Below are 57,671 nucleotides of genomic sequence, written 5' to 3'. Positions count from 1 at the left end.
CCTTAATATCTTCAAAGTCCGCCAAGGTTTTGCCCTCATCCAATAAAACCGAACGCTTTTCTTCATGTGCTCGCTTTGTTTTTTCTGAAGGAAACCAAGTTTTACCATCATCACTGATCAGTCCACCGGAGGCAACCTTATCGCGCCACTCTCTATCCGTTAGGGCTCCCTTTCCAACCATGCGCCAGGCATCGCCGTTTCCGTCGATCGTACCTTTTCCGGTAATAGCGATATTTTTTATGCCTTTTCCGCTGATGGGGGACTGGTTTCGGGCAGATGGTTTGCCTTCATAGTTGCCTTCTACGATCTGATATTGATCAAAGTCTGCCGTAAACTGTAGGAACGCGTTGTCGTCTAAATGCAGGTTCACATTACTTTTTAATTCAATAGGACCAGATAGCCAATAGCCGGCAGGGATAAATACGACGCCTCCATTATTTTGGTTGCTTACCGCTATCGCTTCGTTGATGCTTTTGGTATTGAGCGTCATTCCATCCCCTTTGGCCCCGAAATCTCGAATATCAAGGGTGTCTTTTCGGAACATGGGTTGTTGAACTTCCGGTAAATTATCCCAGTTAAAGGGACTCTTTGTTGGTTGAGTATGACCTTCCACAGGCGCGCTCAACATCGATAAAACGGACATACTTACGGCGATCCAAACACTTCTTTTTTGTTTCAAAAACATGTTTCTTTTTTATAGTTTCTATTTTATTCAAAATTATCTTTCGGTAATATGTGCGACTAATTTATAATTGTCTCCTTGTTTAGTTGGCCGTTCTATTTGAAACGACTAATCATTTGATCTGAATTTTTTCCTCAATAAATTTAGGATGTTGATCGCCGATAACGTTCTCATAGGTAAAGCGCTTAGCTTCTTCCATCGTCAGTTGATGAGACCATGAAACGCGGGTATCTTTCCTAGCACCGGCGCCGGTAGATTTGTATTCGGCATAAAATGCTGTTTTTTCATTATCAGGCTTTCCCCAGTTATGCCAACCGGCTAGCTGTATGTGCTTATCCATAGCACACTCGACGAATACGACTTTTGCATTCGGGCGCCAAGGCCTGCCGAGATAAACAGAACTTTCGGTTATCTCCGGACGAGCGGTTAGGGTACATTGATGAAATACATATCCGTAGGTTTGACTTTCAGGAGTAGATGCCGCTGTAATGTAACCATTTCGGGTACTTTCCAACTGGCAATGATCAAAGAATGCAGTAGATCCACCAAAAATGAAATCCACCGATCCTTCAATATAGCAATCTTTGAGATATTGGTAGGTTCCGTTGCCTGCATACCACGTATCCTGATGCCCTAAAAAGCGGCAATTACGGAACGCGGAATGCTGTGCGCCGATGTTTATGGCCAGCGCCTGACCGGCAGTCATTCCTGCAGTATTTTCGAAAGTTATGTTTTCGGCAACGAAGTTATTGCCCTGCACGAAGAACGATGCAGAGCCACTGGTGCCGTATTCCGAACCATCTGGTTTAACCCGGCTGGCATAATTGTCAAAGGTCAATACCGTAGTTGTGGCGTCATCTCCATAGAGATAGATATAGTCTTTATTTTGGGGGATAGTGACGACCTCTTTGTAAGTACCTTTTTTAACGTAGATGTAGTAATATTCCGTCCTGTTATTTGGTGCGGCATCAATCGCGTCTTGCAAGGATGTGAAATCCCCGGTACCATCTGTCGCTACAACGGCATCTGCCTTGATCGTTTCCCCTTCTTCCAACGACCTTGTTTCCGAACGGTTAGAACAGGATATCAGAATAGGATAAACCGCTATTAGCAGGACAGCGCATAGCATCGAGATACCCGGCATATCATTTTTAATTTTCAATATTGAAGCCATATTGCATTTATTTAATATTCATTACTTTATCCATATAATAAAAATAACAAAATGCCCGCAGACGTTATACGGTGAGTCTGGGGCATATGGGGTTATTTTTATTCGAACCAACGGGGATCGCCAGCTGTTCCGCGGCCGCCAAAACCGTTGCCGGGTTTAATCCTAAAATCGCCGGCATCTGGATCCACAAAAAGATCGGCAGCACTACCGTTGAAGAGCGTAATATCTGCAAATCCACGAGCATCTCTTTCTATTTCAAACTCGTTCGTCCGGTAACTACCAGCGAAGGATACCGGGAGGGCAAAATCTCCATGATTATAGCTGGTTGCATTTAGTTTGGCGCCGCTGTTTGTGCCGGCAATAATATTGTTCCCTGCCTGCAACTCTAACGGGAGCCTATTCGTATCAAAACGCAACAACTGGGTCATAGCGGCGTTCTGATTGTAGAAGGTACAGTTCTGTACAACAATCTTTTTGACCGCTACCCGTACATCCATGAGCTGTGTGGAAAGGTCGGTTAGCGTGCTGTTGGTAAACTTGATAGAATCGACAACCGCCGAACTTCCACCCACATTTACAACACCCCAGCCTCCGTTTTTATGGATTCTACAATTATCAAACCTGATTTGTCCCACATTGACGGCATTATTCAAACGTACCACGCCGTTGCCAAAGCTTTGTATATAGCAGTTGATGAACCAGTAGCCTGTAGCCCGCATACCTGCCTGATCGGAGGTGATGAGAAATGAACTTTCGCTATTCGCGTGAAGATCCACGTTCTCAAATAGAACCCTACCGTACTGTGTGTCCGATAATTTGAAAGAACTGATTTGCAGTACGGGATTCTCCCCATTGGCATTCGCCGTTCCGGTTACGCTGACATTGATGACGCCTGACGGTAATGTTACGGCACCCAGATTGTACGGTTGATCGCCCGAGAAATTTAAAATGATGTTTTGTTTGCCGGCAGCAACGGCAGCAGAAACCAAGGCGGGGATATCGTCTCCAGGAGAGACGGGAATGATCTCGCCCCCCGCTATACCTGAGGTTACGAGAACCCGAGTTCCTCGTAAAACATCGTTGTTATAGATGGAAACCGCATAGAGTTTACCGGGCTGTAGATCGGTAATCGTAGCAGACCCTTCTGTTTTATGGGAAGCTGTCAAATCTACCCGTTTTACCTCACTATCATCATTTATCGGATCGGTGACCACAATATGGGTCACATTGTCGGTTGCCGACCAGTGCATCGTAATCCGGTCTAAGGATATATCGGCACCGGAAAACAATTGCTCTGCCATGGTTTTAAAAAACAGTTCTACATAGCCCGACTCCTGGCCAGTCTCCGTATTGATGCCTTTCATGCGTACGGAGTAAGGAGATGTTCCGTCTAAATCCTCGAATATCGTGCGGTAGACCACCCGTGTTGGCGTGGTGGACGGTGCAAAGGGTGTCAGCGTATCCGCTAGAATTTCTACCGTTTTAACAATCTCGTTAAATGCTAAACTATCTTTGCTGAACTCAAAAAGATATTTGTTAGCCGATACGGTTTGGGTATAACCGATTTCTACATCGGTAGCCCCGATGTTGGTTGTTTCGAAACTTAGCGATCGGAAGAGTCCTGCATAGGAAGGATCGACATCCCAATCGTTGACTTTCTTTTCGCAGCTTGACATAGCTAGTGCCATTGCAACTAGCATAATCATATTTATTAAAATCTTTCTCATGACTGTTTTGCTCTACTCATTAATATCCATATGAATTTTCTAAATAGCCTCTTGACTCACGGATATCGTCCACATAGATGGCGAACGGATAGCGATAATTGCATACACCGTTCCCCATTTTATATTGTTGTAACAGTTTCTGGATTTCGGTTCCATGGGTCAGTGTCGATAGAAATGCGGAATAATCGTAAGATACCATTAACCCCGTTCCTGCCAATAATGCCCTTACCGGATACAAGGTGTAATTATACACACGTCCCGGCTCGGTGGTTTCCGGCTTTTCCATTGCCTTAGTGAACCAGGAGACGGAAACGTAATCACCACCCGGATCTGCTGGAAGATCACCATAATAATTTAATGAATTTGGGTCTATGTATTCTGCGTTTCGATATCGGTAATATACGGTTTTAGGAAAGTCTGAAGGTTGATAAGTCTTGTCAAATATGGTCACGGACTGTGTATTGTCATACATGAGACAAAGCGCTTTCTTCATGTCTTCGATTTTCTCATATAACAATCCCCAACGTACCAAGTCTTGTTTGCGGATGGATTCTCCTCCAAACTCCCAGGCACGCTCGTTGATTACCGCATTTAGGAAGTTGGGATCATATTGGGTTATCTTTGCCGATCCGGTGCCAAAAGCTCTTTCACGTACCTTTTCTAGGGCTTGGCGTGCGGATATCCCGGCAGCTTCGTGTACGGCGTCAGGGTTTTCTAATTGGCTCAACGCTTCGGCGTACATCAGGTAGACGTCCGAATAGCGCATCAATATCCAGTTCACACCGGTTGCAATCCTTCCGCTAGCGGTTTTATGCATGGCCAGATAGGCATCAGACATCCAGTATATCCGCCATTTACCAAATTTAACATCGTGCGGGTTTGTGCTCACGTTCTCTTTGTTGTCTGCACCATATCCAATCCAGGTCAACGTTACGTCGCGGCGCTGATCTTCGCGGTCGAATGAGTAAAAATAATAAGCGGTAGAGGTTACATAGCTACCGCCGAAGCCCCGAGAGCCATATTTCGAACCTCCTGCGACGCCGTATCCCATGAGAGAGCCGATATCACCGTTTTGTCCCATACCAAAAGCGACTTCAAAAAGATTCTCATTGAAACTGTTCAATTGTCCCCCACATACAGTCTCCCATATATGTTGAAAGCTCGGATCTAAGGCGTGTGGGTTGTCGGGTGAACCAATCAGCTCTGCCGTATGCTGAGCCGCAATCGCATAGTAATCTCGCCAGTTTTTCGGACGTCCGACGTAGTAACCGTTGGTTTCGGGAATAGTAGGGTGTTTTTCCGCAGTGGAGTTAGGAAATAGACTCGCGTCCCTCAACGACCAGCCACCGGCAAATAACGCTACCCTCGCCAGCAGGCCTTTTGCAAAGCCTTTGGTGATACGCTCTACGGTGCCATATTCGCCAGTAGCACCTTTATACGGGAGATATGATTGCGCTTCGTTTAGATCCTGAACGAGATAGTGGTAAATAGTATCTTTGTCTGACTTTCCGGAATATACGTTGGAAAGATCGGATTTAGAAGCTTCTTTTTTATAAGGTGCGTCGCCCCAATAGCGAGCAATCTCAAAAAATGCCAATGATTTGAGCGTAAGTGCTTCTCCCAATAGCGGTTTCATGGTTGCGGCATCGCTTTCTAATATGGGTGAGTTACGGATGCCATCGACCACTGCTGTAGACATCTCCGCAAATTCATACAGACGCTGCCAGCGGGTAGTTTGATTATTGGCGTCACCAAAAAAGTTTCCTGCACCGTAATCACTGGTCGGCTGAACATAGTTGGTCTCACTGAAGGTACCGTTAGACTCGGTGTCCGATACACCTTGCCAGTTGACGGCAAGCTTTTGTCCATATATATACGTGTCGGTCATCCGTCCGTAAAGCCCCATGACGGCCGCTTTTGCCATGGAGCTGGTGTTGAATACGGTCTCCGGACTCAACGAAGAAGGCGATTCTGTTTCTAAATACTTTTCACAAGCGGTGAAAAACGTGACGAACACGACAGAAATTATTCCTATTATCTTTTTCATTTTCATCATCTCTTAAAATGTAACATTTAATCCAAACAACACTTTTTTAGATTTCGGATATGCGGAGTATCCTACACCTGGGGTTAATGCATTCCGTTGGGTATCTACTTCGGGATCCTGTCCGGTGTATTTTGTCCACACGTGTAGGTTATACCCTGCGACGTATACCCGTAGGTTTTGCATGAGTAAGCGGTTCGCGATATGTGAAGGCAAGGTGTAACCGAGGGTTAGATTGCTCAGCCGTAAGAACGAACCATCTTCGATGGCCCAATCTGTCAAGATACGCGCATTGGCTGCCATAGGGTTCCACATCGTCTTTCCCTCGTTTAACGCCCGGAACATCTCGGGATCCGCTTCGTTTCCAAACATAATGTTATATCCGGTAGCTGGGTCGATGGTGGTGAAACGCTCCGATAGGCGCATATCTGCACTGAGGTTTTGATAGCGTTTTGAACCCTCGTAGGCGTTGAAATCAATTTTGTCTGCATTATAGATGTTGTTTCCGTAAGACCAGTTGAACATCGCGGCCAAGTCAAAATTTTTGTAACTGCTATTCAGCATAAAACCGCCCGTATGTTTAGGCTGTGCCCTACCGATAACCACCCGGTCATCGTCTGGATTGACAACGGTTCCTTCTCCTCCTACTTTTTTTAATTTAATATGACCCGGTCCAAAATAATTACCTGAGCGGGACATGACGTGGGAAGCGTCGACCACACCTTCGTTCAAGATCCACTTATTTTGATCCCCATCAAAATGGAAATCATCAAAAGTATAATAGCCATCGGAAAGAAATCCGTACATCAGCCCCACGGGTTGTCCTACTATAGCTCGGAAATCATCCCGTCCAAAATCCAACCATGCCGAGGCAGGCGTATTCATTTCGTCCAATCCATCGAGAAGCGCCCGGATTTTATTTCGATTGAACGAGATATTGAAATCAGCCGATAACCGAAAATCTTTTTTCTCCATCAACACAGCCGAGGCGGAAAACTCTAATCCCTTATTGGAAGTGCTACCGATGTTCTGGTATTGATTTGCATAGCCGGAACTGGAAGGAAGGGGAACTTGAAGAATCAGGTCGTTTGTAATATTATTATAGGCATCGATGGTGACATTGAACCGGCTGTTCAAGAAGCTTAAGTCTAAACCTATATTGGTAGAAACCGTACTTTCCCAGGTTAGGTTTTCATTTTTGAGCGTGTTTTTTGTACGTAGTGCGCTCTGTGGCGTTTCACCGATGTAATACAGCTGATTACCTCCGGTAACGAAACCATATTCCTGTCGCCAATAAGAACCTACTCTAGCGTTGCCAACAGCTCCGCGGCTTAAACGTAATTTTGCATCAGAGAGCCAGCTACGTGTATTCTCCATAAAAGCTTCGTCGGAGAAACGCCATGCGAAAGCAGCACCGGGAAAGAAACCCCATCGGTTTCCGGGAGCAAAAACGTTCTTGCCATCTACCCTTCCGGTCAGGGTCAATATATACCGATCGCTGAGGGTATAATTGACTCGAGAAAAGTAGGACGAAGTTCTGGATGGCTCGCCGATCGTAGTATAAGTAGGTTGTGGCGTACCGTAATTCCACATCGCTAATACATCCTGCGGAGTGAAATCTTCCGGATAGAATTTTGACTCCATCAACATGTCGTTCCGTTGGCTGTTCGTGAGCTCCTGTCCACCCACGATGGTAAAGCGGTGTTTATCTTCCTCTAGGTTGAGATCATACGTTAGTACGTTTTGTATAGAATACAGGGTTCCTTTTCTATCTTCTCTACGAGCTACGGGCTGTCCGCCATTAGAGCTTGACTGCCCCGTGCCACGCACCCATATATTATCCGTAAAATCTTTGTTATACCCAAAGGATCCTTTGGTGCTAAAGCGCAGCCCATCGATAATTTTCCAGTTGAAGCCTGCATTAAATGTGAGGTTAAAACGATTTTGATCTTTATATTCATTTTCCACATTCACGACAGGATCGCGCAAGGAACTTAGCGCTTCTGGGGAGGTGATATCTTCTGCGCCGCCAAGGGCATCCTCGGTCAAGGAGGCTAAACTACGTACCGGTGCATATTTAACAGCCTCCCGGAGCTTTCGTCCATCCGATATACTGGGACCCTGTATTTCCGTTGCAGACATACGCGAATTAAACTCGAAAGACAGTTTAGGGCTGATTTTCTTATTAAGTTTGGCGCTGACATAATCACGCTGATAGGCAGAGTTTAGCATAATATAATCTTCATCGTCCCGGGTATAATTGATGTTATACGTCAAGCTGCCATCTTGGTCGCCCCCACTGAGTCCAACATTGTAATTCTGCTGTATACCGGTATTGCCGTAAAGCCGGTCTTGCCAGTTGATACCTGCTTTGGATTTGTAGATATCTATGTCTTCCCACAGCCCGTACATGGAATTGAAACTATTATTGGCGGAAGTTGACGGATCAAGCTCCCGTTGCCAATAGACGTATTCATAAGGAGATAATACTTCTGTCAAGTTGTAGACGTTACTGACACCCAAATACGAACTAAATGCGATTTTAGGCGAACCGCCTTTACCAGACTTAGTCGTGATCAAAACGACACCGTTGGCTCCCTCTGACCCATAGATAGCCGTTGATGCAGCGTCTTTCAGAACGTCTATGTTCTCGATATCGGTCATGGGAATATCGTTGATATTGGCAACCCGGAAGCCGTCTACGATATATAGTGGAGAGTTATCTTGCGTGATGGAGTTTCCCCCACGCACACGAACCTTTATATCAGCATCCGGAGATCCTTCTGTGATAGTTACATGGACCCCTGGCATTCTCCCTTGTATGGCTTGAAGCACCGAGACAGTAGGTAAATCTTTTAGCTGCTCTGCATTAATTGATGCGACAGAGCCGGTTAGATCTTTACGCCTCGCTGTTCCATATCCAATGGCAACAACCTCTTCTATAGTCGAAGAACTTCCCTCCAAAACAACATTAACGCTGGTTCGTCCGGATATAGAGACCTCCTGCGATTGCTTGCCCATATACATAAAAACAAGAATGGCGTTTTCTTCGATGTCTCGTAATGCATATTGACCGGCGTTATCGGTAGAGGTAACTTTATTTCCTCCTTTGACGCTTACCGTTACCCCTCCTATTGGATTGCCGTCGGTATCATTAACCCGTCCCGTGACATCAATCAGCTTTTGGACAGCCGCGGTTTCAAACCACCGATCTGGATCAGACCCCGATGCATGAGCAATACGGGTATAACAGACCATACCGATCAAGAAAAATGATGTGATTAAATTTAGTTTCATATGACGTTGGTTTATAGTTTTAGCATCCTTTGTATGCAACCGATTGCAACAAAAGACACCACAAGTATAAGAGACAGCGCCATTTTGGAGGTTCAAATTTTGATGAATAAGGTTCAAATTTTAAATCCACCTGTGTGGAGAGGTAAATTTTACAATGTATTTCTTTCGGACGATTTTTTTTGTTGGAAATACCTCTTAGGCGACGTGCCAAACTTTTCCCGAAAACAAGTACTGAAATACTTCGGGTTACTAAAACCGACTTGATAGGCGATTTCTGCGATATTATCCAATCCTTGATCCAACAATATTTTGGCTTTTTGAAGCCGCATGTCCCGAACAAACTCTACAGGAGCAATATCGGTCAAACTTTTGAATTTTTTATAGAACGTATTCCGCCCCAAGTTGAGCGAACCCGCTATTTGATCAATACTCAACGTAGGGCATTCCATTCGCTCCTCCACGATGGAAATAACATTCCGAAGAAATTCCCGATCATGGTCTGTGATAATAATATCATCCGTGCATATCAACAAATCCCGTTGATTTACCATATGTTCAAAAAGAAGCTTACGTTTCTTTAAAAGACGCTGGACAGACGCCAATAGAAAATCCAAATGGAAAGGTTTGGTGATATAATAGTCTGCACCATATTGAAGACCTTGGATCTGCGTCTCTATGGCGTGCTTCGCACTCAGCAGAATAATAGGGATATGACTTGTTTCGGTATGTTCTCTTAATTGTTTCACAAGTTCTATTCCATTCATACCGGGCATCATCACATCACTAACGATGATGTCTGGTTGGTTGTTTATCGCTGCAGATAATCCGTTATCGCCCTGTTCGGCCTCTATTACTTGGTAGTATTTCCGTAGCTGCGAAACCAAAAAGGCACGAAGCTCTTCATTATCTTCGACAATAAGGACTTGTTCCTGTAGTTCTTTTGATGCCGCGGCTTCTTCTTGCCACTCGTCAGTATCATGGTCTAGATAGGTGTCAATAGTTGCTTGTACAACAGGAATAAACTTAGATTCGTCACCTTTTTCTTGATCTAACATCAAGGAAAAGGTGACCTCCAAGCCTCCGCCTTCGCGATTTTTTGCCCAGATTTCACCGTCGTGTAGCTGTATGAGCTCTTTCGCGAGAGATAGTCCTATGCCCGAACTTTTTTCCGATTGGAAGAAAGGAGTCGATTCTATATGAAAGAGTTCAAAAATTTCGTTTAAGGCCTCTTCTTTGACACCAGGCCCCTGATCAAGTACCGAGAGGGTTACAGAACCAGCTGCTGTATTGACGTTAAAGGCTACGGTAACTTCCGTATTTGGGTACGTATATTTTAAGGCATTGGAGAATAAATTGTACAGGACGATTTCGATATTTTCCGGATCTATTGTCAACGATACGGTTGCGTCGGGAAGGTCGTGTCGTAGACGAATATTCTTCTCTTTTGCGACAACTTGGAAACCATTCAACACACGATGTACAAGCGAAATAAAATCAGTGGGGACTTTTTGCAATTTGTAGCTGTTCTCCTGTATCTGCCTCAACTCTAGCAGTTGATCTACAAAACGTTGCATGCGTTTTGCATTCAAGTTGATTAATTGCGTATACTGGCGATTTTCTTCATTGAGTTGTTTACTCTTGAGCAGCTGTTCTGCTGGACTGAGAATCAGGGTTAAAGGTGTTCTTAATTCGTGCGAAATATTCGTAAAAAAGCGCATTTTGACTTCCGCCATCTTTTGCTCAATAATGACGCGTTGCTTTAAGAGCCATATCGATTTAACGAAATGGCGGACGAATGCCAGTGTGATTATAGCGAGGCCTAAATAAAGACCATAAGCCCACCATGTTGCCCACCAAGGAGACGATATGACGATGGAAAGCCTTCGGAAAGGCCCAGTTGTATAGAGATCATATTCCCCTTTCACTTCGAATATGTAATGACCAGGTTTTAGATTCGTGAATGTCGCTCGGTTTAACGAGCCGTTCTGCTGCCAGATACTATCTAATCCCAATAACCTGTACGAAAAGTTAGGATTGCCTGTGCAGAAATCTGTCAAAGCAAAATCGATGCTGATATTGTTTTCGTCGTGTGGAAGAATTAGGTTATCGATATACTGAATATTCACTTTTTCCTTATCTCCTATTAAATTTCGTTCCTCATTATTGACCCACAATCCAGTCAGCGCCATGGTGACCACGTTTGTTTTTGCTTGCATCTTCGTGGGACTTACCGTGAGAAAACCCTTATTCGTTCCGAAGAAAAGACCGTTTTCCGCTGTTCCAGACACTGTTTTCTCCGAAAAAGACAGGCTATTAAGTCGATCTCCGGCGTCCATGTTCATAAACTGTTTACGGTGTTGATCGTACTTGATTATGCCTCCTTCTGTGGAGAGCCATAGGTTACCTTTAGAATCGGCGGTGCCGCCTAAAATAAAACTATTGTAAAGTCCTTCCTGCCGTCCGAAATTCGTGAACATCAATTTTCCAAAAGGATTGCCTTCTACTTTGGTAAGCCCACCACCCGATGTACAGAGGTACATGGCTCCCTCTGCGTCAGAAAAAATATATTGTATGTCATTGTCACCCAGTTTTATAGGGTGATGTGGTGTGTCAAAGAAAAAGCGGGTCTCTCCATCAGGGGCATGTACGACCAATCCTTCTGTCGTTGCAATCCACAAGTGTCCACGCTGATCAAAAGTGATGTGGCGGATTTTATTAAATAATCTATTTTGTGTCGTATGGTTTGTCCAGACGATCTTTTTCACGTCAACCTTTCCAAACCCATGTTCCAACTTATATAATCCGTTATCGAAAGTACCTATCCAGATACGCTGTTTCTGATCTTCAGCCAATGTATAGATTTGGTTGGCGTTTAATCCATCCTGTTCGCTTGTAATCCGGCTTAACGTGTAACCTCCATCATCTTTGGCTACAGCTTTAAATAATCCTAAAGCTTTTGTCCCGATCCAGATATTACCGGAATGATCTTCCAACAAACTGTAGATACCATCAGATTCTTTAAAAATGGTAGGGTTAAAAAGAGAGACCGTCTTTTCGTTCTGTCGGACATACAGGTTCCCCGCTTTCGTTCCTACCCATAATTTTGCTGTTGCATCCAACATCAAACTTCTAACCTCATCGTTTAAAGTACTGTGCTTGTCAATAAACAGATCATGATGGTGAAAAGCAAAATTGGAAAACACAAGTTTGACAAATCCTTTCTCCTCCGAGGTAAACCATAAAGCTCCGCTATGATCATAGAAAAAAAGATAATTATATTGGGGTAAAACAGTGGTTTGCGACCCAATGTCGTTCATAGAAAATTTGACCTCCTGTGTATTTTCATCAAAGTAGCCGAAACCACCTCCCCTTATGCTGATCCATACGCGATTGTTGACATCTTCGAAGCAAAAAAATGGTGTCTTTGTATTCTGTTTGGCATATAGAGGGTTAAAAATGCGTGACAAGTTGCTGCGTCGATCCAAATAGAGCACACTGCTCTCCTGTTCTATCCAAAGATTCCCCTTAGCATCCTCGTACATACCATAGAGCGATTGATGTCCATCGATCAGCTTATCTGCGGTCTTGCTAGAAACGTTGACTCTGAATAGACAACCGTCGTTACGTGTTGCATATAGGAAATCACCATAATTTGAGAAAAGGATAGCATGGACTATGTCTCCACCGATTTTTATCTTTTCCACTTGATGTTGACCGTCTTTCACTAACAATATATCGGCACTATTGGCTATAAATGCAGAGCCCCATTTTCCATGGGCAAATTTGACAATCGGCCCTCCCGCATACACACTGCCCGTAGATTGATATTCTGTACCTAACTGCAGGAGGAGGTCAAGACCCTTGTTAGTCCCTATCCAGATATGTCCGCTGTTATCTTGATGGACGATATTAATAGTATCCGAGGAAATGCGATGGGATGTTGCACTTTTCGTACTGTAATGTAAAATATTGGCGAACGGGGCTCTACGGGGTATCGCCACGATTCCACGATCTTCTGTGCCAAGCCAGACGTAATCATCGGTTAAGAGGAATATTTTATTAAATAAAAAAGTATATCCTAGGGATTGCCTTATTTGTGGTGATAAGGCGTGGAATCTTTCTGTCTTTTTGTTGAACCAATAGATTTGGTGGTCGTAAGTCAGTACCCATAAATAATCATCGTCATCCACGATCTGTATGATTCGGCGATTCAATAAAAAAGATTCACTGTTTTGTTGGATACCGTCGAACGTTTTAAAGGTCGTTCCATCATAGCGATTGATACCGTTCCAAGTGCCTAACCATAAGAAACCATCTTTATCTTTCGTGATACACGATACCGTACGGTGAGAAGGACCATTTTCCTTGGTATAGGTCGTTAAATGACCTACCGCTTGTGGAGAGCCCACAAGCGGTAAGATACAAAGTAATATGAGGTAAAGCGCACGCAATTATCTGATAAATTAGTTGTTAGGCAATCCGTAACCGTTTTTTACTTTTCCTTTCGATTGGTCGATCACTGTAAGCGGCATAGGATGGTAATAGCGAGGCGCCATATTCTCTCTACCCACAATGCCATCCAGAATAGCGGCTCGGTACATCGCCGGGTTGGTTCCTTGCAACATTTTGATCGCCCATTCGGTCCTAACATAGCCGTCGGCTTCTAGCGCTGCTGCCTCGGCACCATTTGGATCGATATAATTGTATAGTCCTTTTATGGCTAGGTTTTTAGCGGCGACACTGGCATGCACGGCAGCATTCCAATTGTAGATTCCTCGCCAGCCGGGGAAACTTACCGGATCGTTTGGATTGGTACTTTCCTGTGTTACCTCGGCTGCCGAGCTGCCTGGATTTAACTGAACATGTTTCGTCCAAATATAATTAGAGATCGTGCGTCCGTTTGGAAAAGTATAATAACCGTTACTCGTTAATCCAGCCATCATGTTTTCCATTTCTTGACGAACTTTAATAGCTCTTTCATTGAACTTTCCCGAACGTATCATATCCCAGCGAACATCTCCCTCGCCAAGTAATTCCAATCTACGCTCTTCGTACACGGCGTTGAGAAGTGCCTCTCCGCTCAGCGCCGGTATATTGTTGTTGGTGTGGCCGAACGCGCGGGCCCGGATTTGGTTGACGAGGTTGACCGCACCACCATTATCCGAGCCCAAAATGGCCTTTGCCTCCGCGAGCATCAACATGGCATCCGCCATGCGCATGACCGTATAGTTCATCCCAGAGTTGCGGAAATGATTATTCGGAATCAACGGATTGTCCCCCCGGTTTTGATCCCATTTATTAATAGCCGGACCCCCGCCCCCGATGCGTGTCCCCGCGCCCATTGGCATCAATGTTTCCCTTCCGGTTGCTGCGTCACTACCGGTTACGACCATACTGACATCTCGGCGTTTATCGCCGTTCTCATAGCTGCTGTAAAAGAAAGATGGCACGATACGGATAGCCGCAAAAGTATTAAGCACTGAAACAGCTCCGTTATTAGAGCCGGGACGTCCTTGCGAATAGGGGTGCTCCCCTCCGAAGCCGGGGGCGCAGGCAACCTCGTACAGGGACTCCGGACTGACGCGTCTGGAGTTGATTTCTTGCCAATGCACCTGGAAAGGGTTATTGGCTGCTCTGCTATCGTTAGTAATCAGCCTCGCAGTTCCGTTATGCGTGTTAACGGCAACGTTAAGATACTGTTCCGCTATCCGAATATAGTCCAGATAGTCTTTTCGTCGAGCGTATATACATGTACCATCGTCTGTACCTTTGTAATCAAATTGTACATTCCGATATAGATCGGGGACATCCGTACGGATAGTCTGCCAACCACCTGCGTGTAAGGCAATCTCACCAATAAGGGCGTTCGCATAAGAGCGGTTTAGGCGTTCAGCCGTAACACCACCTTCGCCTACCTTATACATCATGCCTTCCACCGATCGCAATTCCGCAATCAGCGTATCCATGATCGCGAAGCGTGATTTCAATTCATAGTCCTGTACGTAGGTATTTTCATAGCCGAAAGGAACATCGCCAAAGTGGCGTACCAATTCCCAGCCGCAGAGGGCCCACATCGTCTTCGCTTCACCATAGAGCTGCTTCCACTCGTTGTTCTCGTTAGTTTCAAGTACTCCCATGTCTTGAATAATTTCTGCAATTCGAGAAGCGCGAGCCAATATAATATTTAAACTGTTGTATTGGGTGGCAGCATTGTTAACGGCTGAGGCTTCGGGCTGTAGTCGTGCAATCACGTTATTTCCGGTGGGATATTCACTCATGTATTCGGCATCGGAGCCCAACGGATCCTGCCAGTTATAATTCCCCCCGGCGGCCACGTTAGTACGGTATTCGCCGTACGCCCACGATAATGTTTTGGCCGCTTCCTCGGGGCTGGACATGACAAACTCGTTATCGCTCTGTCCTGGGTTGGTGACATCTAGATAATCTTTACATTGGAGGAACATAGCGGATGTTACCGCCAAGCATATATATAAAGCTGTTCTTTTCATGGTTCTTTTGTTTAATTTTCTAATCAATCATCTTGCTTAAAATGTAGCACTTAATCCGATCACAAATTGACGTGGACGTGGATAGGTTCCCCAATCAAAGCCCGGTGTTGGATAGCGGGAATTATTAATATTTGGGTTCGCATTCACTTCTGGATCGATTCCCGAGTATCCAGTCAATGTTGCTACATTATAGATAGTACCATAAATACGTAAATTGTTTAATCCGATCTTGCTCATTAAAGATTTCTCCATGCTGTAGCCAAGTGTCAAGGTGTTCAAGCGAAGGTAAGAGCCATCCTCTATACCAATATCACTCACGTAACCTTGATGTAGATACGTAAGCGGCAGTGTTGCGTTTTGGTTTAGTGCATCTAATGCCGTAGGGTCTGTTATCCGTTGGAGGTTTCCACTAGCGTCGATCTCATAGATTTTATAACCATCATTTACGATGTCCAGTTTGTTGCCGTATAATCCTCCTCCTTTGTTACCGTTGTAGAGGGTAGCCAATTTGTTCGCATTGTAGATCTGGTTACCGTAGCTCCAGTTGAAATACGCTCCTAAATCAAAGTTTTTATAGTTAGCTGTAAGGTTGACCCCTCCGGTATGTTTAGGGGTCATGTTTCCAATTTCAACGTAATCTTTCGTATCGATTATGCCATCCCCGTCGGTGTCTACGAATTTAGGCATGCCGGGATATGCTTGTTGGCCGGCGGGTACAACACCTTTATGGTGAGCGACAAACGCAGCGGCCAGATCTGCAATCCCATCTTTTAGGGTATACATTTGTGTGGCAGCGTCATACACAAAGTCACTGGTTTCATAAAAACCTCTCCCAGCCGTTTGATAACCCATTACGATGCCTACCGGTTTACCTTCTTGTAATATAAAATCATTACCTGGGATACCCGATTGTAGGAAGTTACTACCATATACACTTTGCACCCCTTCTGCTAATTCCTCAATTCTATTTTTGTTGAAGTTAATATTGCCACCAGCAGTAATATTCCAGTCCTCATTTCTGAATACGGTGCCCGATAGGGAGAACTCAATCCCTCTATTACTCGTTTTTCCCACGTTTGCATAACTGGTATTGAACCCTGTGATGGACGGAATATCGGTAAGCATTAACAGGTCGCGCGTAGTGTTTTTATAGACGTCCACTGTACCCCATAGCCTATTGTTCCACAACGTAAAATCAAGCCCAAGGTTCCGAGTGATGGTAGTTTCCCATTTTAGATTACGATTTGCCATTTGAGCTGAGGCTAGATCGTAACCGGGCTGGATTATATTGCCTAGCGCTTGCCGATAACGTAGGTCGGTCTCCGCTACCCATAATTGTGACCACTGGTTTGGATCGACCGCGTCGTTACCTACTTCGCCGTACGAAGCGCGTAACTTAAGATCGTCTATCCAAATCTGGCTTTTCAGGAAAGACTCGTTAGAAAGGCGCCAAGCTGCGGCTGCTGCTGGAAAGTACCCCCAACGGTGCTCTGGCGAAAAGTTCGAAGACCCATCAGCACGCATCGTTATGGTGAACATATACCGATCCAACAAGGAATAGTTACTCCGGGCGAAATAGGAAAGTATTCGTGATGGAGTGGTAGCGCCGCTGGAAACGACGAGGTTCGTAGAAACGCTGGTGTCATATTGGTTGATCATCGCAAAAGCATTGTCTTTTGTGAAGTTTGCCGGAAAGCGCATCGCGTCAATACGCATATCACTCCCACCGGAATTAGTGACTTCTTGTCCAGCTAGCAGGTTAAGCCTATGCGTGTCATTCTGTAGAATATCATAGTTCAAAGTGTTTGTCCAACGAAGCCCCCAGGCATCTCGCTTTCTGAGATCTGCATTCCCTGCATAAATAATTTTGTCCATGGTTTCCATCGTACCCGTAGCGATGTAATAATTCGGATCAATAGTGGGCCCTTCCCAGTTTTTATTGGTCGTATAGGACCGGGATAGAGTTAGTTCCGTACGGTACGTTAAGTTGTTCAGAATATTCCAGTTTAGGCCGGCAGTACCTAGTAAAGATTGTTCCAAGGCCAGGTTATCGTTATCCAAAGTCCTGTTTACCCCGTTTGTTACATCGTACATTACGGTATTTTCTTCACCTAAACTTGAATGCGTCAGATAAGACAGATCGCCTTTGATATCTGTGATTGCGATGGGACGAAATCGGTAGGACGAAGAGAGGATGGAACCCGCACCACTGGTTGTCCCCTCGCTTCCAAGTGATTTTCTATCTGTATAACGAAGATCCACGTTAAAATTCAGATTTTTATGCAGCTTCTGATCGATTTTGAATATCGCAGAAGCTCGTTTTGCGTAGGACATCAATTTCATTCCCTGTTCGTCCATATAGTTTGCAGCAAATAATATTTTTGTCTTTTCATTTCCCCCTGCAATCGAAAGATCGTGGTTATGGGAGAAGGAACTGTTGTAAAGGCTTTTTTGGAGGTTATAGGTTGGGACATCTCGGTATGCGTCTATACCCGCTGTGTTGCTGCCTCTGTTTTCGCCCAAGGCAAATAGCTGGGTAAAAGGGGTTACATAGTCGATGTCTTCATAGGCATCTAACATCGCCCATTTAAACGCGAGGTAATCGTAGGGGCTTAATGCTTCCATATAACCGGTAGGTCGGTTGAATTTACTATAACCGGTATAAGTTACCGAGCTTCTGCCTTCTTTTGCCCTTTTCGTAGTCACAAGTACCACGCCGTTTGCGCCTCGAGCACCATAGATGGCGGTAGATGACGCATCCTTCAGCACGTCTACACTCTCCACCATATCACTCGGTATATCAGAGATGTTGCCGGGGATTCCGTCGATAAGGATTAAAGGTTCATTGCTCTGTGAAATCGATCCACCGCCACGGATGCGGATCGAGACGTCACCATCGGGGCGGCCGTCTTGCGACATGACGTTAACGCCGGGCATTTTCCCCTGTAATGCTTGCGCGACATTAATTACCGGAGCAGTTGCGAGATCTTTTCCGCTTACCGAGGCTACCGATCCAGTCAAATCACGACGGCGCACCGTTTGGTAACCGATCACCACGACTTCATCGAGTGCTACATCATCTTCCGTTAAGGTGATAGAAAGAGTCATATTCTGATCTGCTGGAATTTCTTGCGTACTGTACCCAGTATAACTCACTATAATAACATTTCCTGTTGATACACCTGGTAATGTAAAATCGCCGTTGCTATCCGTCGCGGTTTCCGTGGCTGTTCCTTTTATTTTCACACTGGCACCACGAATCGGCGTGCCCGATTGATCTATGACGTTTCCTTTTTGGGTCGCAGTTTGTGCCAAACTCCTTCCACACACTAACAGGAGCGGAAGGAGAATGAAAAGGACGCCTTTTCTTCGAATTAAGTTTATTTTTTCCATAAGGATATGAGGTTTTAAGTTTACGCTAGAAAACAGATAAATTGTATTGCAACCGGTTGTTTTTTTTGCCATAAAAACTAAATTGACCATTGAATCTATTCCAAACGCTCAATTAGTTAATCTGCTTTTAAAATGACATCTATTAAAATCGTTTATTAACTGGACCACTCTATTTTGAAACATTACGCTCTCCTAGAAAGTGCATGCGGTTTATTAATTATGTTATTACAATAATAGGATATTGGCAAATCAATAAAGAATAATGTCGATAGAAAAGTTACGCAAACGTTGCCGGGAACGTTATTAATAAGCTACAATCCTTTCATCGCATCAAAAACCAGTCGAGCAACAGCACTACCCCCCGCAACTTGGAAATGCGTATTATCTTTTTGTCCATCAGGATAAGCTTGAAACCGGCCCGCAGAAAAATTCATAAAGTAATTTTTCGTAACATAATCTTGTCCTTTTTTCGAGAAATGAGCCATCGATAGCTCGTTTAAATCAATTAGTTTGACGTCCATTTCAACAGCCACCTCTTTTACGGCTTGTGGATATTCTCCGTGTACATTGTCGAGCTTACCCTCCTTCCACGGATAGTTTCGTGCCACCGGCGTAAGTAAAATAGGCAGGGCACCTTTTTGGCGTGTTTGGTTAATGAACAGCCGCAGAAATTCCTTATAGCCTTGGATATCTACATACCGCTCCGGCTTGTTTTCCGCAGCATCGTTGTGCCCAAATTGTATCATGACAACGTCTCCCTTTTGGAGTACGTTATAGATGGCAGACCATCGACCTTCCTGAAAAAAAGTTCGGGTGCTTCGTCCGCCTTTGGCGCGATCATCCACTTTCACTTGGTCTACTTTGCCAAGAAGATGTTCCACGTGCTTTAAACTATCTGCGGCGAAGAAGGGCTGGAACATCTGTCCCCAACCCACTAAAGGGTATCGTTTGCTGTCGTATTCTTCTTCAAGCGAATAGTCTGCAACCGTTGAGTCGCCAATGAGGTAAATCGTCGTTACCCTTTGGTTAGAGAAAGAAGTAAGTAAGGCACCTACTGCGAAAATGATTACTATTACGTTATATCTCTTCATAAGTTTATTGTTTACATCGGACTCCACCTGTTTAGTACCCACTCGGGGCTGTATTTTTTTAGTGCTGATTTCTTCAGTTGATGTGACCATTCGACTCTTTTCGACAAATCTTCTGCTCCTGCCCCATAGCTTCCATATTCAGCATAAAAAGCAGTTTTCTCCTTGTTGGGAAAATTTTTGTCGCCCGGCCAAGGATGCCATCCCTGCGGTGTAATGTGGTCGCCCATTTCCGTGTTTATAAATACGGTTTTTGCATGAGGGCGCCACGGCCTACCGAGATAAACCTTATTTACCTCGTCCTTGGCGGTCAGTCTGCAGGATTCGAATACAAATCCATAAGGGGCTTCGGCCGTTGTCGACGCCGCCGTAATATATGAATTTGACAAACTTTCAATATGACAGCGGAAGAAATACGCCGTTGCAGCGCCGAAAATAAAGTCCGTAGTGCCATTGATAAAACAATTCTCCAAAAAGTTGCGTGTGCCCGCCTTCGCGAGATAGAGTGTATCTTGGTTGCCCAAAATATGGCAATTGCGTACGGTGATGCGATCCCCCTCCGTATGTAAAGCGACTGCCTGCCCTACCTTGCCCGCTGTGTTGGCGATTGTTAAATCTTCCAGCGAGCAATCGTTCGCATCAACTAAAACCGTATACGATGTGTACGTGCTAAAATTCGGATTTCCCGTCACATCGATTCCCCGAAAAGGCTTGCCGGAATAGTCGTCATACTCAATGATCGACTTTTCTGCCCCTTCTCCCTTTAGTGTGATATTTCTTTTGAAAGCTGGGATAACGACCTTTTCTCTGTAAATACCTGCTTTGATATAAATAGTCACACGTTTTTCCGCATGGTCCCTCACTTGGTTGATCGCTTCCTGTATCGTCGTAAAATCACCTGATCCGTCCTGAGAAACAATTAACTCAAATCTGTTGTCTGTTGTCTGTGCTCTCCCCCCCGTTGCGACAAAGGAGATAAACAAAATGAATAGTATTTTATGTACCCACATAGCTTATTCTTTTATAGGCTCTACTCTAAACCAATCAAACTCTGCATAACCGCTATCATTGATCTGTGTGTCTCGCGCGGCGTATAACCCTAACGTTGCACCAATCCATTTGCCGGGGCTTGCTGTAAATGCGTCTCCTACTGCTGTATATCTTTTTCCGTCTAGGCTATAAGACCATTGGCAGATTGCTCCTTTGTTTACTTTTACGCGAAGATAAATGTACTCTCCTTCTTGCAAATCAGTGATAGTGGTGACCGACTCGTCGCCCGAGGTTAAACCCTTTTTGCAGCTTGCATAATATAGTGTTTGCTTACCCTTGTCTTGCTTAACATAGAGCTGACTGTAATCCTCTCCAACTACAGCAAATCCAGCACGCTCATGCTCGATTTTCTCGTTTGCTATAAGCCGCATCTTGGTCGTTGCCATAAACTCCTCAGCAGGGAATTTTTGCGTGAGTAAATGAGGAATATCCAGCAAATTTTTATGATTTTCCGGAACTTGTTGTGTATATAGTGTTAAATGTCCGTGCTTGCTAGGCATAAGCCAGGTGCCGTCCGGATTAGCCTGCCATTGCCATTGCTTACTAAGTAATGGTGTTTCGAATTCATCCGACTCGGCAGGTGTCTCAATCGGATAAGTTTTTCCAACGTTTGGTTTTTTATATGTCGACACCGGTTCGCCGGTTCCCTTGATATCGTTTTCTTTACCGATGATAGGCCAATTATCCACCCATTTCATAGGCTGTAAGTGAACGATACGCCCATATGCATCTTTATCTTGAAAGTGTACAAACCAATCTTCTCCCGTTTGGGTGTCTACCCATGCGCCTTGATGCGGGCCATTGATAACGGTGCTTCCTTGGTGCATGGCGACGTGTCGTTCATAAGGGCCGTATATATTTTTCGAACGTAATACCAGTTGCCATCCCGTAGATACGCCGCCCGCAGGAGCAAACAGATAATAATAACCATTGCGTTTATGCATCTTGGTCCCCTCAATAGTAGGGTCGGCTTCGTGGCCATCATATACGATCGTACCACGATCCAACACTTTGCTACCGGTTGCATTGAGCCTCGCAACAGCGACGACGCTTTTCAGTCCAGCGCGGCTCCCCGCGTAGGCAAAAGACAGATAATTGTTGCCATCTTCGTCCCAAAATGGACAAGGGTCGATTAATCCCTTACCCTCAAAGACTAGAACGGGTGCCGACCAATCTCCGGCGGGATCTTTGGTCTTGATCATATAGATACCGAAATCGGGATCCCCCCAGTAGATATAGAATTCGCCTTCATGATAGCGAATAGAGGGGGCCCAAACGCCGTTTCCATGCTGAACGGTGTTGAATACATCTTCTGGGATTTGTCTAGGCAAAGCGTGTGAAATGATTCTCCAGTTTACCAAATCTTTTGAGTGTAATACAGGAAGCCCAGGGGCGTGATTGAAGCTTGAGGCAGTCATATAGAAGTCGTCGCCGACACGGATTGCATCCGGATCGGAATAATCGGCGTGTAAAATCGGATTTTGGTACTGTCCGTTGCCCAAATCAGCAACCCATACGGATGAAACATAAGGGCTTTGTGCATAGATTGCCGGGCCGGATGATAGCACAAAAGCAAGTGAAAGTATAGAAAATTTATTCATTGTTGTGTGTTTGATTTACGTATTGGTAATCACAAGAATACATATTTTTGAGGAGTGTACAAAAAAAGAAATATGCAATCGTTGCCGGCAACGATTGCGTGTAATTTTATCGATTAATTTTAAAAAAAATCAGATATTGACATCGTTTAAGCAAGGGAGTAAACATACGTAAACCAGGAAATAATGAATACACCTAAGTTCATCCCATTTGGGGGAATACTTTTATTGGCTTTGCTGTGTAGTTTCATACCGGAGTCTAAGAAAACGGTTTGGATGATAGGCGATTCCACGATGGCTATAAAAGCACCCGAGAAATTCCCGGAAACGGGTTGGGGCGTGGCATTTGCGGAGATGTTCAGGTCCGATGTGAACGTGATAAATAAAGCAAAGAACGGGAGAAGCACAAAGTCTTGTATCCGAGAAGGGATCTGGAAAGAAGTGAGCGATGGGTTGAGACAGGGAGATTATGTTTTTATTCAATTTGGGCATAATGATGAGAAGGTCCATAAGCCAAATACAGGAACAACGGTTGAGGAATACAACGCAAATCTCTCTTTATTCGTCACAGAAGCACGGTCGAAAGGAGCTGAACCCGTCTTGTTGACACCTATAGCACGCCGTGCGTTTGAAGGTGGCAAGCTTGTCGATACGCATGGTGCGTATCCCGATGCGGTAAGAAGGGTAGCAGACAGCTTACATGTGCCGCTTATCGACTTGACACAACAAACATCGGAATTATTCACCGAGTTGGGCGAGGAGAAATCTGCCAGTTTGTTTTTACATCTGCCGGAGGGACATATCAATTATCCAAAAGGGGTAATCGATAATACACATTTGAATGAACGGGGCGCAGAGGCCGTCGCTCATCTTGTTGCTCTTGACCTGAAACAGCAGCGTATACCTTTAGCGAAAGATTTAAAAGAATAAATTATATACGGATGAAGAAATTAATTTGTGCCGAGCCGGGACGATTTGTGTATGAAGAGGCAGATATCCCAAAGCCGGGAAAAGGAGAATCCTTACTGCGTATTCGAAAAATTGGAATTTGTGGTACGGATATCCATGCGTTTGCTGGCAGACAGCCTTTCTTTACTTACCCCCGCGTGTTGGGGCATGAGGTCGCTGCAGACTATGTAGAAGGTGACGCAGCAGGGTTTACAACAGGGGATAAAGTGACGGTAATCCCGTATTTCACAGCTGGTACAGATATTGCTTCGCGGATGGGCAAACCAAACTGTACCAATGATATGCGTGTTTTGGGCGTCCATATCGATGGCGCTATGGCCGAATATGTAGTTGTTCCGTCGCATGCCTTACGTAAAGCCACCGATTTGGATTATGACGATCTCGTACTTGTCGAGCCGTTATCCATTGGTGCCCACGGTATACAGCGGGGCGGTATTATTCCGGGAGAGTTTGTCCTGGTGATGGGAGCAGGCCCAATAGGTTTAGGGATTATCGCCTTGGCAAATATTGTGGGAGGAAAGGTTATCGCGCTGGATGTTGACGACAGTCGCTTGGCTTATGCAAAAGAGTTGGGGGCGTCTTACACCGTTTCGGCACGAGATGCGGATGTGCAGGAGCAACTGGCAACTATTACGAATGGTGATATGCCTACGCTTTTGTTTGACGCAACGGGAAATACAGCTGCTATTAATAATGCTTTCCAATATATGGCGCATGGAGCACGTTATGTACTTGTGGGTTTGCAAAAAGAAGAAGTACATTTTAGCCACCCCGAGTTCCACAAACGGGAGGGTACATTGATGAGTAGCCGGAATGCTCTAGCTAGTGACTTCGAATATGTCATGGAGCGCTTGAAAGACAAATCGCTGGATGCTCAACAGTTTATTACACGACGAGTCAAGTTTGAGGATGTAGCGGAGCTGTTTACCGACAGCGAAAAACCACTACTTTCCGGAATCAAGACCGTGATTGAGTTTAGTTAGCCGAATTACAGTAAAAACTAGCGCGCAAACGTTACCGATAACGTTTGCGTTTTTAATTCTAAGCTAACCCGCTGTGAAACTGAATATTAATGTATAAATTTATCTTCGACCAATAGAGAGGGAGTAATAAAGATACGTTAATGAGGGCAAACCTATTCATCATTTTGGTTTTTTTCTGGATGGAAGCTGCATGGGGCGCTTTGTCACAAAGTCGTGTCAAATGATCTAGGCAGCTCAAGGGCGAAGAGGCAGGAAAACTAATGGTTTGGGGATGCAATGGTGCGTCAAAAAAAGGATTGGTGATAAAGTAGAGAAAAATGAAGAAAAGCATAAGTTTCGTTGTTTATTTGGTGTTGTTGACACAGCTCGGCTTCGGGCAACGGGCATTATCCGAGAAAATGGCTATTACGGCTATGGATTCGTTGTATAAAGACGCTCGATTTACAAATAAGGAGAGAGGGCCGCAGTGGACCTACGACATGGGCGTCGTATTGGAAGGCATGGTGGAAGTATGGCGGAATACAGGTAATAAAACGTATTTCGACTATATACAAGGCTGGATGGATCAGTTTGTAACGGAAGACGGTGATATCAGAAACTATAAATCAGAAGAGTATAATATCGACCATATCAAAAACGGCCGCTCATTATTATTCTTGTACAAGGTTACGGGGAAGCAGAAATATTTAAAAGCAAGTGAAAAGATATATAATCAGATACTGACACACCCTCGAACCAATGAGGGCGGATTTTGGCATAAGAAAATCTATCCTTATCAAATGTGGTTGGATGGGCTCTATATGGCACAACCCTTTTATACCGAGTACGCCGCTTTGATGGGCATTGATAGTGCGTTTGATGATATCGTAAACCAGTTTACGTACATGGAAAATCATGCGCGCGATGAAAAAACGGGATTGCTTTACCACGGCTGGGACGAATCTCGTAGAGAACGATGGGCAGATCCGGCAACAGGGCTTTCCAAACATTTTTGGGGGCGGGGAATTGGCTGGTATGCGATGGCTTTGGTGGATGTGTTAGATTATTTCCCGCAGGAACATCCCGGCAGGGAAAAGCTTTTACAAATCTTGAACCGAACGTTGACGGCTATTGCGCAACACCAAGATGGTAAAACCGGGGTCTGGTATGATATTGTTGATTTAGCTGCTCGCGACGGAAACTATGTAGAGGCTTCGGCGTCCAGTATGTTCGTATATGCGATGGCGAAAGCTGTTAGAAAAGGATATGTGGCAAAAAAGGATTTTCAAGAATCAATCGATAAGGGGTATACCGGCTTGGTAAAACAGTTCATCACCCCGGGTGGCCCTGACCGCGTAAATATTAACCATGTAGTAACCGTTTCCGGATTGGGAGGATCAAAAAATTACCGTGATGGGAGCTTTGCATACTATATGAGCGAACCCGTGAAACCTAATGATCCCAAAGGTGTTGGCCCTTTTATCCTAGCCGCATCCGAACTCGAATTTGCAAAAACAGCAAAAGGAGGAAAAGTAAATGTGATGTTGGATAATCATTATAACAATGAGTACAAGAAGGCACCGGACGGTCAATTGAAGCCTTATCATTACCTTTGGGACGGTCAGGACAACAACGGTTTCTTTTTGTTAGGGCGCATATTTGAAGAATATGGAGGCAAATTGAACACATTGCGTGAAGCACCAACCCAGGAGAAGTTGGCAAACACCGATATTTATATTATTGTTGATCCTGATACGGAGAAGGAGACAACGAGTCCAAATTACATGAACGAAGTGGATGCGGATGAGATTGCAAGCTGGGTTCGGGCAGGAGGTGTGTTGGTGTTATTGCTCAATGATGCGGGCAATTGTGAGATAGCGAAGTTCAATACACTTCCTGAAAAATTCGGAATTACGTTTAATGAAGACAACCGAAATATGGTGAAAGGAAATAATTATGCGGAGGGCGCTATTATTATTCCGTCGAAAACAGAAATTTTTAAGAAGACAAAGAAGATTTATATAAAAGAAATCTCTACCATCAGGGCTACAAAGCCGGCAAAATCGCTCGTGAAAGACGACGGCGATACCGTCATCGCAACAGCAAAATTTGGTAAGGGAACTGTTTTCGCGATTGGCGATCCGTGGTTGTACAATGAATATGTAGACGGGCGTAAACTTCCTGCTGAATATCAGAACTTTGACGCAGCGCATGAACTGGTACGCTGGTTAGTGAAAAAAGCAAAATAAATAGATAGACGATGCATATTAGATTTCTCATATTGTTTTATTGTTTGCTCTCGCTATCTCATTTGGTTTTAGCGCAGGAGAAGCTAAAAGATAGTTTAGCAGAGAAGGTGCTGGTATACCAGCTTCCTAATGGAGCATGGGGAAAACAAGTTGATAAGAAGGCGGTCAACTATGCTTTACCATTGACAAAAGAATTGATTCAGAAAATCGAAGCCACGAGTGAAGAACACGCTACGATTGACAACGGAGCGACAACGCGAGAAATTAACATATTAGTGGAGGCCTATGCTAGAACACAGAACGCCGATTATTTAAACGCAGCTCGTCAAGGGGTAGAATATTTGTTGGAAGCGCAATATGAAAATGGTGGCTTTCCACAATACTATCCTAACAAATCCTTATATCGAGCGCAGATTACCTATAATGACAACGCGATGATTAATGCGTTAACCGTGTTGGACAACTTAGTAAAAGAAAAACCGGGTTTTGATGCATTAGGTGAGGACAAGTTAAAAAGACGTGCGACAGATGCATTGGCAAGAGGCATAGATTGTATATTAAAAACACAGGTGGTTCAAGACGACTCTTTAACCATTTGGGCCGCGCAATATGATGAAAAAACGTTACAGCCAGAACAGGCGAGAGTTTTTGAGCCAGTTTCGCTAAGTACATCGGAATCGGTCAATATTGTTCGTTTTTTGATGAAACAGCCCGTTACGCCAGCGATAGAAAAAGCAATAGAATCTGCTATTCGTTGGTTTGCGGTACATGACTTAGAAGGGTATCGATTTGATAGAAAAAAGGACCCAAAAACAGGAAATACAGTTCGTGACTTGGTCACTGATAGCACTTCTGTGATATGGTCGAGATTCTATGATATCGAGAATAATAAACCGCTATTCGGCGATCGGGACAATAGCGTGACTTACGATTTTTCGCAAATATCAGATGAACGAAAGAACGGGTATGCGTGGTTTGGGAATTGGCCCGCCAAGCTGTTGGAAAAAGACTACCCCAAGTGGAAGAAAAATAAGGAAATAAAAAAGTAGAAATATGTTACTTTCAAGAGAGAATATAGGAAAAATAGATGCAAGCAAGGTGGAGTTGCCTGAAGGTAATTCTTTTGAATTGCCGGAACGCGTGTTGCAATTTGGCACTGGCGTGCTGTTGAGGGGCTTGCCTGATTATTTTGTTGATAAGGCAAATAAAGAAGGCGTATTTAATGGTCGAATTTTAGTGGTCAAATCCACAGCGTCATCAGGCGCAGATGAATTTGCAGAGCAAGAAGGGTTATACACCTTATGTATCAAAGGAATAGAGGATGGGCGGGAAGCCGTTCGATATAGTGTCAATAATGCGATTTCGCGAGTATTGTCAGCCTCGAAAGATTGGCAAGCTATCCTTGAAGCGGCACAGAACCCGGAAATGCAAGTCGTATTTTCCAATACGACCGAAGTGGGAATTGTGTTGAGCAACGACAAAATAACGGACAATCCACCTGTGTCGTTTCCGGGGAAGTTGCTATCATTCCTGTACGAGCGTTATCGACACTTCGAAGGCGATACAACAAAAGGGCTTGTTGTATTGCCCACGGAATTGATTTCCGATAATGGGACAAAATTGAAGAAAATCTTACATAGCCTGGCTGCTCAAAATAATTTGGGAAGAGACTTTTCGACATGGTTGGACGAAGCAAACGATTTTTGTAACACCTTGGTAGATCGTATCGTACCGGGTCGTTTACCAAAAGAAGAACAACAACAAACAGAACAGGAGCTAGGCTATCAGGATCAACTCATGATTATGGCGGAGCCCTTCCGTTTGTGGGCCATCGAAACCGATTCTCCACGTGTAAAGCAAATCCTTTCTTTCGCCGAAGTGGACAGTGGCGTTGTGCTTGTTCCGTCTATCGAAAAATTCAAGGAAATTAAACTGCGTTTGTTGAATGGAACGCATACGCTAAGCTGTGCTGCAGCACTGTGGAGCGGCTTCATAACGGTCAAAGAGGCCATGCAAAACGATGCATTTAACACATTCGTGCGTGGCTTAATGAAAAAAGAGATAGGAAAATCCATTGTCGACGAAAATATTAAAACACAGGATGTCGCGGATTTTGCCAACAACGTGATTGATAGATTTAGTAATCCTTTTCTTGAACATCGGTGGGAAAATATTGCATTAAACTATACCTCGAAGATGAATATGCGTAATATTGCACTGTTGGAGAAATGGTATACAAAGAACCTTGTTCCACCGCAGCACATGGCGTTAGGTTTTGCGGCATATATCAAGTTTATGGACACCAAAGAACAGGATGGCCAATACATACAAGAAATTAACGGACAAAAAATCGTACTTCAAGACGAATTTGCACCAGTTCTATTTGGGTATTGGAAGAATAAACGGACGGTAGTACACGATGTGCTGGGTGATGATAGTCTATGGGGAAAGGATTTGACAACGTACCCCGAGTTCGAGTCAACTGTCGCACATTATATGGAAGAGATTAACGCCGATGGCGTATTAAAAACAATTGAAAAGTTAAATGCAACATGGCAAATAGAATATTAAGGATCCATCCGAAGGATAATGTATTAGTCGCATTGCAGAACCTGTCAAAAGGTGAGCAAATAGAGTTTGACGGCGCTGTTTACACCTTACAGGATGATGTGCCGGCAAAACACAAGTTTTTTATGCAGGACATGCATCAAGGAGATGAAATATATATGTATGGCGTACTTGTAGGAAAAACACAATATACAGTGCCTCAAGGTGGGATCATGAATACAGACAACACCAAACATGCCGCTGATCCATATACTTTTCGCCCTTATGAATATACATGGGAGGCTCCCGATGTTTCCCGTTTTGCAGGTAGAACCTTCAATGGTTATGTGCGCGAGGATGGTCGGGTTGGTACCGCTAATTATTGGCTATTTGTTCCGACGGTATTTTGTGAAAATAGAAACTTGGATGTGATCAAGGAAGCCCTCCACAACGAGCTAGGATATTCTGTAACGGGCAAATACCGGGCTTTCACCCGTGAATTGCTAGCAGCATATGAAGCCGGACAGGATATCAGCACCCTGATGCCCGAGCAGTTGAGCGTAACCACCCATAAGCAAAATCGTGTGTTTAAGAATGTAGATGGTATCAAGTTTTTAAATCATCAGGGAGGATGTGGTGGTATCCGGCAAGATGCTGCGGTTTTAGGAAAGCTATTGGCAGCTTACGCCGATCACCCTAACGTGGCTGGTGTTACGGTGTTAAGTCTCGGTTGCCAAAATCTGCAGTTAAATGATCTATTGGCAGACATCAAAGAAAGAAACCCGAACTTTAAAAAGCCGATTTATGTCTTTGAACAACAACAGTCCAAAAGCGAAGAACAACTCATTCAGGAAGCTATACAAAAGACCTTTGTCGGACTGATAGAAGTTAATAAATTGGAACGGCAACCTGCTCCGTTGAGTAAATTAACCTTGGGGGTAAAATGTGGGGGAAGCGACGGTTTTAGTGGAATATCAGCCAACCCGGCTGTAGGATATACTTCTGATTTGCTAGTGGCCTTAGGAGGTAAAGTGTTGTTGGCAGAATTCCCGGAACTATGCGGCGCCGAACAAAACTTAATCGATCGAACGATAGAGCCGGAAGCAGCACATAAGTTTATCCGATTGATGACAGCGTATAGCCAAGCTGCGGAAAATGTCGGTTCTGGGTTTCACATGAACCCGTCTCCAGGAAATATTCGAGATGGTCTGATTACAGATGCGATAAAAAGTACAGGAGCAGCAAAAAAAGGCGGAACGTCACCTGTAGTAGACGTGTTAGATTATACCGAAGAAGCAACTAAACCTGGGTTAAACCTAGTGTGTACACCAGGAAATGATGTAGAAGCAACAACTGGAAAGGCCGCTTCAGGCGCTACCCTAATTTTGTTTACCACTGGGCTTGGCACGCCTACGGGAAATCCCATTTGCCCCGTTATAAAGGTAGCAACCAATAACGCATTGGCACAACGAATGGGCGATATTATTGATATCAATACGGGGGCTATCATTGACGGTGATAAAACCATCGAGCAAATGGGTGAAGATATCTTAGAATATTGTATTAAAGCCGCCAGTGGAGAAGTAATACCAAAAGCAGTACAGTTAAATCAAGACGACTTCATTCCTTGGAAAAGAGGAGTAAGTTTATAAAACTATATAATCATGAAAGCATTTTTAGACGATAACTTTTTATTAAATAGCAAAACGGCAGAAACGTTATACCATCAGTTTTCGAAGAGTTTGCCTATTATTGACTACCATAATCACCTGATCCCGGAACAAATTGTAAAAGACACGCAATTTGAGAACATAAGCCAGGTATGGCTGAACGGTGACCATTATAAATGGCGCGCTATGCGTGCCAATGGGGTAAACGAGAAATATATTACTGGAGATGCTTCTGACAAAGAGAAATTTTTAAAATGGGCGGAAACTGTTCCGTATACATTGCGTAATCCTTTGTACCATTGGACGCACTTGGAGCTTCAGCGTTATTTTGGGATTAAAGATTTACTATCTCCTAAAACGGCGGAAAAGATCTATGAAGAAACGGCGGCTAAATTGGCGGAACCGGGTTATTCTGTTCGGGGATTGTTGAAAATGATGAATGTCGAGATCGTGTGTACTACAGATGACCCTATAGATTCCTTGAATTTTCATCAGCAGTTTGCACAGGAGAATGAAAGCTTCAAGATGCTTCCGGCGTTTCGTCCGGATAAGGCCATGAACGCCGACGATATTGAAGCGTTAAATGCCTACATCGATCAAGTGGAAGCTGTCACGAATACATCGATTGGAAGCTATGCGGCTTACTTAGATGCATTGAAGACAAGACACGATTTCTTCGCAGAAAACGGATGTTCTGTCTCTGATCACGGGTTAGAGCAGATTTACGCCGAAGATTATACCGATCAGGAGGTTGCCCTTATCTTCGAAAAAATAAGAGCAAAACAAACACTGACACCTAGTGAAAATTTGAAATTCAAATCGGCCATGTTGGTGCAGTTTGCGGAATGGGATCACGAAAAAGGTTGGGTTCAACAGTATCATCTAGGCGCCCTACGTAATAACAACGCGCGTATGTTACGTTTAAACGGGCCGGATACAGGCTGGGATTCCATCGGTGACTTTAGCCAAGCGAGGGCACTTTCTAAGTTCCTTAACAGATTGGATAACCAGGATAAGCTGACAAAAACGATTTTGTACAATCTGAACCCAGCTGACAATGAATTGATCGCCACCATGATCGGAAATTTTAACGATGGATCAATCAAAGGAAAAATTCAGTTTGGATCAGCCTGGTGGTTCCTAGATCAAAAAGATGGTATGACTAAACAGATGAATGCGTTATCCAATATGGGACTATTGAGCCGTTTAGTCGGAATGTTGACCGATTCTCGAAGCTTCCTGTCGTTTCCAAGACACGAGTATTTCAGACGGCTAGTATGTGATATTTTTGGAGAAGATGTGGAAAAAGGAGAGTTGCCAAATGATATAGAATGGATTGGAAAGATCGTAGGTGACATCAGTTACCACAACGCGAAGGAATACTTTAATTTCTAAAGCTTGCCTTTATCTAAGCGCGGAATCTATAGCCAACTTATGCAAGGTTATGGATTCTGCGTTCAAATGTTTATCTTTCCGAAATATTCTAATGACACCTAAACCGGTCGACGAAAAGATTGAAGGGAAGATCTTTAAAACAGTACAAAATTATTATAATGAGTAAGAGAAAAGAAGTTTTAGATGCGATTTTAAAACAAGGGATGTTACCTTTGTTTTTCCACTCGGATGTGCAAGAAAGTATAGCTATTGTAAAGACGTTATATGCTTCTGGGATTCGGGTTTTTGAATTTACCAATCGCGGAGAAGAAGCCAAGAAGGTTTTCAAAGCGTTGATAGATGCCCGAAATGAAGAGATGCCCGAGCTTCAACTGGGTATAGGTACGATCAAGACAAATAGCGAAGCGGAAAAATTTATTGGGCTAGGAGCAGATTTTATAGTCGCGCCTATCATAACTCCTAACGTTGGAGACCTAACACATAGTCATGATCTATTATGGATTCCCGGCTGTATGACACCGACGGAGATTGCTTTAGCGCAGCAAAATAAAGCTTCTTTGATTAAACTTTTTCCTGCAAATGTGCTGGGGCCGGGATTTGTGTCGGCTATTAAAGAGTTATTTAAAGGGCAGCTCTTCATCCCTACTGGTGGTGTAGATCTGGAACTGGAGAATTTAAAGTCCTGGTTTCAGGCGGGCGTTTGCGCCGTGGGAATGGGTAGTAAATTGATCAATCCGAAGGATGTAGACGGTCTAGCAGAAAAAACACAGCAAGCATTGCAACTTGTAGCACAAGCGAAGGCAGCGACCAATCGTTAGCAGAATAGCATAAAAGGTTAGAGATCGAATATCTCATGTGTCTTAATTTTATTTACCAACTACAAACAATATCACTAAAAACAATAAAAAACTATACCGATGAACATGGAAAAGAAAAGCAATTATAGATGGACGATATGCTCTCTTCTATTTTTTGCAACAACGATTAACTATATGGATAGACAGGTACTGTCGCTCACGTGGAAAGATTTTATCGCCCCAGAGTTCCATTGGACAAATAGTGATTATGGATTAGTTACCGCGCTGTTCTCTATATTTTACGCAGTTAGTATGCTTTTCGCCGGCAGATTTGTAGACTGGCTAGATACGAAAAAGGGTTTTTTATGGGCCATTGGTATCTGGTCTGTTGGGGCGGTGCTACATGCTTTTTGTGGTATTGCAACGTCGGGCATTGTGGCTGGAGAGTGGCTCGTCGGATTTGAGGGAGCAAAAGAGGCCATTGGACGGGTAAACGATGTCGCGCTTGTCGTTAACGTAAGTGTTACGCTGTTTATTTTCGCGCGTTTTGTACTCGCTGTAGGGGAAGCTGGAAACTTTCCTGCGGCTATCAAGGCGACGGCAGAATTTTTCCCTAAAAAAGATAGAGCGCTTGCTACTAGTATTTTCAATGCTGGGGCAACCATCGGTGCCTTGGCAGCGCCGCTTACCATACCAGTGATTGCCAGTTACTGGGGATGGGAGATGTCCTTTATAATTATAGGTGCACTTGGTTTTGTATGGATGGGTTTTTGGGTCTTTATGTATAAAAAACCGGATGAACATCCCAAAATTAACAAAGCAGAACTAACCTATATTATGCAAGACGGCGATCACGTTATGCCGGAAGATGTCGTCGGCGCAGCTCCTGCGGAGAAAAGGAAAATGTCGTTCGCAGATTGTTTTAAGTATAAACAGACTTGGGCCTTTGCATTCGGTAAATTTATGACCGATGGCGTATGGTGGTTCTTCTTGTTCTGGATGCCTGCTTATCTTTCTTCGGTTTATGATATCAAATCGTCAGATACAGAAGGACAATTGGCATTGTTCGTCCTATATCTGATAACGTTATTATCCATTATTGGCGGATGGTTACCTACCTACTTTGTGGATAAAAAAGGATTAAATCCATACGACGGACGCATGAAAGCTATGTTATTGTTTGCGTTTGTACCACTGGTTGTGTTGTTTGCACAGCCCTTAGGACATCTTTCTTTTTGGGTGCCAGTATTGTTTATAGGATTCGCGGGTGCAGCGCATCAGGCATGGTCGGCAAATATATTTTCTACGGTGGGCGATATGTTTCCAAGAAGTGCGATTGCAACTGTTACGGGAATAGGTGGGCTTGCAGGCGGAGTCGGGTCGACGTTTATTAATTATGGTTCTGGGAAGTTGTTCGATCATGCGGCTCAAACTCAGATGAGATTTATGGGCTTCCAAGGTGAAGAGGCTGGTTATTTTATCGTTTTCTCATTTTGTGCGATTGCTTATTTAATTGCGTGGGCAGTCATGAAGACTTTGGTGCCGAAAATGGAGATCATTAAAGAATAATATAAAATCGACATATTTTTAATCACCTAAACATATTTTTAAAAAATGGATTTAGATTTAGAAAGCATTTTTTATAAGGAAGAAGACATTCCTGTGGAATTTGCTTTGGGGGAACAGATTGATCAGCGTGAGTTCCTCTCAAACGGCGAGATGTTGACTTGGACCGGACAGATTAGTGAGGTGTTTTCGCCCATTTGTGTAAAAACAGAAAAAGGGTTCGAACGAAAGCGTATAGGAAGCTATCCGGTGTGTACCGAAAAAGAATCTATGGTGGCACTAGAGGCTGCTGTAACGGCCTACGATAATGGTCGAGGTGAGTGGCCTACAATGAGTGTAGCAGACCGAATTGCCTGTGTAGAGCGATTCACAGAACAGATGTTGGAAAAGAAAGACATCGTTGTGAAGTTGATTATGTGGGAAATTGGAAAGTCTTACGCCGACTCTGTTAAAGAGTTTGACCGGACAGTCGAATATATTTATGCGACAATTGACGCCTTGAAAGATTTGGACAGAGACTCGTCGCGCTTCCAGATAGAACAAGGGATCATAGCGCAGATTCGTCGTTCGCCGTTAGGTGTCGTGCTTTGTATGGGGCCGTTTAACTATCCATTGAACGAAACGTTCACGACCCTTATTCCTGCGTTAATAATGGGTAATACCCTGTTGTTTAAACCACCAAAGCACGGTACATTGTTGCACTACCCGTTGCTGGAAGCATTTCGTACGAGTTTCCCGAAAGGCGTTGTAAATACCATCTACGGCCGTGGAAATAAAATCGTACCGCAATTAATGCAGTCAGGCAAGATAAATGTATTGACGCTTATAGGTTCCAGCCGTGTGGCGGATGAGCTGAAAAAACTCCACCCGCGTGTAAATAGACTACGTGCCATATTGGGATTGGATGCAAAAAATGCAGCCATCGTGACGAAAGACGCAGATCTTAATTTGGCGGTATCTGAAACGGTATTGGGATCCTTGTCCTTTAACGGTCAGCGATGCACTGCTTTGAAAATCGTCTATGTGCATCGTAGCATCGCGCAAGAGTTTTTGAAAAAATTAAGCACGGAAGTTAGCAAGTTGAAATATGGCATGCCGTGGGAGAAAGGGGTAGCGTTGACACCGCTCCCGGAACTAAATAAGCCAGCTTACCTAACGGAATGTCTTGAAGATGCGAAAGCGAAAGGAGCTAAGGTCATGAATGAACATGGTGGTGAAGTGCTCGAATCGTTTTTCTATCCTGCTATCGTGTATCCTGTCAATTCGCAGATGAAACTTTACAGAGAAGAACAATTTGGCCCGGTAATCCCTGTTATTCCATTTGACGATCTGGAAGAACCCATCGAATATTTGATTGAATCCTCTCATGGGCAACAAGTGAGTATATTCAGCAATAACCATGCGGTCATTTCGTCTTTGATAGATCCATTAGTCAACCAGGTAAGTCGGGTCAATATCAACTGTCAATGCCAACGGGGACCGGACACATTCCCCTTCACGGGAAGAAAAGACAGCGCCGAAGGAACACTGTCGGTCGTGGATGCCTTACGGTCGTTCTCCATCCGATCGCTTGTGGCGACGAAGAATACTGAGGGAAATAAAAAGGTGCTGAATGAAATAGTGAGTGACCACAGCTCTAATTTCTTGAGCACGAAATATATTTTTTAATAGCGGAATGGGCAGGTTAAATATCCTGCCCATTTCAATATCTCAGCTATTTTAGGTAATATTACAACATAATTACCTATTATGGCGTTCGAGAACTATACGATAAAAGATATTGCGAAGGCTCTAAACCTTTCCACATCAACCGTTTCCAGAGCCCTGCGGGACAGTTATGAAATCAGCGCTGACACGAAGAAGATGGTATTGGAATACGCGGAGAAAATAAATTATCGCGCAAATCCCATTGCCCGGAGTCTAAAGGAAAGAAAAAGTTATAGTATCGGCGTAATCGTTACAGAGATTGCCAATAATTTTTTCTCACAAGTGATTGAAGGAATAGAGTCCGTGGCTTATAGCAGGAACTATCAAGTTGTTATTTCTCAAATGCATGAGTCCTTTGAACGGGAACGGTCGAATGTCGAGTATCTCTATTCACGTTCGACGGATGGTTTGCTCATCGCACTTTCTTCCGAAACAACTGATTTATCCTATCTTGGACAGCTGATGAATAAAGGTTTCCCTATCGTTTTCTTTGATCGGGTACCGAACGATTTAAGATGCCATAAAGTAATCGCAGATAATCGTCAAGGAGGATTTGATGCTGTTCAGTATCTTGTTAGAAAAGGAAAGCGAAAAATTGCTCACCTTACCGGGACAAAAAAGCTTTCTATTACAAGAGAGCGACTCGAAGGGTATAAGATGGGTTTAGAGGCGAACGGGCTTCCCTATCGTCCGGAGCTTGTTAAACATTGCGAATATGGCGGGCTTCATCAAGACGAAATTGAGCGGGCCGTTACGGAACTTTTACAAGAGGAGTACGACGCAATTTTTATCTCTGGAGATAAATTGAGCATGGGGTATCTACAAGCTATGAAGACGCGTCCAGAAGCGAACCTGGCGAAAATAGAAGTAACGGGCTTTACAAACTCTAAAGTTGTGAATCTTTTTTCACCCCCAATTACAGCGGTTCGACAGCCTGCATTTGAAATGGGGGAGAAAGCCGCGGAGTTACTGATTCAACAAATCGAATCTAAACAGTTGATAGAGGAATTTGAGACTATTGTGTTTCCGACTACACTAGTAGAACGTTAAGGTCGTCACTTATCATTAAACACCGCCAACCGACTGGTTAACCCAAACATCAATAAGCCAAAACAGGCGAATACGCCAAAGGAATGCCTTAAACTAAATACCTCCGCTATATAGCCAATAAGCGGGGGACCCATCAGAAAGCCTAAGTAACTTACGCTGGATACCATCGCTAATGCCACGCCCGAAGAGATGGTTTTGTGTGTTCCTGCTACTGAATAAACCGATGGGATGTTACATGCAACGCCTAACCCGACGAGCATAAAAGCCAGCGTACATAGAATAAGTTGAGGGAACATAACAGCGGTTATCATACCGGCAAACATCAGGATTCCGCTGATCTGTAATGTTCGTTTACGACCGATTCGGCTGATAACCGCATCGCCAACAAAGCGGCCCAATGCCATCATAATCATGAAGGACGCGTATCCGAGGGTAGTCCATTTTTCTGGCGCATGGACAATATCATGAAAATATACGCCACTCCAGTCAAACATCGCGCCTTCGGTTGCCATGCTACAGAAACCGATGACGCCCAAGGATATCAACAAACGATCGGGTTTAAATGAGAAAGATTTTTTTTCGGTTGTGCTAGAAATGTCCTGTACGAGATAAGCTCTATTCAAAAAAATATTGATAAGCATCAACCCCATAACAATATAGAAATGCGTTTGTGTAGATAAGTCTATATTAAGGGAAATCAATCCAATTAGTGCGCCAGTAAAACCGGCAATGCTCCATGAACCATGGAAGGACGACATGATTGATTTCTTATAGAGGCGCTCCGCTAATACGCCTTGTGTGTTCACAGAGATATTACAGATATTACCCACGATGCCGAAAAGCAAAAGCGTACCACCTAGCTGCCATGCGTTTGATGCAAAAGGAATGCTGCATAAAACCATCAGATAAACAGCCGCTGCGATCGGCATAATACGATGGCTTCCGTATTTACTGACAAGTTTTCCCGAAACGGGCATTGTTAATAGTTGTCCGATAGGCAATGCTAGCAAAACCGTACCTAACTGTGCTTCCGTAAGGTGTAATTGTGACTTGATTACCGGGATACGACTTGCCCAACTGGCGAACGCCAATCCTTGTCCGAAATAGAATAGAGAAACGGCTAAACGTATGCGTTGTTTATTCCGATACACTCCGTTGTTTTGTGTATTTGTTGATGAGTCCATGGCACATCCTGATTTTAAGGCAAAAGTACGCTAAATTTTACGCATTAAATAATTGGTGGATACGTTAAATTGGACGATATTAAATCCTAGAAAACATGTTAAAAAACCAAGAAATGGTTGGTATTTTACAGAAGAGCCCTTACATTTGTGTCAACAGACTCCGTAGCTCAGTTGGTAGAGCAACTGACTCTTAATCAGTGGGTCGAGAGTTCGAGCCTCTCCGGGGTCACTATGAGTCATTTTCATGTAGGAAAATGACTTTTGTTTTTAAATACATGTTACAGTATGTGTTTTAATCATTTGATTAAAATATTTGGTTAATTGAAAAATTAGTATTTATATTTGTTGTTATATAAGGACGTTGGTTACATGGCGAAAAATAAGGAAGCGAAGAATTTAGATACATCTACAGAAGAGAAAATCATACAGGCAGCGAGTAAGGTGTTTACACAAAAAGGTTATGTAGCGACACGTACGCGCGATATTGCAGAAGAATCCGGTATCAACCTGGCTTTGCTCAATTATTATTTCCGTAGTAAAGAAAAATTGTTCCAGTTAATTATGGCGGAGAAGTTGCAGTTGTTATTTAGCGTGATATTACCCATAGTCAACAATGATGATCTAACATTGGAAGAAAAGATGGAAACCTTGGTGGAAAACTATATCAATTTGCTAGTTGATAACCCCGATTTGCCCCTATTTGTTTTAGGAGAGATCAAGGCCAATCCGGAAGGCTTCAAAGAGAGATTACAGGTTAGGAAGCTACTGCAAAATTCTTCTTTTATCCGCCAATTGCGAGAGAGAAGACCAGACGTTGAACCCCTACAGTTTATTACTTCCTTGCTTGGAATGACGCTTTTTCCGTTTATAGCAAAACAAATACTATTTGCAGATGAGAAAACATTTAAAATACAAATGGAAAAAAGAAAAGCATTAATTGGCAGGTGGGCAAAAATGATGTTAGAGACATAGTATATTTTTTTACACCATGATTAATCAACTGATTAAAACAAATTAATTAAAACTATGATTAGAATAATGTTTAGATGGGTATTTGCTGTTATTAGCTGCTGGTTAATAACGAATAACTACATCTATGGGCAGTCATCCCAATCACTAAACTTAGATGTTTGCTATCAACTTGCAGAAAACAATTATCCTTTGGTAAAACAATATGCACTGTTAGACAAGACCCGGGAATATTCATTGACCAACGCTTCAAAAGGTTATCTACCACAAATAAATGTAGGAGGACAAGCGAGTTATCAATCTGACGTAACACAAATACCTATATCCCTTCCTAACATCGATATTCCTTCTATAAGCAAAGACCAGTATAAACTATATGGAGAAGTATCGCAGCCACTCACGGATTTATTTACGGTAAAACACCAAAAGGAGCTTATTCACGCTAACACAGCTGTAGAAGAGCAAAAAGTAGAAGTGGAATTGTACAAACTGAAAGAACGTATCATCCAATTTTACTTTGGCATCCTATTGATTGATGCGCAGTTAACCCAAGTTGAAACCTTAAAAAAAGACATCCGTTCCGGGATGAACAAAAACGATGTTGCCATAGCCAACGGGATCGCTTTAAAAAGCAGCAGCGATATACTGCGAGCAGAGTTATTGAAAGCAGATCAGCGTACAATCGAGCTGAAAGCCATGCGGAAGGGATATGCCGATATGCTTTCCCTATTTATCAATCGTCCCGTTAAAGAAAACACGATATTGGAAAAGCCATATCGGGCAGCTTCGTTGATGACGAAGATCAACCGTCCAGAACTAAAACTGTTTGAAATACAAAGGCGAACCTTTGATGTACAGAGCAAACTGATAGACACCAAGACTTTGCCGCGTTTTAGTTTTTTCTTTCAGGGAGGATACGGTAGGCCAGGATTAAATATGTTGAACAATAATTTTGACTTGTATTATATTGGCGGTATCCGTCTTACGTGGAACATCTCTAGTTTCTATACACAGAAGCAGGAAAAGCAATTGCTAAATCTAAGTCAGAACACGCTGGAAGTACAAAAAGAAATGTTCCTATTCAATACAAACCTTACATTAAAGCAACAGGATAGTGAGATATTAAAACTGGAGGAGCTGATACAAACGGATCAGGATATTGTTCGCTTGAGGGAAAGCGTAAAGCTATCTGCGCAAAACCAGTTAGTGTACGGCACAACGACCACCAACGATTATCTCACGTATATCAACGCAGAAGACCAAGCAAAGCAAAATCTGATTATCCACGAGATACAGCTTTTGATGGCACAGTATAATTTTAAAACAACATCAGGAAATTAAACCAACAACAATGAATACAGCTTCAGAAAATCGTTATGTTTTATTTAAAATAATGGTAATAATTATTTTATCCGCGTGCAACACCAATCGACATTCTTTCGATGCATCAGGTTCGTTTGAAGCCGAAGAAACGATTGTATCAGCTGAGGCGCAAGGGATGCTGAAAGCTTTTGATATCCAGGAAGGACAATCCCTACAAGCCGGGGAACGAATTGGTTATGTTGACAGTGTGCAATTGCATTTAAAGAAAAAGCAATTGGAGGCACAGATACGTGCGTTGACCGGAAAGAAACCGAACATTCCGGTTCAGTTATCTGCCCTGCAGGAACAATTACGAACGGCCGAAAAAGAGAAAGTTAGAATAACCAATCTGGTAAAAGGTGATGCAGCGACACCCAAGCAGTTAGACGATATGAACGCACAGATTGAAGTACTGAAAAAGCAAATTGAAGCACAGCAGTCATCGCTAAATATTTCTAGTGAAGGTATCAGCAAAGACGCTATCCCGATGCAGATACAGATTGAACAATTGGAAGACCAACTGAGTAAATGTCATATTGTAAATCCTATAGCGGGAACCGTGTTAACCAAATATGTCGAAGCTAATGAGATGGCCACAGTGGGAAAGCCGCTGTACAAAATTGCAAATTTATCCAATATCATCCTGCGGGCTTATATTACCGGAGATCAATTGTCCCAAATCAAGCTCAACCAAAAGGTAAGCGTAAATACTGATGATGGGAACGGAGGATACAAGAAAACAGAAGGAATAATAACCTGGATAAGCGACAAAGCAGAGTTTACACCAAAAACCATTCAGACGAAAGACGAAAGGGCAAATATGGTCTATGCGATAAAAGTGAAGGTTAGGAATGATGGTGTGTACAAAATAGGCATGTATGGTGAAATTTTATTTAATGAGTAGGGGAAATCAGAAAGAGGAAAATAATGGTCAATTATAATGAAAGACGTTTTTTTAAATAATATCTCTAAGACCTATCATAAAGGAATGGTGCAGGCGGTAAATGATGTAACATTTCACGTAAGCAAAGGCGAACTGTTCGGGTTGATTGGACCCGATGGTGCGGGTAAGACCAGTATTTTTCGTATCCTTACCACCTTACTTTTACCGGATGGAGGAACAGCTTCTGTAAATGGATTTGATGTGGTAAAAGATTATGAGGCCATTCGTAAAAATGTAGGCTATATGCCCGGCAAGTTCTCTTTGTATCAGGACTTATCAGTACAGGAGAACCTGAACTTTTTCGCGACTATATTCCATACCAGTATAGAGGAAAACTACGATCTTATCAAGGATATATACATACAGTTAGAGCCCTTTAAGGATCGGAGGGCAGGAAAACTTTCGGGTGGTATGAAACAGAAATTGGCACTATGTTGTGCGCTAATACATCGTCCAACGGTACTCTTTCTGGATGAACCGACCACGGGTGTGGATGTTGTTTCTAGAAAAGAATTCTGGGATATGCTGAAACGCCTGAAACAGCAAGGGATTACCATCTTGGTTTCCACTCCTTACATGGATGAAGCCATGCTTTGCGAACGGATTGCCCTGATACAGAATGGCCGGATTATGTCTATTGATAAACCCAAAAACATCATAGAACAGTTCCCCGAAGACCTTTTTGCGGTGAAATCCGATACTATGGGAAACCTACTGCATGATTTAAAAAATACTGAAATAATAAAAAGCTGTAATGCGTTTGGTGCATATCACCATGTGACATTCAACCATGATGATCCAGAGATGAAAGAAAAACTCATCCGTATCTTGGAAGAAAAAAAGCATATGAATATAGAGCTAAAACCGATCACGCCAACCATCGAGGATTGCTTTATCAAATTAATGGAGAACTAGGAATGGACACTGTAATACATACCGTTAATCTCACGAAACGATTTGGCGATTTTATTGCCGCCAATGAAATCACCTTTGATGTATATCAGGGCGAAATCTTTGGTTTTCTAGGGGCAAATGGCGCAGGAAAAACAACAGCTATGCGCATGTTATGTGGCTTATCCACACCTTCATCGGGAACGGCTACTATTGCTGGATTCGATATCTATAAAGAAACCGAAAAAATCAAAAAAAACATTGGTTATATGAGCCAGAAATTCTCGCTGTATGAAGATTTAACCGTCTTAGAAAATATCCGTTTTATCGGGGGTATCTATGGTTTGTCGGATAAGCAGATAAAAGAAAAGAGCGGACAGCTCGTAGAAACACTCGGCATGAAAGGCGAAGCCAAAAAGATGGTAGGTGCATTGCCATTGGGCTGGAAGCAAAAGTTAGCGTTTTCGGTAGCCATTCTCCATGAACCCAAAATTGTTTTTCTCGATGAACCAACAGGAGGTGTTGACCCGGTAACCAGACGTCAGTTCTGGGATTTGATTTACGAAGCGGCGGGCAATGGTATCACGGTTTTCGTGACCACACATTATATGGATGAAGCTGAATATTGTAACCGCATCTCGATGATGGTGGATGGTGAAATAAAAGCACTCGATACACCGGCAAAATTGAAACAACAGTATTCCGCCATATCGATGGACGAGGTTTTTTATGAATTGGCTAGAGGAGCAAAAAGAAGCGAATAATGAATAACATTTCCACATTTATAAAAAAGGAGTTTCTGCATGTTTTTCGCGACCGGAAAACCTTGTTGATGCTGTTCGGTTTGCCTATAGTACAGATTATTCTATTTGGTTTTGCGCTGACCAATGAAATCAAAAATGCGAAAATCGTGGTCTGCGATTATGCAAAAGATGCCGCTTCACAGCAAATTATCGGAAAGCTGCAAGCAAGCCAACAATTTGAAATACAAAATGTGCTGTTAAGTCATAACCAGATAGAAGCAGCTTTTAAAAATGGGGAAATAAAAATGGCGATAGTTTTTCCTGCCAATTTCAATAACGACTTATTGCATCAGAATAAGGCGCAGGTGCAGTTGATTACCGATGCATCCGATCCCAATACAGCAACGACAATCAGTGGATACGCCACCCAAATTCTCATGGATTATCAGAACGAACTGATGCAATTACAAAACCTACCCTATCAAATCCATACAGAGATGAGAATGATTTATAATCCGGAACTGAAGGCCGCTGTAAATTTTGTCCCCGGAGTGATGTCATTGATTTTATTACTCGTCTGCGTACTGATGACTTCCGTTGCCATCGTGAAAGAAAAGGAAATCGGCACAATGGAGATATTGCTGGTCTCACCGTTTAATCCTTTTTTGGTTATCGTGTCTAAAGCGGTCCCCTATCTTGCCTTATCCTTGATTAACTTAACGGTCATTTTATTGCTGAGTGTATTTGTGTTGGGAATGCCGATTAACGGTAGTGTTTTGTTGTTATACGCGGTGAGTACATTGTTCATCATTACAGCCCTTTCCTTAGGTTTGCTAATTTCGAATAGCACGGCTTCGCAGCAGGCGGCTATGTTGATTTCCTTGATGGGGATGTTAGTTCCATCTATTCTATTTACAGGCTTTATGTTTCCGCTGGAGAATATGCCCTATCCCTTACAACTCGTGTCTCATATCATTCCAGCCAAATGGTATTACATTATCGTTAAATCTATTATGGTAAAAGGGTTAGGTTTCTCGGCAATATGGAAAGAAACATTGATTTTATTGGGAATGACGCTCGTGCTATTGGTCGTTAATATCAAAAAATTTAAAATACGCTTAACATGAGAACGCTGAAATTTTTATTGCATAAAGAATTTAAGCAGATATTCCGCAATAAAGCCTTATTACCGATGCTGTTTGTCGTGCCTATTATGCAATTGCTTATTCTTCCTTTGGCTGCAGATTACGAAGTAAAGAATATTAACATAACGGTTGTTGATTACGATCATTCAACCTATTCACAAAAATTGATTTCCAAAATAATCGCCTCTGGATATTTCAAGTTGGCAAATTATGCAACGGGATTTAATGTAGCGTTTGATGATATTGAAAACGACCGAGCCGACTTTATATTGGAGATACCACAAGGTTTTGAACGCAACCTTATTCGTGAAGATGAGCAACAACTATATATAGCCGTCAATGCCATTAACGGTGTAAAAGCCAATCTTGGAGGCACATATTTAAATCGCATCATCGCCGATTATAATGCAGACGTTCGTGTAGAATGGATACAGATGCCGAGATTCAACCTCTTTCCAACTATTGAAACAGTCTCGACCAATTGGTTTAATCCTACGATGAATTATCGTTTTTATATGGTTCCCGGTATTCTCGCATTGTTGGTGACTATGATTGGCGCGTATATGTGTGCACTTAATATTGTTAAAGAAAAAGAAGTCGGCACAATCGAACAAATTAACGTGACGCCAATCAAAAAATATCAGTTTATTTTAGGAAAACTCATACCATTCTGGCTTATCGGCGTCGTGGTGTTCAGTATAGGGCTATTTGGTATCGGATGGCTCGTCTATGGCATCGTTCCAATAGGGAATCTATTTCTATTATACGCATACCTTTCGGTATATTTAATTGCTGTATTAGGCTTAGGGCTGTTGATTTCCACATATGCGGAAACCCAACAACAGGCAATGTCGATAGCGTTTTTCTTTATGATGATTTTTATCTTAATGAGCGGGTTGTTTACACCTATTGATAGCATGCCCAAATGGGCTTGTGTAATGACGCGGTTCAGTCCTATAACCTATTTTATAGAGGTCATGCGGATGATTGTGTTGAAGGGAAGCGAATTTTCCGATGTAAAAATCCATTTTTTAATTATGATAGGTTTTGCGATATCTCTTAATGGATGGGCAATTTATAACTATAAAAAGACCAGTTGACCATAATGTTGTTTTTGCTTACAAGGACGCCTATCTTTGTTATATAAAGTATATCGCATATTTCGGATTTTACCGTTGCAAAAGATTGTGGAGATTTGTAGAATAAGAGATAAGAAGAAGATGGAAACACAGGCAACTATGAATTATAATCGTATAGCAAAGGCCATAGATTATATTAAGGTACATTTTAAGAAACAGCCGAATCTAGATGATGTCGCGGAAAAGATAAGTTTAAGTCCGGCGCACTTTCAGCGCATGTTTACTGAATGGGCAGGAACAAGCCCTAAAAGATTTTTGCAGTACATCTCTATAGAACATGCGAAGAAGATGTTAAAAGAGGAACAAGCAACCTTGTTTGAAACTACTTTTGAAACAGGACTTTCTAGTCCGAGCCGTCTCCATGATCTGTTTGTAAACATTGAAGGGATGACACCGGCAGAATATAAAAATGGAGGTAAAAACTTATACATTAACTACAGTTTTGCCGAAAGCCCCTTTGGGGAACTAATTACCGCTGCAACGGCAAAGGGTGTCTGTTATATGGCTTTTGAGGATGACGAAGAAAAGGCTTTGAATAATCTAAGAGCAAAATTCCCGAATGCCACATTCCAAAGAAAACTAGATTTATTGCAACAAAATGCCCTATTTATTTTTCAAAATGATTGGAGCAAGCTAAGCGAGATTAAATTACACTTGAAGGGCACTGATTTTCAATTGAAAGTGTGGGAAAGCCTATTAAAAATTCCAATGGGTAAATTGTCGACTTATGGTTATATTGCCGAGCAAGTAGGCAGTCCTAAAGCTTCCCGTGCCGTGGGAACGGCTATAGGGAGTAACCCTGTTGCATTTCTTATCCCTTGTCATCGTGTCATCCAATCATCGGGCGTTTTTGGTGGATATATGTGGGGGCCAACAAGAAAAACAGCCATTATCGGTTGGGAAAGAGCGAAAACCTACAAAGAAAACACATAGCATGGACTTGTTTAGCCAAACCCCGGACAAGCATAAAAATTTGCTTCCCTATGATGGGACAGTCCATTATTATGGTAAATTGATATCCAAAGAACAAGCGGATTTTTACCTAAACAAGTTGTTGGAAACCATTAATTGGAGAAATGACGAAGCTGTTATTTTTGGAAGGAAAATAATTACAAAAAGAAAAGTAGCGTGGTATGGCGAAAGACCTTATGCATACACGTATTCCAACACAACAAAATATGCTTTGCCTTGGACAAAGGAATTGTTGGAGTTAAAGATATTAATAGAAAAGGAAACAGGCGAAACGTTTAACTCTTGTCTGCTCAATCTGTACCACAACGGGGATGAGGGCATGGCATGGCATAGCGATGGAGAACGTGATCTAAAAAAAGACGGATCAATTGGATCCATGAGTTTTGGAGCAGAAAGAAAATTTGCGTTTAAGCACAAGCAAACCAAAGAAAAAATAGAGCTTTTTTTAGCACATGGAAGTTTGTTGGTCATGAAAGATATTACACAGACTCACTGGCTACATAGATTGCCGCCCAGCAAAAAGATAACAACGGCAAGGGTGAACTTGACCTTTAGAACGATAGAAAACCAAGCGAAAGATTAAAGCATGCGAAAAATGAAGCAATAATACGTGAAGATTACATTCCGATTCCTGATATACCGAAATTTAGGTTAAATTTAACCGGAGAAAGTCATATGAAGAAATTAGGAATTTGGTTGATCATTTGTTGTTGTTCTATAGGAAGCATACAAGCACAGTATTCACAAAAATTAGGTTGGATATGGGGGCCATCTGTCGGATGGCAATACCAAAGTGGAAATTTTCTGAAAGTCTCGGGCTGGGGGCTATTTGCGCCCAATGACCATCAGTATGTAAAAATCAATGCCGGCGCAGATTTCACCTGGATGCAGAATAAAACCACGGTTATACCGGAGGTTGGTTTTACCTATTACCTAAGCAATAGAATAGTGTTTCCTTTTGTTCAGGCAGAGGTTACACCATATACGTTGACGCCTAAAGCCGGAATAAGCATTCTTTCTATCTTAGACTTAGGGGTAGGCTATGGATTTGACATAAATACAAAAAAAGACTTTAAACCAATAAAGGGATTGACGGGGTCGGTCACATTGAACATTCCGCTGAATTTCTATTAAGGTGTTGAAAACTAACGCTATATTTTGTTCTCAGGTATCGCTTATACTTGTTTTTCTATCTCAAACCTGCATAAATAGTTGATACAGAAAAGTTTTGAAGCAATGAAGTTTAGTAAAAAAACAAAATAAATTTTTAAACATCATAAAAAAAAGATACTTTTGCATCCCCAAACGGCTGTTGCGTTAAGGGTTGAGAAATAAATAATTACAGTAAAAACAGATATGACTAAAGCAGAAATTATTGCGGAGATCTCTAATAAAACAGGCTTAGAGAAAGTAGATGTTCAAGAGACAGTAGAGGCGTTTTTTAAGGTGGTGAAAAACGCTATGATTAGCGGAGAGAATGTGTACGTTAGAGGTTTCGGAAGCTTCGTTGTAAAGAAAAGAGCCGAGAAAACAGCTCGTAATATTTCAAAAAACACAGCGATCATTATTCCGGCGCACTATGTGCCAAGCTTTAAACCGGCAAAAGTTTTTGTGGAAAAAGTTAAACAAGGGAACAAGTAAAACTTAACCAAGATGAATACCAAGCAAATAATAGTCATTGTCATTGTAGTCGCCTTAATGGGAGGACTTCTTGCGCGGCCTATTAAAGGTTTGGTAGACGAAACTAAAGGAGCTAATGATTCAGCACCTACAGCGTCTTCATCGGCTTTCACATTCCAAAGTGTATCTGAAATAACCAAACAGTCCATAAACGCTAATATAGCGCGGGAAATAACAAATTTGGAAAGCAAAGTCGCAGAGGCTGATGGTGATGAAAAACTCGCTTTGTTGGAGCAATTAGTACAAAAATGGGATGATGTTGCCAAATTTGCCCCTCAGGGATTTATCTATGAGAAAATGGCGGAAACTTCACCTAAATTTGAGTATTGGTTGAAAGCAGGTGAAGCCTATCGGGCGGCATATACGAACCTGCAAGATACTGCGATGTCGGCAGAGCTGAATAGGTTAGCCATTCGTTCGTATGAAAAAGCAACAGAACTGGACGAAAACAATTTGGACGCAAAAACAGGTCTAGGTGCTGCTCTGGTTACAGGTGGTGGCAATCCAATGGCTGGAATCGCTTTGTTACAGGAAGTTGTTGCGAAAGACCCGAAAAACATTAATGCAAACAAAACATTGGGATTGTTCTCTTTGCAATCTCGACAATTCGACAAAGCTATCGAGCGATTCAAAACGGTTGTCGAATTGAGCCCCGATGCCGAATCGTATTTCTATTTAGCAACGGGCTACGAAAATATTGGATTGAAAAACGAAGCCATAGCAGCTTTTCAAAAGAGTAAAGAGCTGGCTGCGGATCCAACCTTATCTCAGTTCATCGACAGACGTGTGGAGGAACTCAGCAAGTAATTAACATATTAATAATCATTAAAAACATTAAAGCTATGCCAAGCGGAAAAAAAAGAAAAAGACACAAAATGGCTACGCACAAGCGTAAAAAAAGGTTAAGAAAAAATAGGCACAAGAAAAAATAAGCTTGTTGGTCTTTTAGGTTGACACCTTCAAGACGTCATACAATCTATGGTTTTCCATAAAAAAAACTATAGATTGTATTTTTTCATTAACGAGTTTTTATGTTTCATCAGGCGGTATACAACTCGTATAAAGCCGTAAATGAGTAGCTGTTGGTAAAGGAATTAATTATCGATTCAACTCCCGACAAGGGAGTGGCTATTGCTTTACTACAGGACAAACAGCTTGTTGAGCTGAACAAGGAACAGGCCGATAATAATTTCGCCGTAGGCGATATTTATCTAGGGCGGATCAAAAAGATTATGCCTGGCCTTAATGCCGCTTTCGTAGATGTAGGCTACGAAAAAGATGCGTTCTTACATTATTTGGATTTAGGACCTCAGGTTCAGTCTTTGCTCAAGCTAACAAGGATAGTAAAGAACGGCAGCTATCAAGAGAAGCTGCTCAATAGTTTGAAGCTTGAAAAGGATATTGATAAAGCAGGAAAGATTTCGGATATATTAAGCCGAAACGTGCTTTTACCAGTACAGATTGCTAAAGAGCCTATCTCGACGAAAGGTCCTCGATTAAGTTCGGACCTGTCTATCGCAGGTAGATTCGTTGTATTGGTTCCGTTTTCGAGTACAGTTTCCATATCCAAGAGAATTAAAGGAGGTGCTGAACGGAATAGGCTGAAGAAAATAGTGGAAAGTATTAAACCACCAAACTTCGGCGTTATCATACGAACAGTTTCGGAGGGAAAAGGTGTTGATGAGTTAGAGAAAGACCTTTTAGATTTAATCTCGAAATGGGAACTTTTTACCAAACGCCTTAAAAGTGTTGAACCCGCCCAGAAAGTATTGGGAGAAATGGATAGAGCCTCTACCATTTTACGCGATATATTAACGGACGAATTCGCACATATCCATGTCAATGACTATGCATTATACGAAGAAGTCAAATCGTATGTGCAGGAAATTTCGCCCGACTTGGAAAAAATAGTGAAACTTTATAAACATAAAGAACCTATTTTTGACCACTTCGGTATCGAAAAACAGATTAAGGCGTCTTTCGGCAAAACGGTAAACCTGCATGGTGGTGCTTATCTTGTAATTGAGCACACCGAAGCACTTCACGTAGTGGATGTTAATAGTGGTAACCGAATTGCTAGTAAAGAAAATCAAGAAGAAAATGCGCTGTTGGTAAATAAGGAAGCAGCAAAGGAGATCGCAAGACAATTGCGGTTGCGTGATATGGGGGGGATTGTCGTAATCGACTTTATCGATATGCATAAACCCGCCAATCGCAAAGAGTTGTACGGGTTTTTGAAAGAATGTATGGCAAACGATCGCGCCAAACACACCATTCTTCCGCCAAGTAAATTTGGATTGGTGCAAATAACCCGGCAACGCGTCAGGCCTGAAATGAGTGTCGTGACAAATGAGAAATGTCCGGCATGCGGAGGAACTGGCGAAATTCGTTCAAGCATCGTATTGCTAGACGATATTGAAAGCAATTTGAGTTATATCTTACAAGAACAAAATGAAAAGGGAATTACACTATGTGTACATCCTTATATAGGCGCCTACATCACGTCTGGTTTGTTCTCCATACGGCTCAAGTGGTTTTTTAGATACGGTAAATGGATAAAGATAAAAACAGTATCATCGTATTATTTGACGCAGTTTAGATTCTTCAACTCCAAAGACGAAGAAATTAAGCTGTAGTTGGAAGAGGTTATAAAAAGGGGATCAATTTGATCTCCTTTTTTTTATGTCAGTTGTACGCTATAGCCAATGAATTTTAATGCCGTCCTTTTCCATTTTACGGAAGTAAGTCATCTGCCGTTTGGCATATCGATGTATTTCTGTATTCAATTTCTCAACTAATTGCTCGTAAGCCAGTGAGCCTTGAAGGTACAAGGCAACGTATTTATACTCTAAACCGTAATAGATTAAATTATCGTATTTTAGCCCCATTGCAATTAAATCTTTTACCTCGTCGATAAGCCCCTGTTGCAAGCGCTCCCGGAGTCTGCGTGTGATGGAGGCTCGTCGCTGATCTAGAGAGGGATTAACCCCGAAAACAATATAACGATTGATTACTCGTTGGTGCCGCAAAGATTCGTTGTGATGTTGTAGATATAGGAGAACTTCCAGGGCGCGTACCAATCGCTTATGACTGTTAAAATCTATTTTGAGGTCTTTCGGAATGCCGATCTCATGTATTTGTGAAAGGAGCTCTTCTTTGCTTAAGATGCTTAGCTGATGCTGTATATTCTCGTTTTTGGGAATTTGTGTATAGCGCCTTTCCTGTAGGACCGCTTGTATATAGGACCCTGAGCCACCGCAGAGAATAGGGTGGTTATTCCGGCCAATAATTTCGTCATAAGTTTCAAAGAAATCCGCACGAAAAAGATCGACATTATATTTATCGCCTGGATTTTTGATATCGATAAGATGGTAGGGCACATCCCGGTATTCTTCCAAATCTTTTCCTGTCCCGATATCCATATTTCGATATACTTGACGGGAATCTGCAGATATAATTTCACCGTCGATCTGATTGGCTAATGCTACCGCTAATTTCGTTTTGCCCGAAGCTGTAGGTCCAAGTATGACGATTAATAAATCAGGCGAAAGTTTTTCTTTCGCCTGATGAATAAGTTCGTTTATTTTTGTGATGCGGTTCACACTTCAAATTTAGTCCACTTTTCATTGCTGGCATTGCTGGCAACAACATTTTGGACAAAGGCCATACCTCTTACCCCATCGTCTACCGAAGGGAAATCTAATTCTTCTGGAGAAGGTGTTCTGCCTTCCCTTTTGGCGCTCGTAGTAGCAGCAAAATTCCGATAAATGTTTGCGAAGGCCTCTAGCAAACCCTCTGGATGTCCGGCCGGTATGCGCGTATTGTGCGTCGCAAATGAGCTGAGCGTGTAAGGAGCTGCGTAAGCATTCCCTGTGCGGTAAAGCTGTCGAGGCTGATCCAACATTTTAATGATAAGGTTGTTCGGATCTTCGTTTGCCCATTCTAGCCCTCCTTTTTCGCCGTAAATACGAATCCTTACGGCGTTTTCTTCTCCCGCAGAGATTTGCGAAGCCATTAAAACTCCCTTGGCACCGTTGTCAAAACGTAATAATACTGACCCATCATCATCGAGTATACGACCTTCTACCAAAGTACTTAGATCCGCACAAAGCTCGGTGATTTTTAATCCGGAAACATACTCGGCTAGATGGGCAGCATGAGTTCCGATATCGCCCATCACGAGAGATAATCCCGATTTTTTCGGATCAGCACGCCACGCAGCACCGGCATTTCCCTCGCGCTCGGATAATCGGCTTAGCCAGCCTTGCGGATATTCCACCACAATTTTCCGGATTTTTCCGAAATGACCGTCTTTCACCATTGCTTTCGCTTGCTTCACCATCGGGTAGCCCGAATATGTATGCGTAAGACAAAGTGTTCTCCCGGTTTTTTCCACAATGGTTTTGAGCTCTTTGGCTTCATCCAATGTGACTGTCATAGGCTTTTCAACCACTACGTCGAAGCCGTTTTCCAAAGCCAACTTCGCAGGGCCAAAATGAAGGAAATTGGGCGTTACGATCGTTAAGAAATCCATGCGTTCACCTTCAGGCAATTGCGCTTCTTTGGCTATCATCTCTTCGTAATTCACATACAGGCGATCCGGTGCAACAAAAAGTTCTTCAGCAGATTGACGGGAAATTTCCGGATCAATACTGAATGCACCACAAACCAACTCTATTTTTCCATCCATAAAGGCAGCGATTCGGTGTACTGCGCCAATAAAAGCGTCTTTGCCACCGCCAACCATGCCCATACGTAGTTTACGTTTCATATATAATAATTTGTTTTCGTGTAAAATTTTATCCCGCTAAATATACATAACCGAAACTAGTTTTCATAGCTTCAACACTAATTTTGTGCTCCCGTTGTTATGTGAAAGATATCCCATAGGATAGATCTCTTTGAGTTCCGAGAGTTGTTCTGCATGCTCGACAAGGTAACGTTCCTTATGTACAATCCAAAATGATTGGGGAGATATGCATCCCTGCTTCTGGAAACCTAATGTCTGGAGATTGGAATCCTGGGCCCAGTCTCTGTCTACATAAGTCATAATATCATTCGGATGAAAATTGTTAATAAACGACTTTAAAAGCTTGGACAACCCACCGACTACACGATACCCAGCCTTGTGGCAAAAGCGGATGAGTTCGAAAGATCGATAATTGGCTGCATGCTCCCGCATTTTTCTGCCACCGCTAAAAATAGCAATGGATACAAGCTCGCCCTTATGAAATAAGCCGTAACGATATTTGCCGGGAATGGCAGCTTGAAGATGGTTTTCTTCTAAAAATGTCAAGGCTACGCGTTTGTCTATACGAGCGACGACTGTTTGACGGCCGTAAATTACCCTTCCTTTTCCCAAAAGGGAGTATAAGCGGGAAAGGATTTTGCGTGAATCTTTTAAAATCTGATCTTGATCAATATGAAAACTGCGGGTATTATTTACATCTATACGACCGGTATTTCCTGCAAGATAGATAACCAAAGCAAAATAAGGTATTTCAGTATGTAAAACGACCGATCCATTTAGGCGTTGGCGAGAAAAAGAAGTATCCAAACCCCTTTCTAATTCAAAAATAAAATTCTCTATTGCTAAAGGTAGATCCATCGATACAAAGTTAATACAATCTAAATGTGTATAAATTATTATTGGTAACTTTGCACAGAAATATTAGATGAAACTGATCCCGAATTTACTAGGAGAGATCTCATCAGCCATTAAAAAAAAATTATTAGATGAAATTACCTATAGTCGCTTATGGCGATCCTATATTGAGAAAAAAAGCGGAGGAGATTGACGAAGACTACCCCAATTTGAAGGGATTAATAAGCGATATGTTCGAAACAATGTACGCGGCTCGTGGAGTGGGACTCGCTGCACCGCAGGTTGGATTGCCTATTCGTCTATTTGTAATTGATGCTTCTCCATTTGCAGAAGATGACGAAGAAGAGGAAGGAGATCCGACACTGAAGGGCTTTAAAAAAGTACTGATTAATCCCATTATTATAGAAGAAAAAGGCGAAAAATGGGGCTTTAATGAAGGATGTTTGAGTATCCCGGATATCAATGAGGAGGTTATGCGTCCTTCCCATGTTGTGATTAATTATTTAGATGAAAATTTTGAGGAACATGAAGTGGAACTTTCTGGACTCGCGGCCCGTGTTGTTCAACACGAATACGACCATATCGAAGGTAAGCTTTTCATTGATAAACTTAGCCCGTTGAAGAAAGCAATGTTAAAGGGTAAATTGGACGCTATCTCCAAAGGTATGGTAGAAGTCGGATACAAAATGAAATTCCCGAACGTAAAAAAGAAAAGGTAGCTTCAAGTTACCTCTTCTTTTTTAACCACCTATTCCCGGTAGGGATAATTCATATTTGACTGCAATGAGCCGGATGGCGGAGACGGTTAAAGTGGAGACAAAGGCATTGACCGCCGTATCAACACCCCACGAACCCAGAATCATATACATGATCGCACCGGACAGGCAAGCCGTTGCATATATTTCTTTTCTAAAAATCAACGGGGTTTCATTCATTAAGGTATCACGGATTACTCCTCCCATAACCGCTGAGAATACACCCAGAATAACAGCTGCGGTTTGAGAACTTTCGTAGGTAAGGGACTTCTGCACGCCGACGACACAAAAAAAGCCTATTCCCAACGCGTCAAAGAAAGTTAACGTTCTTGCTAGACGATATAACTGTTTATTAGCAATGATAGAAATAATGACACCGATTAAAATAGCGACGAGGTAGTTGCTGTCATCCACCCATATCGGGCGTAGATTCAAAAACACATCACGTAAAGACCCTCCTCCGATTGCTGTCACAAACCCGGTAAATGTCGCTCCAAAAATGTCTATTCCCGAGCGATTAGCTGCCATGGCGCCCGATATGGCAAAAACCATAGTACCGAGAAGGTCGATGCAATAAATGATGTTCATCCCTCAATAATGGTAATATTAAAGCACAAAGATAGTGCATTAGAGTGGGATGGTGCTAGTTTTGTTCTGGAGAATTATAATATTCCGCTATCTTTTTAGCGTTTGCTTTGATATCGGTTATTTTTGCTTTCCATTCCGGTGAATTAAAATATTCCCCCGCTTTTCTGGCTTGCGCCTCTATATCGGCGATTTTATTTTTCCACTCGGGTGAGTTGTAATAGGCTTCGATTTTGTTGGCATTCGCTTCTATCTCGGTTAACTTCGCTTTCCAGTCCGATGAATTGAAATATTCCTCCGTTTTTTTTGCGGCTTGCGCCTCTATATCGGCGATTTTATTTTTCCACTCGGGTGAGTTGTAATAGGCTTCGATTTTGTTGGCATTTGCTTCTATCTCGGCTAACTTCGCTTTCCATTCCGATGAATTAAAATATTCTTCTGTTTTTTTTGCGGCTTGTGTCTCTATATCGGCGATTTTATTTTTCCACTCGGGCGAATTATAATAGGTCTCAATCTTTTTAGCTTCGGCTTCTATATTTTTGATATTTGTACGTTCTGTTAGAACTTCTTCGGGGTTCAAAGGCGGTTTTATAGTATCCTGAGGAAAAGAAGGATAGTCTAGAGTGGCTGGCGGTGTAGGTATTTGATAAGTTACTGCGGGATTTTCTACAGCTGGTAACACGGTGATTTCTTCTGCAAAAGTAATTTGTTTTTCTGTAGGCGAGATCCAAGCGATAGTGACTAATGCGAAGGAGCACAGAACAACAGCTACAAGATGTTGTCGTGCATTGATATGTTTTTTTTCCATATTCGTGATTCTTTGTATACGATGTAATAAATGATGTTTTTTACCCACAGCTGCCATGGCGTGTATAGGAGCGGCTGTGTTTTTAAGGAGCTCAACAGACATTAATGCCTGGGCATAGGCAATAGATGACGGAGTCCACTTCATGACGATATCATCACAGGCATGTTCCCGTTCGGTTTCTATATAGCGGGAAAGAAGCCAAATAAAAGGGTTGAAAAATAGTATTGTTTCCATGGCAACCTTGAACAGGTTAAATAGATAATCCCGTCTTTTAATATGTGCCAGTTCATGCATTACTATAGATTCTACTTGTTCTAATTCGAGATTATTGACAAATGCAACAGGAAATAGAACGATGGGTTTCAAATGTCCTATGACCATAGGTACGGATATTTTTTCCGATAGATGAAATTGTATACATTGTTTGATTTGGAGCCTATGGCAAATATCTTGGAAGGATTGGTTCCACGTAACGGGAATAGTTGATAGCCCGCGTGTTTTGAGGTAATGGAGCTTGGATAAACTACTGCTGAAAATGATGAATTGGAAAGAAAGTCCCAATACATATAAAGAACTCATCCATGGCAATAGCGGATGTAATGCTTGGGAGAGCGAAGAGGATGTTTCGGAGGATAAGGTCAATGGCTCAGCTACGTAATTCATAAACGGGTCTTCCGTTATAGACGGTATATCCACATAGCTACTAAAAGTAATTACAAATGTAATAGAGAGAATAAATTGCCCTAATAAGGCAAGAGCGTATTTGTTTTTAGAAGTAAGTTTTGGCGATAGGAGAAAAATGAAACATAACGATCCATATATTAACGCTCCCTGCCAAAGGGAGTGCGCCATGCTCCACCCTAACGCCTGCGTGATATTTTGAAGTAGACCATTCATACCTTGTAATATTAAAGATTGTTCAAATATTTTTTGATTAACTCGATTTCTTCTTTACTTGTTCGTTTGTTGCCGAGTGCCTGCATAACTAGACGAGCAGTAGAACCATTATATACGGTGTTGATTATCTTCTCTAAGAACGTATGTTGTGTTTGCTCTTTACTTAATGTCGCCTTATATAAATGAGTCTTTGCCGAAGTATTACGCGAAACCATACCTTTATCCAGCATAATTTGCATAAGCTTTAAAGTAGTAGTATACCCCACGTCTTTTTTGTTCAGTTCTTCATGTACACTGCGCACACTGCTCTCTCCTTTTTCCCAAAGGATTTGCAATATTTCCATTTCACTATCTGTCGGTTTCATTTTTTTTTTTTTTTTTTTTTCTTCTACGAATGTTTTCGTAGTCAAATGTACGAAGTGTTTCGTATATTCCAAAATAATTTTTTTAAAACATATCAACCAAACATTAAGGGCTGCTAACATGATCTGCGGATTGTTCGGCTGCAGCCTATCCCCG

43 protein-coding genes and 1 tRNA gene (1 of these 44 running past the window's edge) are annotated in these 57,671 nt (G+C 42.6%); 26 read left to right on the top strand and 18 right to left on the bottom strand.

What is annotated here, in order from left to right; genetic code table 11:
- The 11 genes from G5B43_RS09585 to G5B43_RS09535 all read right to left on the bottom strand — a co-directional run.
- Nucleotides 1–685 carry the beginning of a glycoside hydrolase family 28 protein gene (locus G5B43_RS09585; RefSeq protein ID WP_410528482.1) on the bottom strand. 980 nt of this gene lie to the left of the window's left edge, so only the first 685 of its 1,665 coding nucleotides appear in the window; the start codon lies at nt 683–685; the stop codon falls past the left edge of the window.
- A 109-nt stretch (nt 686–794) separates the two neighbouring features.
- Nucleotides 795–1,856, bottom strand: a complete 1,062-nt coding sequence (locus tag G5B43_RS09580) for a pectinesterase family protein (RefSeq protein ID WP_240904824.1) — start codon at nt 1,854–1,856, stop codon at nt 795–797.
- A gap of 98 nt (nt 1,857–1,954) precedes the next feature.
- Complete coding sequence (locus tag G5B43_RS09575; protein WP_165294528.1) at nt 1,955–3,583, bottom strand: DUF5123 domain-containing protein; 1,629 nt, start codon at nt 3,581–3,583, stop codon at nt 1,955–1,957.
- Nucleotides 3,584–3,602: 19 nt separating this feature from the next.
- Complete coding sequence (locus G5B43_RS09570; protein ID WP_165294527.1) at nt 3,603–5,630, bottom strand: RagB/SusD family nutrient uptake outer membrane protein; 2,028 nt, start codon at nt 5,628–5,630, stop codon at nt 3,603–3,605.
- A 12-nt stretch (nt 5,631–5,642) separates the two neighbouring features.
- Complete coding sequence (locus G5B43_RS09565; protein ID WP_165294526.1) at nt 5,643–8,924, bottom strand: SusC/RagA family TonB-linked outer membrane protein; 3,282 nt, start codon at nt 8,922–8,924, stop codon at nt 5,643–5,645.
- A gap of 149 nt (nt 8,925–9,073) precedes the next feature.
- Nucleotides 9,074–13,333: a two-component regulator propeller domain-containing protein gene (locus G5B43_RS09560; RefSeq protein WP_165294525.1), complete on the bottom strand. Its 4,260-nt coding sequence runs from the start codon at nt 13,331–13,333 to the stop codon at nt 9,074–9,076.
- Between the two features lie 54 nt (nt 13,334–13,387).
- Entirely contained in the window at nt 13,388–15,433 is a 2,046-nt protein-coding gene (locus G5B43_RS09555; protein ID WP_165294524.1) for a RagB/SusD family nutrient uptake outer membrane protein, read from the bottom strand.
- A 36-nt stretch (nt 15,434–15,469) separates the two neighbouring features.
- Nucleotides 15,470–18,826, bottom strand: a complete 3,357-nt coding sequence (locus tag G5B43_RS09550; protein ID WP_165294523.1) for a SusC/RagA family TonB-linked outer membrane protein — start codon at nt 18,824–18,826, stop codon at nt 15,470–15,472.
- Nucleotides 18,827–19,137: 311 nt separating this feature from the next.
- The gene (locus tag G5B43_RS09545; RefSeq protein ID WP_165294522.1) at nt 19,138–19,917 is read right to left on the bottom strand and encodes a rhamnogalacturonan acetylesterase; all 780 of its coding nucleotides are present in this window, start codon (nt 19,915–19,917) and stop codon (nt 19,138–19,140) included.
- An 11-nt stretch (nt 19,918–19,928) separates the two neighbouring features.
- Nucleotides 19,929–20,924 carry a pectinesterase family protein gene (locus tag G5B43_RS09540; RefSeq protein ID WP_165294521.1) on the bottom strand — a complete coding sequence of 332 codons (996 nt, stop codon included), beginning with the start codon at nt 20,922–20,924 and terminating at the stop codon, nt 19,929–19,931.
- Between the two features lie 3 nt (nt 20,925–20,927).
- Complete coding sequence (locus G5B43_RS09535; protein WP_165294520.1) at nt 20,928–22,565, bottom strand: glycoside hydrolase 43 family protein; 1,638 nt, start codon at nt 22,563–22,565, stop codon at nt 20,928–20,930.
- A gap of 183 nt (nt 22,566–22,748) precedes the next feature.
- Here G5B43_RS09535 and G5B43_RS09530 point away from each other — a divergent pair, with 183 nt between their 5' ends.
- From G5B43_RS09530 to G5B43_RS09480, 11 genes are all read left to right on the top strand, one after another.
- The gene (locus tag G5B43_RS09530) at nt 22,749–23,492 is read left to right on the top strand and encodes a rhamnogalacturonan acetylesterase (protein WP_165294519.1); all 744 of its coding nucleotides are present in this window, start codon (nt 22,749–22,751) and stop codon (nt 23,490–23,492) included.
- An 11-nt stretch (nt 23,493–23,503) separates the two neighbouring features.
- Entirely contained in the window at nt 23,504–24,514 is a 1,011-nt protein-coding gene (locus G5B43_RS09525) for a zinc-binding alcohol dehydrogenase family protein (protein WP_165294518.1), read from the top strand.
- Nucleotides 24,515–24,831: 317 nt separating this feature from the next.
- Nucleotides 24,832–26,742 (top strand): glycoside hydrolase family 88 protein, encoded by a 1,911-nt coding sequence (locus G5B43_RS09520; protein WP_165294517.1) that lies wholly within the window; start codon nt 24,832–24,834, stop codon nt 26,740–26,742.
- An 11-nt stretch (nt 26,743–26,753) separates the two neighbouring features.
- A complete protein-coding gene (pelA, locus tag G5B43_RS09515; protein ID WP_165294516.1) occupies nt 26,754–27,791 on the top strand; it encodes a pectate lyase in 1,038 nt (345 codons plus the stop codon).
- A 4-nt stretch (nt 27,792–27,795) separates the two neighbouring features.
- Nucleotides 27,796–29,313, top strand: a complete 1,518-nt coding sequence (locus G5B43_RS09510) for a tagaturonate reductase (protein ID WP_165294515.1) — start codon at nt 27,796–27,798, stop codon at nt 29,311–29,313.
- Nucleotides 29,295–30,941, top strand: coding sequence for a UxaA family hydrolase (locus G5B43_RS09505; RefSeq protein ID WP_165294514.1), 1,647 nt, complete (start codon nt 29,295–29,297; stop codon nt 30,939–30,941). The genes G5B43_RS09510 and G5B43_RS09505 overlap by 19 nt, the downstream gene beginning before the upstream one ends.
- A gap of 12 nt (nt 30,942–30,953) precedes the next feature.
- Nucleotides 30,954–32,354, top strand: coding sequence for a glucuronate isomerase (uxaC, locus tag G5B43_RS09500; protein ID WP_165294513.1), 1,401 nt, complete (start codon nt 30,954–30,956; stop codon nt 32,352–32,354).
- A gap of 158 nt (nt 32,355–32,512) precedes the next feature.
- The gene (locus G5B43_RS09495) at nt 32,513–33,172 is read left to right on the top strand and encodes a bifunctional 4-hydroxy-2-oxoglutarate aldolase/2-dehydro-3-deoxy-phosphogluconate aldolase (protein ID WP_206367306.1); all 660 of its coding nucleotides are present in this window, start codon (nt 32,513–32,515) and stop codon (nt 33,170–33,172) included.
- Nucleotides 33,173–33,271: 99 nt separating this feature from the next.
- Nucleotides 33,272–34,720, top strand: coding sequence for an MFS transporter (locus G5B43_RS09490; protein ID WP_165294512.1), 1,449 nt, complete (start codon nt 33,272–33,274; stop codon nt 34,718–34,720).
- A 45-nt stretch (nt 34,721–34,765) separates the two neighbouring features.
- Nucleotides 34,766–36,385 carry an NADP-dependent glyceraldehyde-3-phosphate dehydrogenase gene (locus tag G5B43_RS09485; RefSeq protein WP_165294511.1) on the top strand — a complete coding sequence of 540 codons (1,620 nt, stop codon included), beginning with the start codon at nt 34,766–34,768 and terminating at the stop codon, nt 36,383–36,385.
- Between the two features lie 81 nt (nt 36,386–36,466).
- A complete protein-coding gene (locus tag G5B43_RS09480; protein WP_165294510.1) occupies nt 36,467–37,474 on the top strand; it encodes a LacI family DNA-binding transcriptional regulator in 1,008 nt (335 codons plus the stop codon).
- A 5-nt stretch (nt 37,475–37,479) separates the two neighbouring features.
- Here the strand turns inward: G5B43_RS09480 and G5B43_RS09475 are convergent, their stop codons facing one another.
- Nucleotides 37,480–38,658, bottom strand: coding sequence for an MFS transporter (locus G5B43_RS09475; protein WP_165294509.1), 1,179 nt, complete (start codon nt 38,656–38,658; stop codon nt 37,480–37,482).
- A 156-nt stretch (nt 38,659–38,814) separates the two neighbouring features.
- Here G5B43_RS09475 and G5B43_RS09470 point away from each other — a divergent pair.
- From G5B43_RS09470 to G5B43_RS09405, 14 genes are all read left to right on the top strand, one after another.
- Nucleotides 38,815–38,887, top strand: a tRNA-Lys gene (locus G5B43_RS09470).
- A 140-nt stretch (nt 38,888–39,027) separates the two neighbouring features.
- Complete coding sequence (locus G5B43_RS09465) at nt 39,028–39,630, top strand: TetR/AcrR family transcriptional regulator (RefSeq protein ID WP_165294508.1); 603 nt, start codon at nt 39,028–39,030, stop codon at nt 39,628–39,630.
- A 54-nt stretch (nt 39,631–39,684) separates the two neighbouring features.
- Nucleotides 39,685–40,968: a TolC family protein gene (locus G5B43_RS09460; protein ID WP_165294507.1), complete on the top strand. Its 1,284-nt coding sequence runs from the start codon at nt 39,685–39,687 to the stop codon at nt 40,966–40,968.
- 52 nt (nt 40,969–41,020) lie between these two features.
- Complete coding sequence (locus G5B43_RS09455; RefSeq protein WP_240904822.1) at nt 41,021–41,893, top strand: HlyD family secretion protein; 873 nt, start codon at nt 41,021–41,023, stop codon at nt 41,891–41,893.
- A 36-nt stretch (nt 41,894–41,929) separates the two neighbouring features.
- Nucleotides 41,930–42,847 carry an ABC transporter ATP-binding protein gene (locus tag G5B43_RS09450; protein ID WP_165294505.1) on the top strand — a complete coding sequence of 306 codons (918 nt, stop codon included), beginning with the start codon at nt 41,930–41,932 and terminating at the stop codon, nt 42,845–42,847.
- 2 nt (nt 42,848–42,849) lie between these two features.
- Nucleotides 42,850–43,587 carry an ABC transporter ATP-binding protein gene (locus G5B43_RS09445; RefSeq protein WP_165294504.1) on the top strand — a complete coding sequence of 246 codons (738 nt, stop codon included), beginning with the start codon at nt 42,850–42,852 and terminating at the stop codon, nt 43,585–43,587.
- Nucleotides 43,587–44,693, top strand: a complete 1,107-nt coding sequence (locus tag G5B43_RS09440; protein ID WP_165294503.1) for an ABC transporter permease — start codon at nt 43,587–43,589, stop codon at nt 44,691–44,693. The genes G5B43_RS09445 and G5B43_RS09440 overlap by 1 nt, the downstream gene beginning before the upstream one ends.
- Entirely contained in the window at nt 44,690–45,811 is a 1,122-nt protein-coding gene (locus G5B43_RS09435) for an ABC transporter permease (protein WP_165294502.1), read from the top strand. Before G5B43_RS09440 ends, G5B43_RS09435 begins: the two co-directional genes overlap by 4 nt.
- A gap of 120 nt (nt 45,812–45,931) precedes the next feature.
- Complete coding sequence (locus tag G5B43_RS09430; RefSeq protein ID WP_165294501.1) at nt 45,932–46,783, top strand: bifunctional helix-turn-helix domain-containing protein/methylated-DNA--[protein]-cysteine S-methyltransferase; 852 nt, start codon at nt 45,932–45,934, stop codon at nt 46,781–46,783.
- Between the two features lies 1 nt (nt 46,784).
- Nucleotides 46,785–47,405, top strand: a complete 621-nt coding sequence (locus G5B43_RS09425) for an alpha-ketoglutarate-dependent dioxygenase AlkB family protein (protein ID WP_165294500.1) — start codon at nt 46,785–46,787, stop codon at nt 47,403–47,405.
- Between the two features lie 92 nt (nt 47,406–47,497).
- Nucleotides 47,498–47,956 carry a hypothetical protein gene (locus G5B43_RS09420; protein ID WP_240904821.1) on the top strand — a complete coding sequence of 153 codons (459 nt, stop codon included), beginning with the start codon at nt 47,498–47,500 and terminating at the stop codon, nt 47,954–47,956.
- A 222-nt stretch (nt 47,957–48,178) separates the two neighbouring features.
- Nucleotides 48,179–48,463 carry an HU family DNA-binding protein gene (locus tag G5B43_RS09415; RefSeq protein WP_093364748.1) on the top strand — a complete coding sequence of 95 codons (285 nt, stop codon included), beginning with the start codon at nt 48,179–48,181 and terminating at the stop codon, nt 48,461–48,463.
- A gap of 12 nt (nt 48,464–48,475) precedes the next feature.
- Nucleotides 48,476–49,309 carry a tetratricopeptide repeat protein gene (locus tag G5B43_RS09410; RefSeq protein WP_165294499.1) on the top strand — a complete coding sequence of 278 codons (834 nt, stop codon included), beginning with the start codon at nt 48,476–48,478 and terminating at the stop codon, nt 49,307–49,309.
- A gap of 275 nt (nt 49,310–49,584) precedes the next feature.
- Nucleotides 49,585–51,138, top strand: a complete 1,554-nt coding sequence (locus G5B43_RS09405) for a ribonuclease E/G (RefSeq protein WP_165294498.1) — start codon at nt 49,585–49,587, stop codon at nt 51,136–51,138.
- Nucleotides 51,139–51,198: 60 nt separating this feature from the next.
- Here G5B43_RS09405 and miaA read toward each other — a convergent pair whose 3' ends face one another.
- The 3 genes from miaA to G5B43_RS09390 form a co-directional block, all read right to left on the bottom strand.
- Entirely contained in the window at nt 51,199–52,104 is a 906-nt protein-coding gene (gene miaA / locus G5B43_RS09400; protein WP_317167504.1) for a tRNA (adenosine(37)-N6)-dimethylallyltransferase MiaA, read from the bottom strand.
- Entirely contained in the window at nt 52,101–53,273 is a 1,173-nt protein-coding gene (locus G5B43_RS09395) for a Gfo/Idh/MocA family protein (protein ID WP_165294497.1), read from the bottom strand. The genes miaA and G5B43_RS09395 overlap by 4 nt, the downstream gene beginning before the upstream one ends.
- Nucleotides 53,274–53,336: 63 nt before the next feature.
- Entirely contained in the window at nt 53,337–54,110 is a 774-nt protein-coding gene (locus G5B43_RS09390; protein WP_165294496.1) for a hypothetical protein, read from the bottom strand.
- Nucleotides 54,111–54,238: 128 nt separating this feature from the next.
- Here G5B43_RS09390 and def point away from each other — a divergent pair, with 128 nt between their 5' ends.
- The gene (def, locus tag G5B43_RS09385; RefSeq protein ID WP_165294495.1) at nt 54,239–54,826 is read left to right on the top strand and encodes a peptide deformylase; all 588 of its coding nucleotides are present in this window, start codon (nt 54,239–54,241) and stop codon (nt 54,824–54,826) included.
- 21 nt (nt 54,827–54,847) lie between these two features.
- Here def and G5B43_RS09380 read toward each other — a convergent pair whose 3' ends face one another.
- The 3 genes from G5B43_RS09380 to G5B43_RS09370 form a co-directional block, all read right to left on the bottom strand.
- A complete protein-coding gene (locus G5B43_RS09380; RefSeq protein ID WP_165294494.1) occupies nt 54,848–55,450 on the bottom strand; it encodes a trimeric intracellular cation channel family protein in 603 nt (200 codons plus the stop codon).
- Nucleotides 55,451–55,505: 55 nt separating this feature from the next.
- Nucleotides 55,506–57,152 (bottom strand): M56 family metallopeptidase, encoded by a 1,647-nt coding sequence (locus G5B43_RS09375; RefSeq protein WP_165294493.1) that lies wholly within the window; start codon nt 57,150–57,152, stop codon nt 55,506–55,508.
- A gap of 11 nt (nt 57,153–57,163) precedes the next feature.
- The coding region (locus G5B43_RS09370) for a BlaI/MecI/CopY family transcriptional regulator (protein ID WP_240904820.1) at nt 57,164–57,671 on the bottom strand (508 nt) is incomplete at its 5' end.

Source organism: Sphingobacterium sp. SGR-19, from assembly GCF_011043555.1.
Lineage (GTDB): Bacteria > Bacteroidota > Bacteroidia > Sphingobacteriales > Sphingobacteriaceae > Sphingobacterium.
Note: the sequence above shows the minus strand (reverse complement) of the source record. Positions and strands in the feature narration are given on the sequence as shown.

What these genes read in the sequence shown, in the direction of transcription:
- G5B43_RS09580 (WP_240904824.1), bottom strand. Translation starts at nt 1,856, where the DNA reads ATGGCTTCAATATTGAAAATTAAAAATGATATGCCGGGTATCTCGATG.
- G5B43_RS09575 (WP_165294528.1), bottom strand. Translation starts at nt 3,583, where the DNA reads ATGAGAAAGATTTTAATAAATATGATTATGCTAGTTGCAATGGCACTA.
- G5B43_RS09570 (WP_165294527.1), bottom strand. Translation starts at nt 5,630, where the DNA reads ATGAAAAAGATAATAGGAATAATTTCTGTCGTGTTCGTCACGTTTTTC.
- G5B43_RS09565 (WP_165294526.1), bottom strand. Translation starts at nt 8,924, where the DNA reads ATGAAACTAAATTTAATCACATCATTTTTCTTGATCGGTATGGTCTGT.
- G5B43_RS09555 (WP_165294524.1), bottom strand. Translation starts at nt 15,433, where the DNA reads ATGAAAAGAACAGCTTTATATATATGCTTGGCGGTAACATCCGCTATG.
- G5B43_RS09550 (WP_165294523.1), bottom strand. Translation starts at nt 18,826, where the DNA reads ATGGAAAAAATAAACTTAATTCGAAGAAAAGGCGTCCTTTTCATTCTC.
- G5B43_RS09545 (WP_165294522.1), bottom strand. Translation starts at nt 19,917, where the DNA reads ATGAAGAGATATAACGTAATAGTAATCATTTTCGCAGTAGGTGCCTTA.
- G5B43_RS09540 (WP_165294521.1), bottom strand. Translation starts at nt 20,924, where the DNA reads ATGTGGGTACATAAAATACTATTCATTTTGTTTATCTCCTTTGTCGCA.
- G5B43_RS09535 (WP_165294520.1), bottom strand. Translation starts at nt 22,565, where the DNA reads ATGAATAAATTTTCTATACTTTCACTTGCTTTTGTGCTATCATCCGGC.
- G5B43_RS09530 (WP_165294519.1), top strand. Translation starts at nt 22,749, where the DNA reads ATGAATACACCTAAGTTCATCCCATTTGGGGGAATACTTTTATTGGCT.
- G5B43_RS09525 (WP_165294518.1), top strand. Translation starts at nt 23,504, where the DNA reads ATGAAGAAATTAATTTGTGCCGAGCCGGGACGATTTGTGTATGAAGAG.
- G5B43_RS09520 (WP_165294517.1), top strand. Translation starts at nt 24,832, where the DNA reads ATGAAGAAAAGCATAAGTTTCGTTGTTTATTTGGTGTTGTTGACACAG.
- pelA (WP_165294516.1), top strand. Translation starts at nt 26,754, where the DNA reads ATGCATATTAGATTTCTCATATTGTTTTATTGTTTGCTCTCGCTATCT.
- G5B43_RS09510 (WP_165294515.1), top strand. Translation starts at nt 27,796, where the DNA reads ATGTTACTTTCAAGAGAGAATATAGGAAAAATAGATGCAAGCAAGGTG.
- G5B43_RS09505 (WP_165294514.1), top strand. Translation starts at nt 29,295, where the DNA reads ATGGCAAATAGAATATTAAGGATCCATCCGAAGGATAATGTATTAGTC.
- uxaC (WP_165294513.1), top strand. Translation starts at nt 30,954, where the DNA reads ATGAAAGCATTTTTAGACGATAACTTTTTATTAAATAGCAAAACGGCA.
- G5B43_RS09495 (WP_206367306.1), top strand. Translation starts at nt 32,513, where the DNA reads ATGAGTAAGAGAAAAGAAGTTTTAGATGCGATTTTAAAACAAGGGATG.
- G5B43_RS09490 (WP_165294512.1), top strand. Translation starts at nt 33,272, where the DNA reads ATGAACATGGAAAAGAAAAGCAATTATAGATGGACGATATGCTCTCTT.
- G5B43_RS09485 (WP_165294511.1), top strand. Translation starts at nt 34,766, where the DNA reads ATGGATTTAGATTTAGAAAGCATTTTTTATAAGGAAGAAGACATTCCT.
- G5B43_RS09480 (WP_165294510.1), top strand. Translation starts at nt 36,467, where the DNA reads ATGGCGTTCGAGAACTATACGATAAAAGATATTGCGAAGGCTCTAAAC.
- G5B43_RS09475 (WP_165294509.1), bottom strand. Translation starts at nt 38,658, where the DNA reads ATGGACTCATCAACAAATACACAAAACAACGGAGTGTATCGGAATAAA.
- G5B43_RS09465 (WP_165294508.1), top strand. Translation starts at nt 39,028, where the DNA reads ATGGCGAAAAATAAGGAAGCGAAGAATTTAGATACATCTACAGAAGAG.
- G5B43_RS09460 (WP_165294507.1), top strand. Translation starts at nt 39,685, where the DNA reads ATGATTAGAATAATGTTTAGATGGGTATTTGCTGTTATTAGCTGCTGG.
- G5B43_RS09455 (WP_240904822.1), top strand. Translation starts at nt 41,021, where the DNA reads ATGGTAATAATTATTTTATCCGCGTGCAACACCAATCGACATTCTTTC.
- G5B43_RS09450 (WP_165294505.1), top strand. Translation starts at nt 41,930, where the DNA reads ATGAAAGACGTTTTTTTAAATAATATCTCTAAGACCTATCATAAAGGA.
- G5B43_RS09445 (WP_165294504.1), top strand. Translation starts at nt 42,850, where the DNA reads ATGGACACTGTAATACATACCGTTAATCTCACGAAACGATTTGGCGAT.
- G5B43_RS09440 (WP_165294503.1), top strand. Translation starts at nt 43,587, where the DNA reads ATGAATAACATTTCCACATTTATAAAAAAGGAGTTTCTGCATGTTTTT.
- G5B43_RS09435 (WP_165294502.1), top strand. Translation starts at nt 44,690, where the DNA reads ATGAGAACGCTGAAATTTTTATTGCATAAAGAATTTAAGCAGATATTC.
- G5B43_RS09430 (WP_165294501.1), top strand. Translation starts at nt 45,932, where the DNA reads ATGGAAACACAGGCAACTATGAATTATAATCGTATAGCAAAGGCCATA.
- G5B43_RS09425 (WP_165294500.1), top strand. Translation starts at nt 46,785, where the DNA reads ATGGACTTGTTTAGCCAAACCCCGGACAAGCATAAAAATTTGCTTCCC.
- G5B43_RS09420 (WP_240904821.1), top strand. Translation starts at nt 47,498, where the DNA reads ATGAAGAAATTAGGAATTTGGTTGATCATTTGTTGTTGTTCTATAGGA.
- G5B43_RS09415 (WP_093364748.1), top strand. Translation starts at nt 48,179, where the DNA reads ATGACTAAAGCAGAAATTATTGCGGAGATCTCTAATAAAACAGGCTTA.
- G5B43_RS09410 (WP_165294499.1), top strand. Translation starts at nt 48,476, where the DNA reads ATGAATACCAAGCAAATAATAGTCATTGTCATTGTAGTCGCCTTAATG.
- G5B43_RS09395 (WP_165294497.1), bottom strand. Translation starts at nt 53,273, where the DNA reads ATGAAACGTAAACTACGTATGGGCATGGTTGGCGGTGGCAAAGACGCT.
- G5B43_RS09390 (WP_165294496.1), bottom strand. Translation starts at nt 54,110, where the DNA reads ATGGATCTACCTTTAGCAATAGAGAATTTTATTTTTGAATTAGAAAGG.
- def (WP_165294495.1), top strand. Translation starts at nt 54,239, where the DNA reads ATGAAATTACCTATAGTCGCTTATGGCGATCCTATATTGAGAAAAAAA.
- G5B43_RS09380 (WP_165294494.1), bottom strand. Translation starts at nt 55,450, where the DNA reads ATGAACATCATTTATTGCATCGACCTTCTCGGTACTATGGTTTTTGCC.
- G5B43_RS09375 (WP_165294493.1), bottom strand. Translation starts at nt 57,152, where the DNA reads ATGAATGGTCTACTTCAAAATATCACGCAGGCGTTAGGGTGGAGCATG.